The following is a 55,473-nucleotide window of genomic DNA, read 5'->3' as shown; positions in this document are numbered from 1 at the left end:
ACGTCCAGCAGGGACTTGCCGATCTGCTCGGGCGACTTGTCGCCGACGGCGGCCGAGCGCTCGATCTCGCCCGGGTCGCGGCCGATCGTCTTGCAGTGCTCGTCCAGTACGGCGTGCTTGTGCGCGAGCGTCTCGGCGTCACCGAAGCCGTGCCAGATGTTGGCGTGCTTCGCGACCAGCTTCAGCGTCTTCTTCTCGCCGCCGCCACCGATCAGCACCGGGATGTCCCGGGTCGGCAGTGGGTTCAGCTTGGCCCAGCGCTGCTCGATCCGCGGCAGCGCCTCGCCGAGCGCGTCGAGCCGGCCGCCCGCCGTACCGAACTCGTAGCCGTACTCGTCGTAGTCCTTCTCGAACCATCCCGAGCCAATGCCGAAGATCAGCCGGCCGTCGCTGATGTGGTCGACCGTGCGGGCCATGTCGGCGAGCAGGTCGGGGTTGCGGTAGGAGTTGCAGGTGACCAGGGCGCCGAACTGGATCCGCTCGGTCGCCTCGGCCCAGGCGGCCAGCATGGTCCAGCACTCGAAGTGCAGACCCTCCGGCTCACCCGACAGCGGGTAGAAGTGGTCCCAGTTGAACGCCACGTCGACGCCGATCTCCTCCGCCGCCGCGACCGTCCGCCGGATGTCGGCGTACTGCGCGTGCTGCGGCTGGACCTGGACGCCGATCCGTACCGGGAAGGCGGCGTACGGACGGTCGATGGACTCGGAATCTGTCATGGTGGTGATCCTATCCGCGTTGCGGAGGGCCCTCCGGATCGGGCCGGAGAATGGACCACGAAGGGGGTACGGCGGCATGCCGGACGAGGACGCGGTGGACGAGTTCGCGCGGCTGTTCAAGCGGTTCCTGGAGCGGATGCAGCTGAGCGGCCCGATCGGCCGGGAGAGCCTGCGGGACCGGTTGCGCGCCCATCTGGGCATCGATCCCGAGCAGGTACCGGTGGTGACGGCGAGCTTCGCGTCGTACGACCTGCCGAACGTGCAGCGTGCGGTCGAGGCGTGGTTCGACGAGTTCGAGGTACTCGGGCTGGCCGGGTCGAACCGTGGGCACCACACGCTCGGCGAGCTGCTCGAGATGGCCGAGTACGACCGGTTCGGCATCGGCGCGGTCGACTACCAGCGGCTGCAGATCGACGTCGACGAGGAGATGGACTGCGTCGCGTTCGGGTTCTACCTCGGCGTCCAGGGCTCCGATCGGTACGTCGCTCTGTTGCGCGCGGCGAACCCGCAGTACGGGCGGATGTCGGTGGCCCTGGAGGTGCTTTCGGTCGAGAAGGAGGCGGGCGATCGCTTCCTCGGGGCACTGCCTGACCTGATCCGCGAGCACAACGTGTTCCGCGGCAAGGTGATCTCGTTCGAAGGACACGACTTCGGGCACGGGGTCGGTCCGTTCCGGTTGCATCCGCGGCCGGGAGTCGCTCGTACGGACGTCGTACTGCCGGACGGCGTGCTGGAGCGGGTCGAGCGTGAGGTGATCGGCATCGCGGAGCATCGGGAGACGCTCCTGTCGGCCGGTCAACATCTGCGTCGTGGGGTGTTGCTCTACGGACCGCCGGGGACGGGGAAGACGCACACCGTGCGGTATCTGCTGTCGCGGCTGCCCGAGTTCACCGTCGTACTGCTGGCGGGGACCAGCATCCAGTACATCTCGGAGGCGTGTGCGCTGGCGCGACTGCTACAGCCGGCGCTCGTCGTACTCGAGGACTGCGACCTGGTGGCGGAGGCTCGCGACTATGCGCGGGGGATGGAGAACCCGCTGCTGTTCCAGGTCCTCAACGAGATGGACGGGCTGGCCGAGGATGCCGATGTCGCCTTCCTGCTGACCACGAACCGCGCCGATCTGCTCGAGCCGGCGCTGATGCAGCGTCCTGGCCGCGTCGATCTGGCCGTCGAGGTGCCGCTGCCCGACGCCGAGGGACGGACCCGGCTGCTGAGCCTGTACGGCCCGAACCTGCAGCCCACCGCGGACGTCATCGACGAGGTGATCAGTCAGACCGACGGCACCACGGCCTCTTTCATGAAGGAACTGGTACGCCGTACCGTCCTGCTGGCCGCCGAGTCCGGCGCATCGCCCGACTCGAGCCACCTGCGGGTTGCCGTCGACGAGCTTCTGTCGTCCCGGGACGCGCTCACTCGCCGGCTTCTCGGAGCGACCAATGGCGACGTTCCGGACTACTCACCCGGAGAGCCGGCTCGCCCCGGCCTCTACCCAGGTTGATTACTTGAAGTACGTCGCCAGGCAACCGAGCATGTGGGCCACACCGGTCCGGACCTCGTTCTCGTGATCGGGTGCCAGCCCGGTGCTGCGGTAGTCGAGGCGTGTGCGTCCCTCACCGGACTCCGTCAGGTCGATCGTGACCTGTTCGGGGTCGTCGACGTACAGGACGACCTGTCGCGGCAGGTCCACCGAGCCGAAGCGGATGGTGAACGGCACCTCGTCCGAGCCGTCGGTGCTGACGAAGACGGCCGAGATCAGACCCCCGGGGCGGGCGTCGATGGTGACCCGGTCGGCGGGAGTGGTGAACCCGTCGGCGACGAACCACGCTGCGAACGGCTCGGGTTCGGTGAACGCTCGCGCCACCTCGGCAGGCGGTGCGTCGACGGTCTGGGTGAGCGTGAACATGAGCGGGACCTCCTGGCTGGATCGACCTGACACCAGCACTGTGCCCGAGCAGTCTTACGGTTTCCTTCCGGTCGGTATCCGGTCCGCGTACGCCGCCGCCCAGTCACCGAGTGCGCGGATCGGAACGAGCAGGTCCTCACCGGGCTTGGTGAGCGAGTACTCGACCCGTGGCGGTGCCTCGGCGTACCGGCGGCGCTGGACGAGGCCGTAGTGTTCCAGGCGGCGCAGCGTCTCGGTCAGGACCTTCTGGCTGATGCCGCCGATTTGCTCCCGGAGCTCGCCGGGACGGGCGGGACCGTGGGACAGCGCGTACAGGACGACCATCGGCCAGCGTCCGCTGAGCAGATCCGCGGCGACGCGTGCCTGGCAGTCGGCGAAGAACGTCACGACCCCATTGTGCCTCGCTCGTTGCGCACCGGAAGGTGTGCAACGAAACGTCTAGCGTCGGCGGCATGCGAATAGGAACACTGGGCAACGGACTGATGGCCGCGGCACTGGCCGGGCAGTGGGTCGGCGAACACGAGGTGATGATCGGCGGCCGCGACAGCCGCCGCGCGAGCGAGCTGGCGGCACGCATCGGCGCCCGGGCCGGAACTTTGCAGGAGGCAACGACATTCGGTGACGTCCTGTTGCTGGCACTGCCTGCGGAGGTTGCTGTGGACGCGGTCCGAGGGCTCGACATCCCGCCGGGCCGGATCCTGATCGACTGCACGAACGCGATCAACCAGCAGGACTTCACGCTCGCAGAACCAGCCATGGCCGAGCGCATCGCCCGAGCCGTCCCACACGCCCACGTCGTCAAGGCTTTCAACCTCGCAGCAGACTCCGTCTGGAAACACCCGGACGGCCTCGGCGTGCCTGTCTGCGGCGACGATCCAACCGCCCTCGCGAAAGTCGGCCAACTGGTCCGATCGCTGGGCAGTGAACCTGTGCAAGCAGGTGGACTCGCCCGCGCGAAGTTGCTGGAGGCAACTGCTGCGTTGGTCATCGGCATCTGGGTGACCGGCGTCGACGTACGCCGGATGTTCCCGCCGCTGGAAGCCGCGTTCGGGTCAGTCCGCCCGGGACAGCCGGAGGCTCCAGACCGGGAAGAGGAGATAGGTGCCGGCCCAGCCGAAGCCGCCGAGGTAGGTCCAGGCAGGGGCCGTGTCGGCGTCGTCGAGGCCCATGAAAATGCCGGGTGCGCTGACGAAGCCGAGCAGCATCACGGCTCCGGCGATCAGGCCGCCTCGGCGCAGGCGCCGTGACAACGGGTCGTCGGCGGGGCCGCGGTTGACGGCGATGAGCCAGATCCCGATCACGGCGAAGCCGGCGCTCGACACCAGACCCGACAGGAACCAGCCGGTGGCGTCGGTCAGGATCAGGATCGAACCAACGAGGGCGATCGCGGCTCCGAGGGTGGCTATCCCTACGAGAACGCTCTGAGTGCGAGCGTCGGAGTACTGCCAGAGCCAGGCCAGACCTGCGCTGAGTACGGCGAAAAGCCCGTTGGCCGCATCGTTGATGGCACCGAACGGCCCACCGGCGGCGGAGTACACGATCAGGCACAGGCACGAGCCGAGGCCGACGATCCCATGGACCACCGCCAGCCCGCTCAGTCTTCCGTCGCGACCGATCACCATCGGTCCCCCCGGCGTGTGAGTTCGGACCAACAGGGTGTCCCGCGGGCGGTCTGCCTGGCAACTAGGAGGTGTGATCCGCGAAGAGTTGGTTGAGCTCGGCCTGGGGGATCTGGTCGGCGGCGAAGGCGATGGTGCCTTGCGTGGCGAGCTCTTCGGCGCTGCGGCGGATGAAACCGAGAGCGGCGCGGGCGATGCTGCCGCCGAGGCTGATCCGGGTGACGCCGGCGTCCTGCAGATCGCTGACGGTCAGGGTCGACGTACCCAGGCCGATCACGACGTTGAGTGGACCGTCGATCTCGCGCACCAGCGTGCGGATCGTTTCGAGGTCGTTGACGCCCGGCACGTAGAGGCAGTCGGCGCCGGCTGCCCGGAAACGGTTGGCGCGATCGATCGAGTCGCTCAACGACGTCGGGGTACGTATCAGCTGGCCGTCGGTGCGCGCGGTGAGCACGAAGTCCGCGCCCGCCGCCTCCCGGGCCGCGACGATGCGCTCCACCGCGAGCTCGACGTCGTACAGCTCGTGTCCGTCGAAGTCCTCGATGTTCCCGCCGGCCAGCCCGATCTCCCGGGCCAGCGTGATCGTCTCGGCGACCTTCTCCGGCTCAGCGCCGTACCCGTCCTCGAGATCCCCGTTCACCGGTACAGCGCTCGCCGCGGCGATCTCCTGCATCCGCGTGAACATGGCGTCCCGCGACACAGCGGGCGCGCCGTCGGGCAGCGTGTGATCGCCCTTCGCCATCGAGAACGCGATCCCGGCACTCGTCGTCGCGATCGCCGGGAAGCCGGCCTCGGTCAGCAGCACCGCACTACCGGCGTCCCAGGCGTTCGGCATCACGAAGCGGCCGGCGTGCAGCTCGTGGAACGTCGTCATGACCCCGGGAGCTCCTGCGCGGCGGCCTCGTCGACGAGCCACAGCGTGCGGTCCAGGCCCTTCGGCTGCGCGGCAGGTACGTCGCCGCCGCTCAGCGCCTGTCCGACCGCGTGAGCCTTGTCCTCACCCGACACCACGAACCACACCTCGCGCGCCCGATCGAGCGCCGGGAGCGTCAGCGAGACGCGGGTCGGCGGTGGCTTGGGGGAGTCGTGGACGGCAACGGCCGCGACGTCGGTGACCTTCAGCTGGGCGAATCCGGGGAAGAGCGACGCCACATGCCCATCCGGCCCGACGCCCAGCATCAGTACGTCGAACGTCGGTACGCCGTCCTGATCGCCGGAACCCATCGCGGCCTTCAACTCGGCGGCGTAGGCAGTCGCCGCGGCCTCCGCACCCTGGCCGGAGTCGGCCGGAATGGGGTGGACCCGGGCCGGATCCACGTCCACGTGCGAGAGCAGGGCCTCGCGATTCTGGGTCTCGTTGCGCTCCGGGTCACCGTCCGGCAGGAACCGCTCGTCGCCCCACCAGAACTCGACCCGCCGCCAGTCGATCGCGTGCCGGGCGGGGGACTCGGCGACCGCGCGGTACACGACCGCTGCGACCCGACCGCCGGTCAGCACGACCTGAGCAACCTTGCCGGTGCTCTGGACATCGACAAGGCGGGTGATGAACCGCGCCGCGACGGCATGGGCCAGCCCCTCCGCGTCGCGGTTCACCAGGACGGACACGGCGCTCATGAGCGCCCCGCCACCCTCTTGCCCGTGCCCTTCTTCGCGGCAGTCTTCCTGGCCGGCGACTTCTTCGCAGCAACAGTCTTCTTGGCCGCAGTTGCTTTCTTAGCAGCGCCCGACGTACCAGCAGACTTCTTGGCGAAGGACTTCTTCGCCGCCGTCTCCTGCACCGGAGTGCTCGCCACTGTCGCCTTCTTCGCAGCGGCAGAAGCCCGTTCCGCCGCCGTCTTCCGCTGAGTCGCGCCGACCTTCTTGACGTCCTCCGGCATCGACTCCCGCTCGACCAGGCACGCGAGTGTCTGCGCGTACACGTCGTCCGGGTCGAGCCGGCGCAGTTCCTCGCTCAGCAACTCGGACGTCGTACGGCGCTTCAACGCGACCGGGCGGTCCGGCTGGCCCGGAATACTGAACGTCGCCACCGCACCATCCGGACGGGTCAGCGCGATCGGTCCAGCCGGCGTGAACATGCGCACCGCGGTAACGCCCGGTCCGCGCGAGTTCTTCTGCTCCACCGGGACACCGAGCCGGCACTGGAGCCAGGCGGCCATCAGATCAGCACTCGGGTTGCCCTTCGCGGACACGACCTCGGCCGCGCTCACCTTGGTCGGGTACTGATCCAGGGCAGCCGCCATCAGCGCACGCCAAGGCGTCAGCCGGGACCACGCGAAGTCGGTGTCGCCCGGCTCGTACCCCTCGGCCCGCGCCGAGAAGTCGACCGACGCACGTCGCGTCGCGGCCGCATCGGTGACGCGGCGACGGCCCAGCTTGCCCAGCGGGTCGTCGGCGGGCACCTTCGGCCCGCCGCCCGGCCACCAGACGATGACGGGCGAGTCCGGCAGCAGCAGCGGGGTGATCACGGACTCTGGCACCTTGGCCAGCTCACCGTGCAGCCGCAGCAGCACCGCCTCGCCGGGAATGCCTTCACCCACACGCACTTCGGCATCGAGCCCGGGCGCACCCCGGCCGGGCCGCAGGATCGCGACCAGCACCCGGGACGGGTGCTCGCGACCGGCCTCGTTCGCGGCCTTCATCGCGTCGTGGTGGGACGCCTCGTCGACGACCACCACGATCGTTCCGACCATGCCCATGGCCGGCGAGCCCGCGTTCCGGCGGGCCCGGAGCAGTGCCGACGCGATCTCGCTCGACGTCGTACCGGTGAGGTCGATGATCATGGCCGCCTCCAGGCGCGTCCGTCGCGGGCGAGCATCTCGTGCGCGGAGGCCGGGCCCCAGTCGCCGGACGCGTACTGCTCGGGCTTGCCGTGCTCGGCCCAGTAGTTGATCACCGGGTCGAGGATCTTCCAGCTCAGCTCGACCTCGGTGTGCTGCGGGAACAGCGGGGGATCGCCGAGCAGTACGTCGAGGATGAGCCGCTCGTACGCCTCGGGCGAGGACTCGGTGAACGAACCGCCGTACTGGAAGTCCATGTTCACGTCGCGGATCTCCATCATCGTGCCGGGCACCTTGGCGCCGAAGCGCATCGTGATGCCCTCGTCCGGCTGGATCCGCAGGACCAGCGCGTTCTGGCCCAGCTCCTCGGTCTCGGTCTTGGTGAACGGCAGGTGCGGTGCGCGCTTGAACATCACCGCAACCTCGGTCACCCGGCGGCCGAGCCGCTTGCCGGTGCGCAGGTAGAACGGGACGCCGGCCCACCGGCGGGTGTCGACGTCGACCCGGAGTGCCGCGAAGGTCTCCGTCGCCGACGACGCCGGGATGCCGTCTTCCTGCAGGTAGCCCTTCACCTTGACGCCGCCGGCCCAGCCGGCCGCGTACTGACCGCGGGCGGTGTGCAGGTCGAGGCGCTCGGGCAGCTTCACCGCGGCGAGAACCTTCTTCTTCTCCTGCCGCAGTGACCACGCGTCGAAGCTCACCGGCTCCTCCATCGCGACCAGCGCGAGCAGTTGGAGCAGGTGGTTCTGGATCACGTCCCGGGCCGCACCGATGCCGTCGTAGTACCCGGCCCGGCCGCCGATGCCGATGTCCTCGGCCATGGTGATCTGGACGTGGTCGACGTAGTGGCTGTTCCAGACCGGCTCGAACATCGAGTTGGCGAACCGCAGCGCCAGCATGTTCTGGACGGTCTCCTTGCCCAGGTAGTGGTCGATCCGGAACACCGCCTCGGGCGGGAACACCGACTCGACCACCTGGTTCAGCTCACGGGCGCTCTTCAGGTCGTGGCCGAACGGCTTCTCGATCACCACCCGCCGCCACGAGCCTGGCGTCTCCCTGGTCAGCCCGTGCTCGGACAGCTGCTGCACGACCTGCGGGAACAGGCCGGGCGGGATGGACAGGTAGAACGCGTGGTTGCCGCCGGTACCGCGGTTCACGTCGAGCTCGTCCACGGTCTCCCGCAGCCGCTCGAACGCTGCGTCGTCGGTCAGGTCACCCGGCACGAACCGGAACCCCTCGGCCAGCTGCTGCCAGACCTCCTCGCGGAACGGCGTCCGGGCGTGCTCCTTGACCGAGTCGTGCACGATCTGCGCGAAGTCCTGGTTGGTGTAATCGCGACGGGCGAACCCGACCAGGGCGAAACCGGGCGGCAGCAGCCCCCGGTTCGCCAGGTCGTAGACCGCCGGCATCAGCTTCTTGCGGGCCAGGTCACCGGTGACACCGAAGATCACCAGGCTGCACGGCCCGGCGATCCGGGGGAGCCGCCGATCCTGCGGATCCCGCAGCGGGTTCACCGGACCGGTCGACTCTTCGTCGAGCTGAGCGGTCATCAGCCGCTTCCCTCCGAGTTGTGGTTTCCGAACAGGGCTAGTTTCCGAAGAGGGCACGGAACTGTTGTACGCCGCTCGCCGGGTCGGTCAGGTGGAGCCGCAGGACCGGACGGCCGCGCTCGGCGAGCACGTTCGCATCACCGGCCGCCTGGGCCGAGATCAGCGTGCCGAAGGTGAACGGCCGGTCGGGGATCTCCACGTCCGTCGGGTGCGCGCCGGTGATCTGCAGGAACACGCCCTCCGGGTGGCCGCCCTTGTGGTACTGGCCGGTGGAGTGCAGGAACCGCGGACCCCAGCCGAAGGTCACCGGACGACCCGTGCGGGTCGCCAATGCCGGGCGTACGGAAACCAGATCGGCGTCGCGCTCGGAGTCGAGGTAGGCCATGACGGCCAGGTACCCCTTCTCGTCGAGCTTGCCCAGCAGCGCGTCGACCGCGCCCTGCAGCGAGTCCACGCCGTCCAGCAGCCCCTCGGAGCCACGGACCTCGACGGAACCTTCGGTAAAGGCCGCCGCCTCCGGCTCCGGCTGTGCGTCGAGCAGCCCGCGGGCGGCCTTCTTCGCGCTCTCCACGTCCGGCTGGTCGAACGGGTTGATCCCGAGCAGGTAGCCGGCCACCGCCGTGGCCACCTCCCACAGCAGGAACTGACCGCCGAGCGAGCCCGACGTCAGCGCCGTCGGCACGCCGCTCGTGGCCTTCTCGGCCAGCAACGCGTTGGTGAGGTCGGCTGCCTCGCTCCGCAGCTCGGGAGCCCCGACCTCGACCGCGACCGGCAGTACGCCGGTGCCGTTCTTGCCGGTGCTCTCGGCGATCAACTGCTCCGCCCAGTCCGGGAAGCCGACGATGTCCGAGCCCTCGGCCGTGATGATCGCCTTGTCCCGGCCAGCGCTGGCCGCGAGTACGGCGGCCAGCCACAGAGCCGGGTTGTCGGTCGAGTCCGCCTGCAGCTCCGGAGCGGCCTCGGCCGCCTGGTCCAGCAGCTCGGCGATGTCCGCGCCGGCCAGACCGGACGGGACGAGCCCGAAGGCGGTCAGCGCGCTGTAGCGGCCGCCGATGTTCGGGTCGGCGAGGAACGTCTTGCGGTAGCCCTCGTCGGCCGACAGCTTCTCGAACGGCGAACCCGGGTCGGTCACCACGACGACCCGCGACGCGGCGTCGATGCCCGCGTCGGTGAACGCCTTGACGAACGTGCGCCGGTGGCTGTCGGTCTCGACCGTGCCACCGGACTTGCTGGACACCACGATGACCGTCTTCGACAGGTCGCCGGCCAGCGCCCGCGCGACCACGCTCGGGTCGGTCGAGTCCAGTACGACGAGCTCCACGCCGGCGGTCCGGGTGATCACCTCGGGTGCCAGCGACGAACCGCCCATGCCGGACAGCACGACCCGGTCCAGACCCTCGGACCGGAAGTCCGCCTGCAGGGCCTCGATCTCGGCCAGGAGCGGCCGCGAGGTCTCGTGCAGGTCGACCCAGCCGAGCCGGATCGAGGCCTCGGACTCCGCCTCAGGCCCCCAGATCGTCGCGTCCTTCGCCGCGATCCGGGACGCGATCTTCTCCGACACCAGCCGGTCGACGACCTCGGACCAGTCGCCGTTGTGCGTGCTCACCTTGGGTGCGGTCACTTGGGCGGCACCCTTCAGGGCCGCGGTGACGGTGTCCTGCAGCTCCGACCAGGACGCGTCGAACTTGGCCACGCCCTCGTCCTCGAGCACCTGGACGACCTCGTCGTACGAGATGCCGAGCCGCTCCAGGTCCGCGATCACCTTGCGGGCGGCGTCGTACTGGCCGCGAACCGTGTCGCCGCTGAACTGGCTGTGCTCCTCGACCGCCTTGATGGTTGCCTCAGGCATCGTGTTGACCACGCCCCGGGTGACCAGGTTGTCGACATACATGGTGGGGGAGTACGACGGGTCCTTGGTGCCGGTGGACGCCCACAGCGGGCGCTGCGGCTTGGCGCCGGCGGTCTCGATCTCGCGCCAGCGGTCGGTGTCGAAGATCTCCTCGTACGCCTCGAACGCGAGCCGGGCGTTGGCGATCGCGGCCTTGCCCTTGAGTGCCTTGGCCTGGTCGGTGCCGATCGCGTCGAGGCGCTTGTCCACCTCGGTGTCGACCCGGCTGACGAAGAACGACGCGACGCTGGCCATCTTGGTCACGTCGTGGCCGTTCTCGATCGCCTGCTCCATCCCGGACAGGAACGCGTCCGCGACCGCCTTGTAGCGGTCCAGGGAGAAGATCAGCGTCACGTTCACGCTGATGCCGGCGGCCAGCGTCGCGGTGATCGCGGGCAGGCCCTCCTTGGTGGCCGGGATCTTCACGAACACGTTCTCCCGGCCGACGGCCTCCCACAGCTCCTTGGCCTGCCGGTTCGTCTTCTCGGTGTCGCGGGCCAGGCTCGGCTCCACCTCGATCGAGACCCGGCCGTCCTGGCCCTCGGTGTCGTCGTACACCGGCTTGAACAGGTCCGCGGCGTCCCGGACGTCGTCGGAGGTGATGACCCGGATCGCCTCGTCGGTGGACACGCCCTCGGCGGCCAGCCGGGAGATCTTCTCGGCGTACGCGTCGGCGTCGGAGATCGCCTTGGCGAAGATGGTCGGGTTCGTCGTCACACCGACGACATGCTTGTCCTGGATCAGCTCGGCCAGGCTTCCGCTGGTCAGCCGCTCCCGGGAGAGGTCGTCGAGCCAGATGGACACACCCGCGTCGGCGAGTGCTTTCAAGCGATCGTTCATGTCCGGAGCCTTCCGAATGTTCTGTTGTGTGGGTGTCAGTTGGCGTCGGCGGGTCCGACCGGGCCGGCCGCGGCTCGCTTGGGCGGCACACCCGGGCCGCTGATCTGCGCGGCCGCGGCGATGCTGTCCTTGGCAGCCTGGACGACGGCGCCGGCGGTGATGCCGAACTCGTCGTACAGGGTCTGGTAGGCGGCCGAGGCGCCGTAGTGCTCGAGGCTGACGCTGCGGCCGGCGTCGCCGACGATGTCGTGCCAGCTCTGCGCGATGCCCGCCTCGACCGAGACCCGGGCCCGGACGCCGGCCGGGATCACGGACTCGCGGTACGCGTCGTCCTGCTCGTCGAACCACTCGCGGGAGACCATCGAGACGACGCGCGCCTTGACGCCCTCGCCGGCCAGCGTCTCGCGGGCCTCGACGGCCAGCTGCAGCTCCGAGCCGGTGGCGATCAGGACGACGTCCGGCGTGCCGTCGGTGTCGAGCAGCGTGTAGCCGCCCTTCTTGACGTTCTCGGTGGTGGCGAAGCCGTCGGTGCCGCGCGGGAACGTCGGCACGTTCTGCCGGGTCAGCGCCAGGCCGGCCGGGCGGTCGGTGTGCTCCAGGATCGCGGCCCACGCGGCCGCGGTCTCGTTCGCGTCACCCGGACGTACGACGTCCAGGCCCGGGATCGCCCGCAGTGCCGACAGATGCTCGACCGGCTGGTGGGTCGGGCCGTCCTCGCCGAGACCGATGGAGTCGTGCGTCCACACGTAGGTGACCGGCAGCTTCATCAGCGCGGCCAGCCGGACCGCCGGGCGCATGTAGTCGCTGAAGACGAGGAACGTGCCGCCGTACGGGCGGGTCAGGCCGTGCAGGGTGATGCCGTTCAGCACCGAGCCCATGGCGTGCTCGCGGATGCCGAAGTGCAGGACGCGGCCGTACTCGTCGCCCTGGAACTCCTTGGTGGAGTACTCCGGCGGGATGAAGGACGGCTGGCCCTTCGGGGTGGTGTTGTTCGAGCCGGCCAGGTCGGCCGAACCACCCCAGAGCTCGGGCAGCTCCGGCGACAGCTTGGTCAGCACCTCACCGGAGGCGGCGCGGGTGGCCACGCCCTTGGCGTCGGCCTCCCAGCTCGGCAGCGCGTCCTTCCAGCCGGCCGGCAGCTCACGCTTCGACAGCCGGTCCAGCAGCGCCGCGCGCTCCGGGTTCGCCGACCGCCAGGCGTCGTACCTGACGTCCCAGTCGTCCTGCAGGGCCTTGCCGCGGTCGAGCGCCTGGCGGGTGTGCGCGATCACGTCGTCGGCGACCTGGAAGCTCTGCTCCGGGTCCCAGCCCAGCACCTTCTTGGTCGCGGCCACCTCGTCGGCGCCGAGGGCGGAGCCGTGGATCTTGCCGGTGTTCTGTTTGTTCGGGGCCGGCCAGCCGATGATCGTGTGCAGCCGGATGAAGCTCGGCTTGTCGGTGACCGCCTCGGCCGCCTGGATGGCGTCGTACAGGGCCTGGACGTCCTCCTCGTAGCCCGTGCCGCCGTTGGTCCAGTCGACGTCCTGGGTGTGCCAGCCGTACGCCGCGTAGCGGGCCGCCACGTCCTCGGAGAACGCGATGTCGGTGTCGTCCTCGATCGAGATCTTGTTGGCGTCGTAGATCACCGTCAGGTTGCCGAGCTTCTGGTGACCGGCCAGCGAGGACGCCTCACCCGAGACGCCTTCCTCCAGGTCGCCGTCCGACGCGATCACGTAGATGTGGTGGTCGAACAGACCCTCGCCCTTGGGAGCGTCCGGGTCGAGCAGGCCGCGCTCGCGGCGGGCCGCCATCGCCATCCCGACCGCGTTGCCGACGCCCTGGCCGAGCGGGCCGGTGGTCGTCTCGACACCCTTGGTGTGCGCGTACTCCGGGTGGCCCGGCGTCTTGCTGCCCCAGGTCCGCAGCGACTTCAGGTCGTCCAGTTCGAGGCCGAAGCCGGCCAGGTAGAGCTGGATGTACAGGGTGAGGCTGGAGTGGCCGGCCGACAGCACGAACCGGTCCCGGCCGGCCCAGTGCGCGTCGGCCGGGTTGTGCCGCATCACCTTCTGGAACAGCAGGTACGCCGCCGGCGCCAGGCTCATCGCCGTACCGGGATGGCCGTTGCCGACCTTCTCCACCGCGTCCATCGCGAGCACCCGTACGGTGTCGACCGCGCGCTGGTCGAGGTCGGTCCATTCAAGCTTCGGGCTGGTCTTCTCAGTCACGCCGGCGGCGCTCCTCTCGATGGCTGCGAACACACGTCTGGTCAGCGTCGAGTGGGATCGCCGCAGGCCTACCGGCCGGTCGCGATCACGCCCCCGCGCGTCACCGTGAGCGAGCCTACTCGCATGGGCGTCCGACACCTTCCACTCATCGGCAACTTGGTTGGTGGCCTCCTTGTTCCCGCCCTGTTCCCGGCGTCTGCGACATCACACCCGGAGCCATTCCACGCGGTCCAGGTCACATCCGGATGAACACCGCCGCACACTTGTTCGTCGGACTCAGCCGGGGGGTGAACGAACCCTCCTACGGGGCGTCGTAGACTGTCGAACCGTCAGCGCCGGGCCTCCGGCGTCAACCCACTCAGTTCGAGGTGTTCGTGACGGCCGTCGACCCGCGTCCAGCCGCGACGACGTCGTATCCGACGCCGCAGCCGGACGGTACTGCTGTTCTCAGTCCGTCGGTGCGCGACGTGGTGAAGGCGTACGTCGGTCTGACCAAGCCACGCATCATCGAGCTGCTGCTGATCACCACAGTGCCGGTGATGTTCCTGGCCGCCGGGGGAGTGCCCGGCCTCGAGGTCGTCGCCGCCACCCTGGTCGGCGGCATCCTGGCGGCCGGCAGCGCGAACACGATCAACTGCGTGCTCGACCGGGACATCGACGAGCAGATGCGCCGGACCCGCCGCCGCCCGTTGCCCCGGCACGCGGTCAGCCCGCGGTCGGCGACGATCTTCGGCATCGTGCTCGGCATCCTGGCCACGATCGAGCTCGGCCTGCTGGTGAACTGGCTGTCGGCGGGGCTGGCCCTGGCCGCGAACGCGTTCTACGTCTTCGGCTACACGATGGTGCTGAAGCGCCGGACCGTGCAGAACATCGTCTGGGGCGGGATCGCGGGCTGCTTCCCGACCCTGATCGGCTGGACCGCGGTCACCAACGAGCTGGCCTGGACCCCGGTCGTGCTGTTCGGAGTGGTGTTCTTCTGGACGCCGCCGCACACCTGGTCGCTGGCGATGCGCTACCGCGAGGACTACGCATCGGTCGACGTGCCGATGCTGCCCGTGGTCGCCACTCCGGTCGCCACGGCCCGGCAGATCATGGCGTACTCCGTGGTCATGGTGATCACGTCGATCGCGCTGTGGCCGGTCGCGGGCACCGGTTTCGTCTACCCGCTGGCCGCGATCGTGCTCGGATTCCTGTTCCTCCGCGAGGCTCGCGCATTGTTGCTCCGGGCCCACACCGGCGCCGACGGAGCCGCGCTGCGGCCGATGCGGCTCTTCCACTTCTCGAATATCTACCTGGCCCTGCTGTTCATTGCCGCGGCCATCGATCCGCTCCTGCACTGAGCGTCGCCCCGCGGGCGCGGGGAGTTCTCCGGTTGACCTAATCGTGATCCGATGTTGCGATGTGGGGGTCTGCGGAGGGGGAATCCGCACCTGGGGAGACGTGACTTCAGGGGGTTCGCAGTGGGGGTACGAACACGCATTGCCGCGGTCGCGGCGCTCGCCTTGGCCGGTTCTGTACTGGTGGCCGGAACGGCCGACGCCGGCGGGCATTCCAGTAGTTTGAAGCCGGTGGCAACGGGTCTGGACGGCCCGCGCGGGGTTTCGACGTTCGGCACGAAGGTCATCTACAGCGTCACGGACGGTTCGGTCTACGCGACCGACGGCAAGAAGACCCGCAAGCTCGGCCAGGTCCCGGGCGGATTCCCGCCCGCGATCGACACCAGTTCCCGGGGTACGACGTACGCGCTGACCGGCGCGGGTGGAGAACCTGGTCAGCCCATCCCGCCAGGCGGCGCGACCCTGTACCGGCTGCGGCCGGGTAGGTCGCCGGTGGTGGTCGCCGACATCGCGAAGTACCAGGCCACCGATCCGGATCCGTACAACCAGGCCGACCCGCCGACGGAGTCGAACCCGTTCGGTGTCGCGGCGCTGAAGGACGGAACGGTGCTGGTAGCGGATGCCGCCGGCAACGACCTGCTCCGGGTCTGGCCGAACGGCAAGATCAAGACCGTCGCGCGGTTGAAGCCGCGCACGGTGAAGGTACCGGCCGGACTCGGGCCGGATGCACCACCGGCCGGGACGCCGTTCGTGGCCGAGGCTGTCGCCACGTCGGTGACGGTGGGCTCGGACGGTTACTGGTACGTCGGTGAGCTCCGTGGCTTCCCGGCGACTCCGGGGACGTCGCAGATCTGGCGGATCAAGCCGGGCGCGGTGGGCGCGGTGTGCGATCCGGCCAGGCCGTACAAGGGCAAGTGCCAGCGGTACGCCGACGGTTACACGTCGATCGTCGACCTGGCCGGTGGCCCGCGGGGCACGCTGGCCGTCGTCCAACTGGCCAGGGACAGCTGGCTGAAGTTCGAGATGGGCGGCTCGACCATCGGGTCGCTGTACCTGCAGTACCCGGGCAGGCACCACAAGGCCGGATTCAAGAGGGAACTGGTCCGCGGTCAGCTCAACCTGCCGGGCGGCGCCGCGTTCAGCAAGTGGGGCGACCTGTACGTCGCGGGCCCGATCTTCGGCCCTGGCGCGGTCTACAAGGTCCGCCACTGACAGACAGTCGGTAGCACTACTCCTTCCGGTGGGACCCCTGGGTCCCACCGGAAGTTGTCTGTGCCAGAACCTAAGCTGCTCGGCATCCGTCAGTGAGTGGGAGGCAGAGCATGGTGAAGGCAGCGGTCATCGGTGCGAGCGGCTACATCGGTACTGCGGTCGCCGAGCGCTTGACGGGCGCCCGCCATGAGGTCGTTGCGGTGTCTCGGCGCGGGAACGTCGCTAACTACACGACCGTTCCGGGCGACCTCACCCGCCCCGAGACGCTGCGCTCGGCGCTCGCCGCCACCGGACCGGATGTCGTCGTACACGCCGGCAATCCCACCGGTGACGTGGAGGTCGACCTGGCCTCCACCGCCGCGCTCCTGGACCAGGGCGCGCCGGTCATCTACATCAGCGGTATCTGGTGGTTGGGCGCGGTGGGCGAGTCGCCGTTCACCGAGGATCCACCGGACGGCGACACGCCACGTGCACAGCTCGAACGGGCCGTGCTCGCCGCGGCCGACCGGGTCCGCACCGTCGTGGTCCGGCCCGGCGTCGTCTACGGCCGTGGTGGTGGCATCCCCGCTGAGATGGTCGGATGGGCCGGCAAGTACGGCGTCGGCCGCTACGTGGGCGACCCCGGAACCCGGTGGCCGACGGTGCAGGTCGACGACCTCGCCGACCTGGTTCTGCTGGCGATCGAACACGCTCGGTCAGGTGCTGTTCTGCATGGGGTGGGCGAGGAAGCGGTCGAGGTCAGCGCGATCGCGGCCGCTGCGGACGTGGCGGCCGGCGGGATCGGACGGGCCGAGGCCTGGCCGGTCGCGTCCGCGGCCCAGGAACTGGGTGAGCAGTACGCCCGCTGGCTGGCGCTGGACCAGGCGTTCAGCAGTACGCGGACTCGGGCCGAGCTCGACTGGCGGCCGAGCCGCCCGACGATCGTCGAGGACCTCACCACCGGTTCTTACAACAAGCGATGAGCGCTCGCCCTACGTTGCCGGCGTACCGCGTTCGCCGTAGACCGCTGTTACGAGCGCGATCAGTAGGCCGGCGAAGAACATGTGCACCAGCACCAGGCCCCACGGGAGGCCGGTGAAGTACTGCGTGAAGCCGACGGCACCCTGCAGCAGTTCCATGGCGAGCAGCCAGGCCGCCAGCTTCCGCAACGTGCGTGACGTCGCGGTCACCCGGGTCGCGATCACCAGCGCGATCGTGATCCCGAGCAGCCCGAAAACGAAGTCCGCGTGCAGCTGACTGATCAGCTCCTCATCGAAGCCGTTCCGTCCGGTGTCCGGATCGCCCGAGTGCGGGCCGGCGCCGGTCACCAAGGTGCCGAGAGCAACGGTCAGCCAGACCGCCACCACACAGGCGGTCGCGAGCGCGCGGACCACCGGGGGAGTGTGTGGGTAGGGGCTGGTCCGGGACCGCCGCATCATCGACACGGTCAGCGTGATGATGATCGGCGAGACCAGGAAGTGCGCCGACACGATCCACGGGTTCAGCCCGGTCAGCACGCTGATGCCGCCGATCACGGCCTGCAGCGGTACGCCGAGCGCGGCCGCGGTCGCGAGGCGGCGCAGGTCCCGGCGGATCGGGCGGTACCGCATCACCACGAGCCAGGTGCAGATCGCGATGACCGCGACCACGAAGCCGAGCATCCGGTTGCCGAACTCGATCGCGCCGTGGATGCCGAGCGCGGCGTGCGGCACATACGACTCGTCGGTGCACTGCGGCCAGGTCGGGCAGCCGAGGCCCGAGCCGGTCAGCCGGACCAGTCCGCCGGTCACCACGATGCCGATGTTCGCCACCACCGACGCCCAGCCCCAGCGCCGGACGACATCCAGGCTCGGCTCGGGCACCAGGCGCCAGAAGGCGTTGACTGGTTCGGTCTCTTGCGGCGGGGTCTCCGTGCTCATCACCGGCACACTCTAGAGAAAGGTCTGCTCAGTCCCAGCGGAAGGTCCTGGACACCAGGTATCCGAGCACCCCGGCCCACAGGGCGAGAGACAGTGCGGCGGCCCACGGGATCACACCCTCGACGGTCGAGTTCGCCAGCCCGTTGGCCAGCGCGGCGCTCGGCAGCAGCCGGACGACACCCTGCATGCCGGCCGGGTACTCGTCGACCGGTGTCATCACCGCACCGCCGACCAGCAACAGCAGATAGAGCAGGTTGGCCGCGGCCAGGGTGGCCTCGGCCCGGAGTACGCCGGCCATCAGCAATCCGAGGGACGCGAAGGCCGCCGTACCGCACAGAACCATCAGGATCACCCCGAAGACGGCGTCGAAGCCGCCGGCCGGGTCCCACCCGAGGGCGAAGCCGGTCCCGATCAGGACGGCGAGCTGGATCGCCTGCACGACCAGGACCGCGCCGATCTTCCCGGCGAGCAGTCCGGTCCGGGACAGGGGAGAGGCGCCGAGCCGCTTGATCACGCCGTACCGACGCTCGAAGCCGGTCGCGATCGCGAGCGAGGTGAAGGACGAGGACAGTACGGCGAGCGCCAGCACCCGCGGTACGGCGTCGTCGATCGCCCGCCCGTCGCCGAGCGGCAACCGGTCGCCGAGTCCGGTGCCACCCAGAAGCAGGAGGATTCCGAGCGGGATGACGAGGGCCAGCAGCAGTTGCTCGCCGTTGCGGATCAGGAGCCGGAACTCCATCCGTGAATGCGCCAGCACCTTCCGCGGCCAGGGAGCGCTGCCCGGCTGGGGCGCATAGGTGGTCATGAGTGCTCCCGCTTGGGTGGTGCGGTCAGTTCGAGGAAGACGTCCTCGAGCGACTTCGTGTGGTGCTGGGTCAACTCGTCCGGGGTGCCGGAGGCGATCACCTTGCCGGCGGACACCACGTGGATCTGGTCCGACAACTGCTCGGCCTCGTCCATCGCGTGCGTGGTGAGTACGACGGTCACGCCGTCGTCGCGCAGATCGCGGATCAGCTGCCAGATCTCCCGCCGGCCGTGCGGGTCGAGCCCGGTTGTCGGCTCGTCCAGGAACGCGATCTCCGGCCGCCCGACGATCGCCAGCGCGAACGACAGCCGCTGCTTCTGCCCGCCGGACAGCCGCCGGTACGGCGTCCTGCCACAGCTACCCAGGTCGAGGCGATCGACCAGGGCCGGGATCTCCAGCGGATGCGAGTGCAACGTGGCGACGTACTTCAGCATCTCGACCGCGCGGACGCCGGACCAGGCGCCGCCCTCCTGCAGCATCACGCCGATCCGTGGCATCAGATCGTCGTGATCCGCGATCGGGTCCAGCCCGAGCACCCGGACCCGGCCGGACTCCGGCCGCCGGAACCCCTCACAGCTCTCCACGGTCGTGGTCTTGCCGGCGCCGTTGGGGCCGAGCACGGACGTCACCGTGCCGACGGTTACGGTGAGACTGAGACCGTCGACCGCGGCCTTCTCGCCGTACCGCACGACGAGGTTGTCGATCTCCACCGCGACTGGCACGGATGAAGTCTAGAACCGGGCTGCCGGGCCTTCGGCCCGGGTGGGGAGCGGAGCCCCGACGGCGTGACCCTGGTCACGATCGGCCCCCGAGCCCCGCGTGAGCGCGGGAGCCGGTTAGGTGAGCCTTATTTGAAGGCCCCCGGGAATTACGCGACACTGATGTTGTGAAAAATCCTGCGACTACCGGAGCTGCGCCCACCGGCGCGGTGGCGGCGCGGGACGAGTCCACCCGGGACCGGGTCGCCCGCTCGATCCTGACCAACGGTCCGTCCAGCGCCGCGGTGCTCGCCGAGCGCCTGGAGCTGACGCCGGCGGCGGTCCGCCGGCATCTCGACCACCTGCTCGAGGACGGCCTGGTCGAGTCCCGCGAGGAGCGTGTCTACGGCCCGCGTGGCCGCGGCCGCCCCGCGAAGGTCTTCGTGCTGACCGACACCGGCCGGCACGCGTTCCACCAGGCGTACGACGACCTGGCGGCCACCGCGATGAAGTTCATCGCCGAGTCCGGCGGTGACGAGGCGGTCGCGGAGTTCGCCCGCGGCCGGGTCGCCGAGGTGGAGCAGCGGTACCGGGAGCTCATCGACGCGGCTCCCGAGAGCGACAAGGCGGAGGCACTCGCCCGGGCCCTGACCACGGACGGGTACGCCGCGTCCACGGCGAAGGCCGCGCACGGCGAGCAGCTCTGCCAGCACCATTGCCCGGTCGCGCACGTGGCCGAGCAGTTCCCCCAGTTGTGCGAGGCCGAGACCGAGGTGTTCTCCCGGTTGCTCGGCCGGCACGTCCAGAGACTGGCCACCATCGCCCACGGCGACGGTGTCTGCACCACACATATTCCCGGGCACGTCCCGGCCCCCCAGGCCGTGTCCGGTCCTGCCCCTGTATCCGACGGCGAATCTGCGAGGACTGCACGATGACGCAAACCGCTCACCCCGAACTGGAAGGCCTCGGCAACTACCAGTACGGCTGGGCCGACTCCGACGCCGCCGGCGCGGTCGCACAGCGCGGCCTGTCCGCCGACGTGGTGCGGGGCATCTCCACCCTCAAGAACGAGCCGGAGTGGATGCTCGACCTGCGGCTGAAGGGCCTGAAGCTCTTCGACCGCAAGCCGATGCCGTCGTGGGGTGCGGACCTGTCCGGGATCGACTTCGACAACATCAAGTACTTCGTCCGGTCGACCGAGAAGCAGGCCTCCAGCTGGGAAGAACTGCCCGAGGACATCAAGAACACCTACGACAAGCTCGGCATCCCGGAGGCGGAGAAGCAGCGCCTGGTCGCCGGCGTCGCCGCGCAGTACGAGTCCGAGGTCGTCTACCACCAGATCCGCGAGGACCTGGAGGCCCAGGGCGTCATCTTCCTCGACACCGACACCGGCCTGAAGGAGCACCCGGAGATCTTCCAGGAGTACTTCGGCTCGGTCATCCCGGTCGGCGACAACAAGTTCGCCTCGCTGAACACGGCGGTCTGGTCCGGCGGGTCGTTCATCTACGTGCCCAAGGGCGTCAAGGTGGACATCCCGCTGCAGGCCTACTTCCGGATCAACACCGAGAACATGGGCCAGTTCGAGCGGACCCTGATCATCGTCGACGAGGACGCCTACGTGCACTACGTCGAGGGCTGTACGGCGCCGATCTACAAGTCGGACTCGCTGCACTCCGCGGTGGTCGAGATCATCGTGAAGAAGGGCGCCCGCTGCCGCTACACGACGATCCAGAACTGGTCGAACAACGTCTACAACCTGGTCACCAAGCGCGCCACCTGCGAAGAGGGCGCGACGATGGAGTGGATCGACGGCAACATCGGTTCCAAGGTGACGATGAAGTACCCGGCCGTCTACCTGATGGGCGAGCATGCCAAGGGCGAGACCCTGTCGGTCGCGTTCGCGGGCGAGGGCCAGCACCAGGACGCCGGGTCGAAGATGGTGCACAACGCGCCGTACACCTCCAGTTCGATCGTGTCGAAGTCGGTGGCCCGCGGCGGCGGCCGGACGTCGTACCGGGGGCTGGTCGAGGTGGCCCCGGGGTCGCACCACAGCAAGTCGACGGTGCGCTGTGACGCGCTGCTGGTCGACACCATCAGCCGCTCCGACACCTACCCGTACGTCGACGTCCGCGAGGACGACGTGGCGATGGGACACGAGGCGACCGTGTCCAAGGTCAGTGACGACCAGCTCTTCTACCTGATGAGCCGGGGCATGGCCGAGGACGAGGCGATGGCGATGATCGTCCGCGGCTTCATCGAGCCGATCGCCCGCGAGCTCCCGATGGAGTACGCGCTGGAACTGAACCGCTTGATCGAGCTGCAGATGGAAGGGGCCGTCGGCTGATGTCCGCCGCTGAAACCCTGGTCGCCACCGGCAACCGGGCGCACTCCCACGGGCCGGGTTCGCCGGTCCCGCTCCAGGCCCGGAGCGAGCGGCCGACGTCGTACGACGTCGCCGACTTCCCGGTGCCGAACGGGCGCGAGGAGGAGTGGCGCTTCACCCCGGTCAAGGCCCTCAAGGCACTGTTCGCCGACGAGGCCGGCACCGAGACCCCCAAGGTCGACGCGTCCGGTCCCGACGGTGTGGTCTTCGAGACCGTCGCCGCGGACTCGCTGAAGGTCGGTACGCCGCAGGACCGCTCCGCCGCCATCGCCTGGAACCAGGCGGGCGAGGCGCTCGCGGTGCGGATCCCGGTCGAGGCCGAGCTGACCGAGGCGGTGCACGTGAACGTCGCGAGCCTCGGCGCCCGCGGCTTCAGCCACCTGATCGTCGACGCCGGCCGGCACAGCCGCGCGATCGTGATCATCGATCACACCGGCGCGGGTGAGCTCGGCAGCAACGTCGAGATCGTCGTCGGCGACGGCGCCGAGCTGCGCGTGGTCAGCATCCAGCAGGGCGACCACGAGTCGATCCACCTCGGCCAGCACGACGCGCTGATCGGCCGGGACGCCCGGCTGCACCACGTCGTGGTCACTCTCGGCGGCAAGGTCGTCCGGATCGGCACCAACGTCCGGTACGCCGGTCCCGGCGGCGACGCCGAACTGCTGGGGGTGTACTTCGCCGAGTCCGGTCAGCACCACGAGAACCGGCTCTTCGTCGACCACGAGGCGATCAACTGCAAGAGCAACGTGATCTACAAGGGCGCGCTCGCCGGTGACCACGCCCGCTCGGTCTGGATCGGCGACGTCCTGATCCGGGCCGCTGCCGAGGGCACCAGCACTTTCGAGCTGAACCGGAACCTGGTCCTGACCGACGGCGCCCGCGCCGACTCGGTGCCGAACCTGGAGATCGAGACCGGCGAGATCGAGGGCGCCGGGCACGCGTCCGCGACCGGCCGGTTCGACGACGAGCAGCTGTTCTACCTGCAGGCCCGCGGCATCCCCGAGGACGCGGCCCGGCGGCTGGTGGTGTCCGGCTTCTTCAACGACATCATCGGCAAGATCGGCGTTCCCGAGGTCGCCGAGCACCTGCACGACGTGATCGAGGAGAAGCTGGCCCGGACGGCCGAGCTCAGCGCCGCCGCGGCGGCGGCCACCGGACACACGGCGGTCGCGGGACAGTGAGCGACAGCTTCGAGCGCGCCTGCGCAGCCGCCGACGTACCGGATGAGGGAGTCATCCCGGTCGAGGTCGGCGGCGTCGAGGTCGCGGTCGTGAAGAGCGGGGGACAGTTCTTCGCGGTGCGGGACGAGTGCTCGCACGCGCAGATCCAGCTGTCCGAGGGCGAGGTCGGCGAGTGCGAGATCGAGTGCTGGCTGCACGGCTCCCGCTTCGACCTGCGCACCGGCGAGCCGACCAGCCTGCCCGCGTACGACCCGGTACCGATCTACCCGGTCCGGCTGGACGGCGACGACCTGCTCGTCGACGTCAAGAACCCCTTGAACCAGGCATCCCTGTAAAGCGACGGAGATAGAAGATCCTCATGGCGACACTCGAGATCCGCGACCTGCACGTGTCGGTCGACACCGAGAGCGGCCCGAAGCAGATCCTGCGCGGCGTCAACCTGACCATCGCCGGTGGTCAGACGCACGCGATCATGGGCCCGAACGGTTCCGGCAAGTCCACCCTGGCGTACTCGATCGCCGGCCACCCGAAGTACAAGATCACCGCCGGCACGGTGACGCTGGACGGCGAAGACGTGCTCGACATGAAGGTGGACGAGCGCGCCCGGGCCGGCCTGTTCCTGGCGATGCAGTACCCGGTCGAGGTGCCCGGCGTGTCCGTGGCGAACTTCCTCCGTACGGCCAAGACCGCGATCGACGGCGAGGCGCCGAAGCTGCGCACCTGGGTCAAGGACGTCAACACCGCCCTGGGCGACCTGGAGATGGACCCCGAGTTCGCCCAGCGCAACGTCAACGAGGGCTTCTCCGGTGGTGAGAAGAAGCGGCACGAGATCGTCCAGCTGGAGCTGTTGAACCCGAAGATCGCGATCCTCGACGAGACCGACTCCGGCCTCGACATCGACGCGCTGAAGATCGTCTCCACCGGCGTCAACCGGTTCGCGGAGAAGGGTGACAAGGGCATCCTGCTGATCACCCACTACACCCGGATCCTGCGCTACATCACGCCGGACTTCGTGCACGTGTTCGTCGACGGCCGGGTGGCCGAAGAGGGCGGCCCGGAGCTGGCCGAGGAGCTCGAGGCCAACGGTTACGAGCGGTTCCTGAAGGCAGGCGCGAAGTGACCATCGCCCGGACATTCAGCAGTCCCCTGGACCTGCAGTCGGTCCGGGCGGACTTCCCGATCCTTTCACGCGAGCTCGCCGGTGGGCTCCCGCTGGTCTACCTGGACTCGGCGAACTCCTCGCAGAAGCCGCGCCAGGTGGTGCAGGCCATCGAGGACCACTACCTGAAGCACAACGCGAACGTCGCCCGCGCGATGCACCAACTCGGTGCCGAGGCGACCGCGGCGTACGAGGGTGGCCGGGACAAGGTGGCGGCCTTCATCGGTGCGCCGTCGAGGGACGAGATCGTCTTCACCAAGAACGCCTCCGAGGCGCTCAACCTGGCCGCGCACACCCTCGGCGCGTCGCTGCAGCCGGGCGATGTCGTGGTGATCTCCGAGATGGAGCACCACAGCAACATCGTCCCGTGGCAGCTCGCGTGCGAACGGACCGGCGCCACGCTGAAGTGGTTCGGCGTCACCGAGGACGGCCGGCTTGACCTGAGCAACGTCGACGAGCTGATCACCGAGCGGACCAAGGTCGTCGCACTGACCTGGGTGTCGAACGCACTCGGCACGATCAACCCGGTCAGCGAGGTCGCGGCGAAGGCGCACGCGGTCGGCGCGACCGTGGTCGTCGACGCATCGCAGGCGGTGCCGCAGTTCCCGGTCGACGTCTCGGCGCTCGGCGCGGATCTGCTCGCCTTCACCGGCCACAAGGTGGTCGGCCCGACCGGCGTCGGCGTGCTCTGGGGCCGGTACGACCTGCTCGCCTCGCTGCCGCCGTTCCTTGGCGGCGGTGAGATGATCGAGGTCGTGCGGATGACGGGTTCGACGTACGCCCCGCCGCCGGCGCGATTCGAGGCCGGTACGCCGCCGATCGCGCAGGCCGTCGGGCTCGGTGCGGCCGTCGACTACCTGTCCGGGATCGGGATGGACAAGATCGCGGCGCACGAGCACGCGATCGTGGAGTACGCGCTCGAGGGGCTGAAGACGGTGCCGGGGCTGACGATCCTCGGTCCGACCGAGGCCAGGGACCACGGTGGCGCGATCAGTTTCGAGCTGGACGGCGTGCACCCGCACGACGTGGCGACCGTGCTGGACACCCGCGGGATCGCGGTACGGGCCGGGCACCACTGTGCGCGGCCGGTGCACGAGCGGTTCGGCGTACAGTCCTCGACGCGGGCGTCGTTCTACCTGTACACGACGCCGGAGGAGATCGAGGCGCTGGTCGACGGCCTCGGGTTCGTCCGTTCTTTCTTCAAGGTGGCCTGACGTCTCATGCAGCTTGACTCGCTGTACCAGGAGATCATCCTGGACCACTACCGCAGCCCGCACCACGCGGGGCTGGCGGATCCGTACGACGTGGAAGTGCACCACGTGAACCCGTCCTGCGGGGACGAGGTGACGCTGCGCGTGGAGCTGGACGGCGACACCGTCACCGGCATCACGCACGAGAGCGTCGGCTGCTCGATCAGCCAGGCCGCGACCTCGGTGATGTCCGACCTGGTGATCGGCAAGCCGGTCGCCGAGGGCATGGCGACCTACGAGAAGTTTCTCGAGCTGATGCAGGGCCGGGGGAATGTCGAGCCGGACGAAGAGGTTCTGGAGGACGGCGTCGCGTTCGCGGGCGTCGCGCAGTTCCCGGCCCGGGTGAAGTGTGCGCTGCTGGGCTGGTCGGCCTGGCGGGACGCGACCGCCCGGGCACTGGCGCAGAACGAGTCCCAGGACGCCGCACAGCAAGAAGGAGTGAGCAATGCCTGATCAGACCGACGAGAAGATCGAGCTGCCCGAGGTCGACCTGCAGGCGGCGGCCCAGGCAGCACAGCCCGGCACCAGCCCGGCCGCGGTCGAGGATGTGACCGAGGCGCTCAAGGATGTCGTCGACCCCGAGCTCGGCATCAACGTCGTGGACCTGGGCCTGATCTACGGCATCACCGTGGACGACACCAGTACGGCGATCATCGACATGACGCTGACGTCGGCGGCCTGCCCGCTGACCGACGTGATCGAGGACCAGACCCGGATGGCGCTGGACGGCCTGGTCAACGACTTCCGGATCAACTGGGTCTGGATGCCGCCGTGGGGCCCGGAGAAGATCACCGACGACGGCCGCGACCAGTTGCGGGCACTCGGCTTCAACGTGTGACACGCGTCGTCACGGTGGCACCGGAGCGGCTGGACAGGTGGCTGGCCGGCTTCGGTGACCGCCACGGCGCGGTGACGTACGACGTGACGCCGACGAGCGTCACGGTGTCCGCCGAGGACGGCTCGCTCGCCGTTGTCGAGGTGCCGTTTGCACCACTGGAGGAGTTGTCGAAGGAAGGGCTCCTCACTCATGTGCTGCGCGAGTGGCGGTTGGGTGTGCTGCTCGTCCGGCGTGGCGGTTACGGTGCCGGGGTCTTTGCCGGGGGCAAGCTTGTCGACTCCAAGGTCGGCTCACGCCACGTGCAGGGGACGACCAAAGCGGGTGGCTGGTCGCAGCAGCGGTACGCGCGACGGCGGGACAACCAGGCCCGGGAGGCGTTCGCCGCGGCGACCGAGGTCGCGGTGCGGATCCTCGGGTCCGCCCGGCTGGAAGCGCTGGTGTGTGGGGGAGACCGCCGGGCCGTCGACACGGTGCTGGAGGATCCGCGGCTGAAGGATTTGGCCGGACTCGTGCGGCCGCCGTTCCTCGGCGTACCCGATCCGAAGCAGAGAGTTCTCAAGCAGGCCGGCGCCGATGCGCGGGCGATCCGGATCGAACTGACCGACCCTCCGGAGGATTCGCGCTGAGGCGTGAACGTGGTCCCACCTGGGCATACTGAGGTCCTCGCGGCCATTGCACAGGGAGGACAGCGGTTGAACTCGGAGCTGCAGTTCTGGCGTGCCATGGCGGGCTATGCGCTGGCGCGGGCCCGCGCCCAGCGTGCCCGCAGCGGCCGGACCCAGCTCGGCGCGTCCTCGCTCGAATGGGCGATCATCTCGGCCATCCTGGTCGCGGCCGCGCTGGCGGTCGGACTGATCGTCCGCCGCGTCGTCGACAAGCGGTCCGGCGCGGACTGACGGCCCACCGAGGTCAGAGCGGGTTGGCCGACCAGGTGTCGCAGGCGTTCATGTCGCCGGAGTCCATCCCCGCCTTGAACCAGCGCATCCGCTGCTCGGCGGTGCCGTGGCTGAAGCTCTCGGGATTCACCTGACCCTGCGTCTTCTCCTGGATCCGGTCGTCACCGACGGCGGCCGCGGCATCCAGGCCGCGGGCGATGTCGTCCTCGGTCAGGCCGCTGATGAACGTGTCGCCGTCCTTGTCGGGCACGGTCGTCGCGTGGTTGGTCCAGATCCCGGCCAGGCAGTCGGCCTGCAGTTCGGACCGGACCGAGTCCGACGTCGGGCCGTTGCGCGTCTTGATCCGGCCGAGGATCCCGTACAGGTTCTGGATGTGGTGGCCGTACTCGTGCGCCACGACGTACGCCTCGGCGAAGTTGCCGCCCTTCGCGCCCAGCTCGGACTGGAGGGTCTGGAAGAACCCGAGATCCAGGTACACCCGCTTGTCCGGCGGGCAGTAGAACGGCCCGACCGCACTGGTGGCCGGTCCGCAGCCGGTGTTGACCGAGCCGTCGAAGACGCGCATCGGCGCCCGGGTGTACTTCTTGCCCCGGCGCGGCAGCTCAGCGGCCCAGAAGCCCTCGATCGAGTTCTGGTAGAACACGAACCGGCAGTCCGGGTTGTCCTGCAGGTCGGTGCCCTTCTTGCACGAGTCCAGGTTGCCGGCCGCGGTGTTGCGGACCGACGGCTCCTGGCTGCCGCCGTCGCCACCAGGCAGACCGCCGTTCAGCAGCAGGATGACGACGAGCAGGATGATGCCGCCGATGCCACCGCCCACCGGGATCATCCCGCCGGGCAGCCCACCGCCCCCTCCACCGCTCCCACGGGTGTCCTCGACCCCACTGGTGTCGAGATCCGCGTCCGGATTGAATTTCACAGCACTTAGACTAGTCCTCGGAGCGGGGGATTTTGGCGTGTCGTGACGCTGCGCCGCCGACCTGCTACCGCCCGCCCCCTGCCTTGACTCCCGACCCTGAGGACGCCTGCCACCGCGATGATCACTGTCTCCAACCTCGAGGTCCGCGTCGGTGCCAGGCAGTTGCTCGCGCCCGCCTCGTTCCGGGTCGGACCCGGCGACAAGGTGGGTCTGGTCGGCCGCAACGGCGCCGGCAAGACCACGCTGACCAAGATCCTGGCCGGTGAAGGCCTGCCGGCCAGCGGCTCGGTGTCCACCTCCGGCGAGATCGGCTACCTCCCGCAGGATCCGCGGACCGGGGATCTGGAGATCCTGGCCAGGGACCGGATCCTGTCCGCCCGCGGCCTGGACGACGTCGTACGCCGGTTGCGCAGCGCGGAGAAGTCGATGGCCAGCGCGGACGAGAAGACCCGTGCGAAGGGGATGCGCCGCTACGAGCGGGCCGAGGCCGACCTGCACGCGGCCGGCGGGTACGCCGCGGAGTCGGAGGCGGCCCGGATCGCGGCGAACCTGGGGCTGCCGGATCGGGTGCTGGGGCAACCGCTGGCCACGCTGTCGGGTGGTCAGCGCCGCCGGGTCGAGCTCGCCCGGATCCTGTTCGCCCAGGCGGAGACGCTGCTGCTGGACGAGCCGACCAACCACCTGGACGCGGACTCGATCATCTGGCTGCGCGACTTCCTCAAGTCGTACCCCGGTGGCGTGATCATGATCAGCCACGACGTGAATCTGCTCGAGGAGACCGTCACCCGGGTGTTCCACCTGGACGCGAACCGGGCCGAGATCGACGTCTACAACGTCGGCTGGAAGGCGTACCTGACCCAGCGCGAGGCCGACGAGCGGCGCCGCAAGCGCGAGCGGGCGAACGCGGAGAAGAAGGCGACCCAGCTGGTCGACCAGGCGAACAAGATGCGCGCCAAGGCGACCAAGGCGACCGCGGCCCAGCAGATGCTGCGGCGGGCCGAGCAGTTGATGTCCTCGCTCGAGGACGAGCGCAAGACCGACCGCGTCGCGAAGATCGCGTTCCCGACCCCGGCACCGTGTGGCAAGACGCCGTTGATGGCGCGCGAACTGTCGAAGTCGTACGGCTCCCTGGAGATCTTCACCGACGTCGACCTGGCGATCGACCGCGGCTCGCGGGTCGTCGTACTGGGACTGAACGGTGCCGGCAAGACCACGCTGCTGCGGGTCCTGTCCGGGCTGGAGAAGTCCGACACCGGCGAGGTGATCGACGGGCACGGGCTCAAGCTCGGGTACTACGCGCAGGAGCACGAGACGCTCGACGTGAACCGGACCGTGCTGGAGAACATGAAGTCGGCGGCCCCGGATCTGAACGAGACGCAGGCGCGCAGCGTGCTCGGCTCGTTCCTGTTCACCGGCGACGACGCGGAGAAGCCGGCCAAGGTGCTGTCCGGTGGCGAGAAGACACGACTCGCGCTGGCGACGCTGGTCGTCTCGGCCGCGAACGTGTTGCTGCTCGACGAGCCGACCAACAACCTGGACCCAGCCTCGCGGGCCGAGGTGCTGAACGCGATCCGCTCGTACGCCGGTGCGATCGTCCTGGTCACCCACGACGAGGGCGCCGTCGAGGCGCTCGAGCCGGAGCGTGTCCTCCTGCTCCCGGACGGCGTCGAAGACCTCTGGACCAACGACTACGCCGACCTGGTGTCGCTCGCCTAAGTTAATCGCGAGTAATGTTCCTCGCATGAAGGAACTGCGGTTGACGGTGGATGGTCCGGTGGCTCGGGTCGTGCTGGACCGGCCCGAGGTGCGGAACGCACAGACCCCGGCGATGTGGCAGGCGCTGGCCGACTTTGGTACGACGCTGCCGTCCGACGTTCGCGTGGTCGTGGTTTCGGGGGAGGGGCCGTCGTTCTCGGCGGGACTCGACCGGCGGTTGATGATGGGCGAGGGCGTCGACGGCCAGGAGGCGTTGCTCACGCTTGGGGCGAAACCCACCGCCGAGGTGCACGAGCTGATCGCCGGTTTCCAGGCGGGATTCTCCTGGTTGCGCCGACCGGAGATCATCAGCATCGCGGCGGTCCAGGGTCACGCCATCGGCGCCGGCTTCCAACTGGCGCTGGCCTGCGACCTCCGTGTCGTCACCCCGGACGTTCGCTTCAGCATGCGCGAGACCGCGCTCGGCCTGGTGCCGGACCTCGGTGGCACCCAACCGCTCGTCCAACTCGTCGGGTACTCGCGGGCGCTGGAGCTCTGCGCGACCACCCGCTGGGTGGAGGCGGACGAGGCGAAGGAGCTCGGTCTGGCGAATATCGTCGTACCGCCGGAGGAGCTGGCCGGGACGGTCAAGGATCTGACCGAGGCGCTGCTGGCGCCGCTCCCAGGAGCGATCCGCGAGACCAAGGCGTTGCTCCTCGGTGCCGCGGACCGTTCGTACCAGGACCAGCTGAAGGCCGAGCGGGAGGCCCAGGAGCGCCGGCTGAAGGAGCTCCTGGCAACTTCCGACTCAGGACACTAGTGCCAGTTGCTGATCTGTACGTCGCGGGGAGCGGGGTCGCCCGTGCCGGTCTCGACGTACTTCTTCAGGCTCAGCAGGTACGAGCCCCACTTGGTGCTGCAGTGGTACATGAACTCGACCGGCTCCTTCCAGCCCTCGTGCTTGAACAGGACGATCGTGTAGTCGTCGGCCGTACTGAGGTCGAAGCGGACCTCGGTGCCGATCCACTCCTCGGGACCGTCCACGACCTCCCAGCGGACCAGCTCGCCGGGCTTGGTCTCCAGCACCTTCATGCCGAAGGAGCCACCGGCGACGGGGAAGTGGAAGTCGATCACGCCGCCGACCGAGTCGTCGCCTCGGGTGTCGTCGGTCCACCAGCCCGCCAGGCCGGGGATCGTGGTGAGGGCCTTCGAGACGTCCTCGGGGGACGCCGTGATTCCGACGCGGTGCAAGATGTCGACCATGGGAGTGCCTCTCGTTCAGATGTCTGTACTGCGTTGAATGGATTCGGCGATCCGCTTGATGCGCTGGAGCCGGCGGTCCCAGGCGTCACTGACCGAGGTCAGTTGCGCGATCGCACGGGCAAGCTGTGATTCGTCCACGGTGTAGCGCCGTTCCCGCCCCGACGGCTTGGCGTGGACCAGGCCGACCCGCTCGAGGACGGCGAGGTGTTTGGCGACGGCCTGCCGGGTGACCGGCAGTTGATCGCTCAGGCCGGTCGCGGTCCCGCCGCCGTTGGCGAGCAGCAGGTCGAGCATCCGGCGCCGGGTCGGATCGCCGACCGCCGACCAGAGCCCGTCGTCGATCACGGCGCGGACACCAGCCGGTCGACGTACGGCACGAGGCGGGGGAGGAAGTAGTTCCAGCCGTTGATGTGATCGCGGTACTGCGCCTCGGAGGCCTCGTCGAATCCGGTCTCGGCGAAGCGCAGGACCGTGCCCGTGCCGGCGGCGACGAGGTCGAACGTCACCAGCAGCGAGTTGGTCTCGCTGGCTGTCTCGCCCTCCGGATAGTCCCACCGGAAGGCGAACCGTCGCGGCGGGTCGGCCTCGACGACCGTGAGCGAGACGACCTTCCCGTCCGGCTCCTCGCCGAACGAGACGGTCCCGGTGGCACCGGCGACCGGCTCGAGGTCAGCCTCGTCCGGCCACCACTCGCGCAGGTGCTTCGGCGAGCTGATCACCTCGTAGACCACCTCGGGTGCCGCCTCCACCCGGATCTCCCGCTCGATGGTCCGGTCCGCCATCTCACCCACCGTCCTTTCGCAACCTTTGGTTGCCTATGACTGTAGGGCACTCTCATCGCATCCGCAACCATTGGTTGCATGACGGTGAGTGGGAACATTGTGAGGACCTGAACTGTTGTGAAGCTTCACCACACAGGAGCGGAGAGGAACTGCATGTCCTCAGGGATGGCACGCGCCGGCATGGGCGCTTACGGCTGGCGGCGTCAGGACTCATCCGTGACCGGGCAGAAGCTCGCCAAGGGCACGCTGCGCCGGATCGCGCGGTTCGCGAAGCCGTACCGCTGGTACATCACGGTGTTCCTGGTGCTCGTCATCCTGTCGGCGTTCATGGTCATCGCCTCGCCGCTGCTGTTCAAGAAGATCGTCGACGACGGCATCACCAAAGGAAACGCGGGACTGGTCACGGCGCTCGCGCTGGTGGTGGCCCTGCTCGCGGTGGTCGAGGCCGGGCTCGGGCTGATGCAGCGCTGGTTCTCCGCGCGGATCGGCGAAGGTCTGATCTTCGACCTGCGGACCAAGGTCTTCGGGCATGTCCAGCGGATGCCCGTCGCGTTCTTCACCCGGACGCAGACCGGTGCCTTGGTGTCCCGGCTCAACAACGACGTGATCGGCGCCCAGCAGGCGTTCACCTCGACGCTGTCCGGCGTGGTGTCGAACATCATCAGCCTGATCCTCGTGGTCGGCGCGATGCTCGTGCTGAGCTGGCAGTTGACGGTCGTGGCGATCCTGCTCCTGCCGGTGTTCCTGATCCCGGCACGGATCCTCGGTCGCCGGCTGGCCACGCTGACGCGTGAGCAGATGAACCTCAACGCCGAGATGTCGACGGCGATGACCGAGCGGTTCAGCGTCGGGGGAGCGCTGCTGGTCACGCTGTTCGGTACGCCGTCGATCGAGAAGAACGACTTCAGTGAACGGGCCGGACGGGTCCGCGACCTCGGCATCCGGATCGCGATGCTCGGCCGCGTGTTCTTCACGGCGCTCACTCTGGTCGCCGCGCTCGCGACAGCCTTGGTGTACGGCGTCGGCGGCAACCTGGCCGTCCGGGAGACGCTGACCGTCGGGACCCTGCTGGCACTGGTCGCCTTGCTCGGCCGGCTGTACGGCCCGCTGACCGCACTGTCGAACGTGCGGGTCGACGTGATGACCGCGCTGGTCTCGTTCGAGCGCGTCTTCGAGGTGCTCGACCTCGAGCCGATGATCAAGGATGCTCCGGAGGCCAAGGAACTGCGGAGTGAGCGGGCCGGGGTCGAGTTCGACCACGTGGCGTTCGCCTACCCGACAGCTGAGCAGGTGTCCCTCGCGAGCCTGGAGTCGGTCGCCGTGCTCGACAAGCGGGTGTCCTCGCAGGTGCTCGAAGATGTGAACTTCGTCGTGGAGCCCGGTCAGATGGTTGCGCTGGTCGGCCCGTCCGGCGCCGGCAAGACCACGATCACCAACCTGGTGGCCCGCCTGTACGACGTGACCGGCGGCGTCGTGCGAGTCGGCGGGCAGGACGTACGCGAGGTGACGTTGCAGTCGCTGCACGACACGATCGGGTACGTCACGCAGGACGCGCACATGTTCCACGACACGATCCGGGCGAACCTCGCGTACGCGAAGCCGGACGCCACCGACGCCGAGATGATCGAGGCGCTGAAGTCCGCGCAGGTGTGGACCTTGGTTTCGTCCCTGCCCGATGGCCTCGAGACCGTGGTGGGGGACCGTGGTCACCGCCTGTCCGGTGGTGAACGGCAGCGCCTCGCGATTGCGCGATTGTTGCTGAAGGCACCGCAGATCGTCGTACTGGATGAAGCGACGGCGCACCTGGATTCCGAGTCCGAGGTCGCCGTACAGCGCGCGCTCGACACCGCGCTGGAAGGGCGTACGTCGCTCGTGATCGCGCACCGGTTGTCGACCGTGCGGAACGCCGACCTGATCCTGGTCGTTGACCGCGGCAACATTGTCGAGCGCGGTACGCACGAGCAGTTGCTCGCCCAGGGCGGCGAGTACGCCGACCTGTACCGCACCCAGTTCGCCGAGGCGGGATCCGCGGCCGGCGTCTGAGCGAGCTACTTTGGTTCTGAGGGGCAGTGAGGGGGAGGGGACAATGATCAGACTGGGCTTGGCCCTCGCCGCGGGCTACGCCGGCTACAAACTCGCGTACAACTCCGAGGACGGCCGCCACTACGGCGAAACCGGCGACCGAACGATCCGGACCACGGTGTCGCTGCTGATGGCCGCCCTCGCGGTCGGCGTCACCTATGCGGTCATGCTCCGGTTCTGACCCGCTACGAGGCGGAGGCCTTCTCCGGGTCGTGTTCGAGCAGGTGGAGGACGGGTACGCCGAGGTGGCGGCGGGCGGAGTTGGTCCAGTCGAGGTGGAAGAACTCGGCCACGACGTGTGGCCGGGTCAGGATGATGACCTCCTGGCCCTGCACGTGGTCCACAGTGGCGATCAGGGCGTCGATCGGGCGGTCGTGCGAGATGCCGCCCTCAGCGTGCTGCCCTAGGTCGCGCAGCCGCTGCACGCTGCGTCCGCTGCAGCCCTTCGCCTCGGTGTCGATCGCCTTCTGCGCCTCGGCGAGATCCTGGCGCTGACTGGCCAGCCCTGGACCGTACAGATCCGCGGTGCCCAGTGCGCTGATCGAGGCCTCCACGCCGGCCTCGGCGTTGTGGCACGGCACGAGCACGTGGTACGTGACGGACTCGGGCATGTCCTGGTGCAGTTCAACGACGCGTTTCGCGTCCGGCGCCGATAGTTCCTGTTCGACGAGCAGTACGACGTCGTACATCGCAACCTCCGGTTCCTACCAGTCGGTATGCCTCCATAGTGCCCCCGCGGGGGCCCGATGTATTCGGTCCTGGCCGTGGCACCTGCTCAAATGATCAACTGGATCGTTCCAGTCGGCGCCGTCCGTAGGTGCGGAGCGCCCGCAGCAGGTCGACCTGCCGGAACGCGGGCCAGTACAAGTCGCAGAACTCGACCTCCGAGCGCGTCGCCTGCCACAGCAGGAAGTCCGACATCCGGAGCTCCCCACTCGTCCGGATGACCAGGTCGGGATCCGGCAGCTCAGGCAGATAGAGATGCCGGCCGATGATGTCCTCGCTCAACTCGTCAGCGACGTCCTCCAACGAACGCCCGGCCAAGGCAGCCTCGTCCAGCACAGCCCGTACGGCGTCCACCACCTCGAGCCGGCCGGAGTACCCGATGGCGAGCGTCAGGTCACCCGCATCCGTCCGGTCGCGCGTCTCCTCGACCGCCTCCTTCAGCGCCCGAGCGGTTGTATCAGGCAACAAATCAAGTTGCCCCGCGACATGCAGCCGCCACCGGTGGTCACGTCGTACATGCTCGGCCAGGACCGTCTCGGTGAGCCGCATCAGGTAGTCGACCTCGGCCGAATCGCGGCGCCGGATGTTGTCCGCCGATGCGACCCACGCGGTCACGCAGTGGACGCCGGCCTCGGAACACCAGCGCAGGAACAGCTCCAGATGCTCCGCGCCGAACCGGTGACCGACCCGCACGTCGTCGTACCCGGCTCGTCGTGCCCAGCGGCGGTTGCCGTCCATCGCGATCGCGATGTGCCGCGGCATCGGCAGTCCGGCCAGCTGGCGTCGCAGGATCCGGGCGTAGACGTCGTACAGGACCTTCATCAGCGTTGAGCGCTCGACAGTACGTCGGCCAGGTCGAACTTGACCGGCTCCTCTAGTTGTTCGTAGGTGCAGGACTCGGGGGTGCGGTCGGGGCGCCAGCGGACGAACTGTGCGGTGTGGCGGAAGCGGATGCCTTCCATATGGTCGTAGCGAACCTCGACCACCAGCTCCGGCCGCAGCGGGACGAACGACAGATCCTTGCCTGCCTGCCACCGGCTGCCCTCCGCGTTGCGCGGCGTACGCACGCCCTCCTCCTGCTTCGCCCACGCCCACGGGTGATCGTCGAACGTCGTGACGAGCGGCTGCATCTCCTGGAAAAGTTCCTTTCGCCGTTCGAGCGGGAACGCACCGATCACCCCGACGCTCGCCAACGTGCCGTCGTCGCTGTACAGCCCGAGCAGCAGCGATCCGATCCGGTCCGGGCCGCTCTTGTGCACGCGATACCCGGCGACCACGCAGTCCGCGGTGCGCTCCGGCTTCACCTTGAACATCACGCGCTTGTCCGGCTGGTAGGTGACGTCCATCGGCTTGGCGATCAGCCCATCCAGGCCGGCGCCCTCGAACTGCTCGAACCACTCCGCGGCGGTGTCGCGGTTGGTCGTCGCCGGCGTGACATGGATCGGCGCCTTCACACCAGCCAGCGCATTGATCAGAGCGGTACGCCGTTCCGCGAACGGACGCTCCATGAAGTCCTCATCACCCAGCGCCAGCAAGTCGAACGCCACGAACCGCGCCGGCGTCTTCTCCGACAGCATGTTCACTCGGCTCGCAGCGGGGTGGATGCGCTGCTGCAGCACCTCGAAGTCGAGCCGGTCGCCGGACGCGCCGATCACGATGATCTCGCCGTCGATCGCGCAGCGCTCCGGCAGGTTCGCCTTCACCGCCTCGACCAGCTCGGGGAAGTAGCGCGTCATCGGCTTCTCGTTCCGGCTGCCGATCTCCACCTCGTCCCCGTCCCGGAAGATGATCGAGCGGAACCCGTCCCACTTGGGCTCGTAGCTCATCTCCCCGCGCGGGATCTCCTTCACGGGCTTGGCGAGCATCGGCTTGACCGGTGGCATCACAGGCAGTCGCATCCCGTCATTCTCACCCACAGCCAACTCGTGGGCGATCGGGCGCGTCGAACCACTGAGGACGAAGTGACCAACTCGGGAGGTTGATCATGAAGATCAAGGGTCTATCCAAGGCCGTCGGGATGGCGGCCGCGCTCGCGGTTGCTGCTCCGCTCGTGCTCGGCGGTTCAGCGGCTCCGGCCGTTGCGGCCAGTGCTCAGACGACCGCCTCGTGCGGTGCGTCGGTCGCTCGGCTGGATGCGGTCACCTACGCGGATCGGTTGGTCCGTGCCTGGGGTCGCGGTGACACGAGAATGACAGCTTGTTACGGCACGGCCGAGGTCACGCGTGCTCTGTTCGCGCAGGCCTCGCCAGGCGGGATTCACTGGCGCCGAGTCTCGGCGGAAGGCGCCGCCGGGACAATCTATGTGACCTACCACGACGATGCCCGCGGCGGGACTCTCACGCTCGGGGTCGCGAACGCCGCGCCGGAGCTGCGCCCGCCGGGCGGCTGGCACGCCGCGAGAGTCGTCAGCTTCGCCAACGAACCGCGTGCCTGGAATGCGGTGCAGTGGTCCGACAACCTGGTCCGCGCGTGGGGTCGCGGCGACACGAAGTGGATGTCGTACTACGCGACGCCCGCGGTGACGAAAGCGTTGACGCAGATCTCCGCATCCGGCGGACCGTCCTGGCGCCGGATCGCGACTGAAGGTGCGGCAGGTACGACGTACGTGACGTATCGCAACGACGCCAACGGTCACCAGTTGGTCGTCGGGATCTCGAACGTCGGGCTCTCGCAGGGCGATGCGCACGTCGCCTACCGGATTCAGTACCGCTGAGCTGGTCCCCGGCCGCCCCCGGGGTTCGGTGGACAGTGAACCGGATCGGACCGGACAATCATGAGATGACATCGGTTCCGGCGGAGGGGACGCGTCCGTCGGACGCCGAGCGGGATCGTGCCCTGGCCATCCTGCGCGAGGGCGCCGGGACCGGGCGGCTGTCCCACGACACCTTCGTCCGCCGGATGAACTTCGTTCTGCGCGCCCAGAGCCGCGGCGAACTCGCCGACGCCATTCGCGACCTGCCTCGCGAGGAGCCGCGCGTCACGCGCCGGCTCCGGGACTTCCGTTCCCGACTGCCCCGGCTCGAAGTCATCCGCAGCCCCAGCCTGACCCGACCACCAGCGCGGTCCGAGGGATGGCCGGGCGCTGGGACCCCTGAGCGGCCGAGTGGAGTCGTCGGGGCGTGGTTCGGGTTTCTCGAGCGCCTCGGGTCCCTTCCGCGGGTTGGAGTCGTGCAACAGAAGACGCCGGCTCTGCCGCCGCCCGGGCTGGCGTTACCGGCGCCAGGATCGCCGACGGTCCGGATCGGACGCGGGCCGGGCGCGACGCTGCGGTTGGCCGACCTGTCCGTGTCCCGATTCCATGCGGAGCTCCGCTACGTGAAAGACAGCTGGATGCTGCGCGACCTCGGTTCGATGAACGGCACAGAGGTCAACGGTCTGCGCCTGACCACGCCGGTCCGGGTCCGGCCCGGCGACCAGGTCCGTTTCGGCGCGGTGGCGTACGTACTCATCTGGACCGATCAGCCCGAATAGTTGCATCCGGTACTTGGGTACAGGTTTACCGTCGATTTCATGACCGATCACCTCGCCTGGGCTCCGGCCGCCTGCACCCTGCCGACCGCGGAGCAACCACTCCGCGTTGCGGAGTTCGACCAACTCTTCGCCGACCACCTCCGCAACGCCAACCGCGTCGACCCCCAGACGCTCGACCTGACGCTCGCCGCCGAAGCCCGCGACACCACCGCAGACCTGACCGCCCGCGAGTCCGAGTGCTGCTCCTTCTTCGCCTTCACCCTCACCGAACCAACCGACGGCCATTTCCACCTACGCATCGGCGTACCGCCCACCCAAGTCGCCGTACTGGATGGACTGGCGGATCGGTTGCCGGCGTGAGATCCGGCGAGGTGGCAGCCGCCGCCGGCGTGAACCTCCAGACCCTGCGGTACTACGAACGCCGCGGGCTGCTCGACGAGCCGGTGCGCAGCCTTGGTGGGCATCGCGTCTACCCGGAGACTGCGGTCACCACGTTGCGCGTGATCAAGGCGGCGCAGCGGCTCGGGTTCACGCTGACCGAAGTGTCCGAACTGCTCGATACGGCCAGGCATCGGCATGCGCTCGGCGAGGGAGCCGGGCTGCAGGCACGGGCTCGCGAGAAGCTGACCGACGTGGAAGCGAAGATCGCCGACCTCACCGTCATCGCCGAGACCCTGCGTGCGGGGATCGCGGCCGGCTGCGACGACCTGCAGACCTGTGCGGGCGACCCCAATTGCCCGCTGCCCTTCACCGAGCTCGGCCAGTGACCGTACTGCGGTCTGTGGCGCTCTTCGTCCTGGCCGCGCTGGCCGAGATCGGTGGTGCCTGGCTGGTCTGGCAGGGCTGGCGTGAGGATCGCGGCCTGTGGTGGATCGCGGGTGGCGTCATCGCGCTCGGTGCCTACGGCTTCGTTGCGACGTTCCAGCCGGATCCGAACTTCGGCCGCATCCTCGCGGCGTACGGCGGTGTGTTCGTGGCCGGATCGCTCGCGTGGGGGATGGTGGTCGACGGCTTCCGCCCGGACCGCTGGGACTTGCTCGGCGCCGCGATCTGTCTCGTCGGCGTCGTCGTCATCATGTACGCGCCGCGCAGCTCCTGACCGTCAGCGATCGGCGATGATGCGCCCGCCGTCGAGGAACGGGTCGAACGCACCGTGGGCCGTCGTGCCGTCCTTGGCCGGGATGACCTCCTTGGAGTACTGCGCGATGTACACGCGCCGGTTCCGGTCGGTCAGGTTCGCCCCGCTGCGGTGGATCACGACGCTGGAGAAGACCACGATCGAGCCGGCCTTCGCGGTCATCGGGATGCCGGGATCGGAGCCGAAGTAGCAGACCATGTCATTGCGCTTCGGGTCCTGGATGTGCTTGATGTACGACTTGATGCCGGACCGCGAGTACGGGAGCAGGTAGACCGAGCCGTTCTCCTCGGTCACGTCGTCGAGGGCGATCCAGCAGGTGACGTACGGGTCGTGGTCCTCGTGCACGTAGCCGGAGTCCTGATGCCAGGCGAACGCCGTATTCGGATCGCCCGCCTTGATCACGTACTGCTCCCAGAACAGGAAGGCGTCGTCGCCCAGCGTCGCGCGGCAGATCTCGGCCATCGTCTCGCTGAACAGGAACTGCCGCAGCTCGGGCCGGTCCTGGTAGATCATGCTGCTGAAGTACCGCTTGCCCCGGTGGTTGATGCCGAGCGAGTCGGTGCCGGCTTCGTCCATGGCGGCGTCGAGCTTGTCGATCGAGTACTGTGCTCCGCCGCGCAGCAGCTCGAGCTGCTCGTCGGTGAGCACACTGTCCAGCACGAAGTAGCCCTCGTCGCGGAACTGGGCCAGGTGCTGGGGCGTGATCAGGTCGGTCGAGGTCGTCATGCGGTCCTCCGGTCGGTCGGATCGTTCCTGCCCTTCAAACGCTAGGGCGGCAGGAACCGGCAGAGAATGTCTCCGCGCGACCGCGGCATGAACATTTTGGCGTACGGTGGCCGGCATGGCGGAGCGGACGGTCGTCGCGATCTCCGACGGGCCGGTGACCAGGCTCGGTCAGATCGTGCTCGCGGGCGAACTGGTCGACGACGAGCCGATCATGCCGTCGACGCTGCGGGTGATGGACGCCTACGTGCTGTCGGTGCTGATCGGGGGTGAGGGCAACTATCGCGACGCGGACGGGCGGGACGAGCGGATCACGCCGGGTGCGCACACGATCGTGCCGCCCAGGTTCCCGCACACCTACGGCACCGATGCGGGGGAGCGATGGACGGAACTGTTCGTCGTCTTCACCGGACCGCTGTTCGATTCGCTGGCCCACCTGGCCGGGGCCGGTCCGCGGTACCCGGTGCCGCCGCCGTCGATCGAGGCGCTGCGCACCGTACTACGCTCGCCACCGCGGACGCGCCGGGTCGCGGAGCATCAGTTGCTGGCGCTGGCCGACTGGCTGATCGACACCGATGACACCGCGGACAGTCCGGACGTGAGCATGGAGATCGTGGACGCGATGGGCCGCCTGGCCGACGACCTCACCGCGAGCACGGACCTGGCGACCGTGGCCGCCGAGTCGGGGTTGAGCTACGACACCTTCCGGCGCCGGTTCGCCGAACAGGTCGGCCAGACGCCGGCGGCGTACCGGAGTGTGCGTCGGTTGCAGGCCGCGGCCACGCTGCTGCGGCTGACCGACCTGACCCACCGGGAGATCGCGCGGACCCTCGGTTTCGCGGACGAGTTCCACCTGTCGCGCCGGTTCCGGTCCCACTTCGGTGTGTCGCCGCGCGAATACCGACGGTCCTGAAATCCGCCTTGACACCTCGCTCGGAGTGAGATGGGGTGGTCTGAAACCGGTTTCAGACCAAACGCCCTGGAGGACTGATGAGCACCGGCACCACCGTCCGCGAGAACTGGGAGCAACACATCGCGAGTCGTTCCGACGAGCGCGAGACCGTTCCCGTGCCGCAGTTGCCACCGCCCGCCGGCCTGACCGTCGTCGAGGGTCTCGGACACGTGACACTGCGCTGGGAGCCGGTGGAAGGCGCGATCGGCTACCTCGTGCATCGCGCGCCGGCCGGTTCGCCGCACGCGGACCTGGCACCCGTCGACCACCTCGGCGGTGACGTCCTGTCGGTCCCTGAGACGTGGTACGTCGACACCACGGGCGAGCCCGGCACCGCCTACGACTACGCCGTCGCCTCGGTGCCGACCGTGACCGAGCACGGCGAGGTCGGCGAGCCGGTCACCGCTTCCGCCAAGCCCGCAGGCGGAAGCGTTCCAGTCGTCGACCTGACCGTCACTATGGCAGCGGACGGTACGCCGCTCGCGAGGCCCTGGCAGCCGATGATCGGCAGCGAGCGGCTGAGCCAACTGCTGTGCACCGACACCTCCGGCGGCCAGGTGATCGGGACCGAGCTGGAGGCCGCACTGCGCCGGGTCCACGACGAGATCGGCGTCTCGACCGTGCGAGCGCACGCGATCCTGCACGACGATCTCGGCGTCTACCGGGAGGTCGACGGAGAACCGGCGTACGACTTCAGCCGGATCGACGAGGTGTACGACAAGCTGCTCGCGATCGGTCTGCGGCCATGCGTCGAGCTCGGCTTCATGCCGCGCGACCTCGCCGGCGACCCGGACCGCACGGTCTTCGAGTACGGCGGCATCATCTCGCCGCCGAAGGACTGGGACCGCTGGTCGGACCTGGTCGGGACGCTGGTGCGGCACTTGATCGACCGGTACGGCGCGGACGAAGTACTGCACTGGGACTTCGAGGTGTGGAACGAGGCCAACCTCGAGGTGTTCTGGTCCAGCACCCGCGACGAGTGGATGCGCCTGTACGACGTGACGGCCGCTGCGGTGAAGGCGGTCGACCCACGGCTCGCGGTCGGCGGACCGTCCTCGGCGGCCGCCGGCTGGGTGGACGAACTGCTGGAGCACACCAGCCGGTCCGGAGCGCCGGTCGACTTCGTCACCACTCACACCTACGGCAACTCGCCGCTCGACCTGCGGCCGACGCTGGCCCGCTACGGCAGTACGGCGCGGATCCTGTGGACCGAGTGGGGTGTCACCCCGACACACTTCAACCCCGTCAACGACAGCGTCTCGTCGGCGACCTTCTTGCTGCACGGGATGCGTTCGGCGTCGGGTCGGCTGGATGCGCTGTCCTACTGGGTGGCGAGCGACCATTTCGAAGAGCTCGGCCGGCCGCCGCGGTTGCTGCACGGTGGATTCGGGCTGATCACCGTCGGCGGGATCGCCAAGTCGCGCTACCACGCGCTGCATCTGCTGTCGCGGCTCGGCGACACTGAGCTGCCGGTGGAGGCGTCCGGCGACGGCGCCGACGGCCTGGTGCAGGCCTGGGCCTCACGGCATGACGACGGCAGCCTGAGCATCCTGGTCTGGAACCACACGCTGGACCAGAGCAAGGCGGGCGGCGATTCCGCCCTCCGCCGTACCGTCAGACTGCACCTGCAGGACGGCGGTACGGCGCGAGTCACCCGGCTGGACGCCGACCACGGCGACATCACGACACTTGCCGACCGGATCGGCGTACAGGACTGGCCGACGGACGAGCAGTGGGACGAACTTCGTCGCGCCGACGAGCTGGTGGCCGAGCCGGTCGAGCTCACCGCCGGAGTTCTCGAGCTCGACCTGCCACAGCCGTCGGCAGTCCTGATCCAGATCACCGTCTGATCCCGTTCCCGGGCGCGTGGGTCAGGCGATGTCCCGCGCGCCCGGGCGAGGGATGGCGGCCAGCAGCTTGCGGGTGTAGGGGTCCTTGGCCTCTCCGATGACAGCGAGCGTCGGGCCGCGCTCCACCATCACGCCCTGGTTCAGCACCATCACCTCGTCGGCGAGCAGCCGGGCACTGAGTAGGTCGTGGGTGATGTAGAGCATGGCGATGCCGCGGTCGCGAACCAGCTGGTCGAGCAGCGCGATGATCTCGGCGCGGATGGACACGTCGAGCATCGAGATCGGCTCGTCGGCGACGACAACCTCGGGCTCGGGTGCCAGGGCTCGCGCGATAACCACGCGCTGACGTTGCCCGCCGGACAGTTGGTGCGGCAGCTTGTCGAGGTACTGCTCCGCCGGGCTCAACCCGACGGTCTCGAGCAGCTCGGCTGCCCGCGCACGGGCCTCAGCGCCGGTCAGACCGAGGTAGTTGCGCAACGGCCGGCTGAGCGCATACGCGACGGTCCGAGTCGGGTTGAGGGCGGAGAACGGGTCCTGGAAGACCAGCTGGACATGCCGCCGGTACTTCCGCAGCGCCCCGCGTCCCAGGTGGTCGACCGGCTCGTCCTTGAACCGGATCGACCCAGTGGTGGGACGCTCCACGCCGGTGAGGATGCGGGCGATCGTCGTCTTGCCCGAACCGCTCTGGCCGACCAGCGCGGTGACCTGCCCCGGCCGTAGCGCGAACGACACGTCGTCCACGGCCTGGGTGACAGTCGTGTTCAGCCCGCGCCTGGTCTTGTAGACCTTGCTGACGCCATCCACGACGAGCACCGGCTCCGCGTCGATCCGCTCCGACAAGCCGGCAGCGAACACCTGATCGCGGCGGCGCAACTCCGCCGCCTTCTCCAGTACGACGCGAGCATCGCCGGACTGCTCGACGAGCAGGCACCGCACCTGTCCGAGACTCGCGGGCAGTAGCTCGGGGTGCACAGTCCGGCAGGCGTCCACCGCGACCGGGCAGCGTGGCTGGAACAGGCAGCCGGCGTGCGGCTGCGACAGGTCCGGCGGCCGGCCCGGGATGAACTCGACCTCGACGACCTGGTCCCGCGGGTCGGCGTACGAACCGAGCAGGCCGGCGCTGTACGGGTGCAGGTGGCGCGTCACCATCTCCGCGGCCGGCTGGTCCTCGACGATCTCTCCGGCGTACATCACCATCACCCGGTCGGCCAGCTCCATCACCGTGCCGAGGTCGTGGCTGATGAACAGTACGGCGAAGCCGAGCCGTGCCTGCAGTTCGCGCAGCCGGTCGAGGATGTCGCGTTGCACCACGACGTCCAGCCCGGTGGTCGGCTCGTCGAGGAGGACGAACCGCGGCTCGAGAGCCAGCGCCAGCGCGAGCGCGACCCGCTGCTTCATGCCGCCGGACAGCTCGTGCGGGAACCGGCTCAGCACCGAGCGGTCCAGCGACACCATCTCGAGCAGCTCGGTGGCACGGGCGTCGACGTCCAAGTCGTTGCCCAGGGCATCGGAGTGTGCCTCGAAGGTGTCGGCGAACTGGCGCCGGACGGTGATCACCGGGTTGAGCGAGTTCATGCTCGACTGGAAGACCGTGGACAGGTCGACCCAGCGCAGCGACCGCAGTTCGTCCTCAGCCGTCGTGGTCACGTCCTGCCCGTCGAACCTGATCGTCCCCCCGGTGATCGCGGCCGGCCGGTCCAGCAGCCGCAGTACGGCGTTGCCGAGCGTCGACTTGCCGCAGCCGGACTCGCCGAGCAGGCCGACGAACTCGCCGTCGTGGACGTCGAAGCTGACCCGGTCCACCGCCCGGACGGCGGCGGAGTCCCGCGGGCTGTACGTGACGCTCAGGTTGCTGACCTCGAGCAGAGCCATGTCAGTCCTCCCTCAGGTGCGGGTTGCTCAGCGCGTCGATGCCGAAGTTCATCAGCGTGAACGACGTGATCAGCAGCGCGAGCGCGAGTCCAGGCGCCACCAGCCAGGCCCACTGGCCGGTGGTCAGTGCGCCACCGAGGCTGGCCTGGTTGAGCATGGTGCCCCAACTGACGGTCTGCGGATCGCCGAGACCGAGGAAGGCCAGGCCGGCCTCCGCGCCGATCGCGCCGAGTGCGGCGCCCATGAAGCCGACCACGATCAGCGAGATCATGTTCGGCACGATCTCGAACGCGATGATCCGGGCCGTACTGTCGCCGGCGAACTTCGCCGCGGTGATGTAGTCCCTGGTTCGCAACGTGATGATCTGGGCGCGTTTGATCCGGGCGCCGTACGCCCAGCCGGTCACGGTGATGACGATGATGATCAGGCCGAGGCCCTTCACCGGCGCGTACCCGGCCAGCACGATCATCAGCGGCAGCACCGGCACCACCAAGCCGAGGTTGATGAAGAACGAGAGCACCTCGTCCACCACACCTCGCAGGTATCCGGCGGTGAGACCGACGGCCATCGCGATGAGCGTGCTCAGCACACCGGCCACCAGCCCGACGATGAGCGAGGTGCGAGCGCCGTAGATGAGTTGGGAGAACACGTCCTCACCACGTGCTGTGGTGCCCAGCCAATGCGCGGCGGTCGGCCCTTCGGACGCCCCGAACTCGTCGAGCCGCGGGCCGTACGGCGCGATCACCGGAGCGAGTACGGCGATCACGATGAACGCCGCCAGCATCAGCATGCCCACCCGGCATTTCCCGTTGCGCCACAGGATGACGAACCAGCCAGGCAGTCTGCTGGACCCGCCCGCGTCGATCGCGGTGACCCGCAGAGCCTCGGTATCGATGGTGTCCGTCGTCATACTGCCTCCGCCCGTCGTACCCGCGGATCCAGGAAGCCGTACGTCACGTCGGCCAGGAAGTTCGCGGTCAGTACGCCGATCGTGGTGAACAGGAACAGCGCCTGCATCAGCGGATAGTCCTTGTTCGACACGGCTTCCAGCAGCAGCCGGCCGAGCCCTGGGTAGTTGAAGATCGTCTCGACCAGCACGGTCCCGCCGAGCAGGCTGCCGAGGGCGATCGCGAACCCGGTGACGTTCGGCAGGATCGCGATCCGGGCGCCGTACGTCAGCGCGATCCGCCGCTGCGGCAGCCCCTTCGCCCGGGCCAGCCGCGCGTAGTCCTCGCCGAGGGTCTGGACCATGTTGTTGCGCATGCCAATGATCCAGCCGATCGGTCCCGTGATCAGCAGCGCCACGGCCGGCAGCACGCTGTGCTGGAAAGCGTCGGAGACGAACAACCAGCTCCAGCTCGGACTGCTGCCGCCGCCGTACCCACCGCCGTCCGGGAACCAGTTCAGCGTGATGGCGAACACGAAGATCAGCAGCAGCGCGAGCCAGAAGAACGGCAGCGTGCCGACGAACGTCGACCCGAGTGTGATGACCGAGTCGACCCGCGAGTTGCGCCGGTACGCCGCCCACGCGCCGAGCAACGTGCCGATCGCGAACGACAGCAACTGCGTGACGCCGACCAGGATCAGCGTCCATGGCAGGGCGCTGCTGATCATGGCCGTCACGGTGTAGGGGAAGTACGAGTACGACACCCCGAAGTGGCCGGTGCAGATCGCGCCCAGGTAGTCCCAGTACTGCGACAGCAGGTTGCCGTCGGGAGTCCCGAGCAGTTTGCGGATGGCCTCGAGCTGGGCAGGGTTGACCGCCGTGGTCTCACCCTGCAGGCGGTTCAGCAACGCCTGGGCCGGATCCCCCGGCTGGAGCCGGGGGATCAGGAAGTTCAGCGTCACCGCCGCCCACAGAGTGGCCAGGAAGAACCCGGCCCTGCGGACGAAGTAGAGCATCGGCGGTCAGCTCCCGGACGACGGGACGAGGTGGGTCAGGACGACCAGACCGTTGCCGCCGTCGGCGTACGGGTCCTGCTCGTTCGGCCAGCCCTCGGCCTTCTTGGTGTCGTACTGGAACCACTTCGCGCCGTACCAGATCGGGATCATCGGGACCTGGTTCATCATGATGTCGACCAGTCCGGCGACGGCCTGCTTCTGGGTGCCCTCGTCCGGCGAGGTCTCCAGCCGGCTGAGCAGCTCGTCGGTCTTCGGGTCCTGCCAGCGGATCTCGTTGCTGTCCGCCTTCTTGCCGATCGGCGCGGTGCGGGCACTGTTCAGCGGGTCGCTGAAGTTGGCGTACATGTTGCAGCCGCCGCCGTGGACGCCGAACATCATGTCGTAGTTGCCGGTGGCCCGTTCCTGGTCGTGCGCCTCCGGCGTCGGGGTGTCCTTGGTGACGTTGAAGCCGAGTGCGGTCAGGTTCTTGATCAGGATGTCGGCGGCCGCGACCCAGTCGACGTACGAGCCGGGCACCTTGAAGCTGAACGAGATCGGCTTGCCGTCCTTGCCGAGCCGGTGGCCCTTGGAATCCTTCACGTAGCCGGCGTCGGTGAGGGCCTTGTCGGCGGCTGCCGGGTCGTACTTGATCCGGCCGTCGTCGGCCAGGCCCTGCGGCAGCCAGTCCTTCTGACCGGGTACGACGAGGCCGCTCTGGCTGGCCTGGGTCACGTAGCCGAGCTGGGCCCGGTCGATGACCTGCTGGTGGTTGAACGCCGTGGTCAGCGACTTGCGGAACGCCACATCGTTGAACGGCGCCTCGGTCAGGTTCATGTACACGCTGATCACGCCACCAGGCGCGTACCAGTAGTGGTGGTTCTTCGGGTCGCGGTCGACGTACGCCTTCTTGATGTCCTGGACGAACATCGCGTTGGTGTCGTACTCGCCGCGGCTGAGCTTGAGCTGCTCGACCTGGCCACCGGCGTCGGCCTTGTTGAACCGCAGTTCCTTGACCTTGATCTTGTCGGCCTGCCAGTAGTCCGGGTTCCGCTCGACGACGAGCTGGCGCGGGTTGAACGACTTCACCTTCATCGGGCCGGTGCCGACCGGGGCGGTCGCGTTGGTGAACGTCGTCGGGTCCGCGACCTTCGACCACACGTGCTCCGGCACGATCCGTACGTCACTCACCAGGGTGAATACGGAGGCGGCCGGCTTCTTGAACGACATCGTCACCTTGTTGCCGTCGGCCTTCACCGCCGACAGGTACGTCCACACACCCCTGAGGTCGAGGGCGGCGTACTTCTTGATCATGTTGAAGGTGAAGGCGACGTCGGCCGCGCTGAACGGCTTGCCGTCGTTCCACTTCACGCCGTCGCGGACCGTGTAGACCAGCGTCTGCGGGTCGGTCCACTGGTACGACGTGGCCAGCCAGGGGAGTGCCTTGCAGCTGTAGCCCTCGACGTACATCAGCGGTTCGTAGATGTAGTCCGCCGCGCTGAGCTTGGTGGTCTCGAGATACGGGTTGTAGTTCGGCTTCGGCGCGGCGCCGCCACCGAAGTCGCCGTAGTTGAGGAAGTCGACCATCCCGTCGCCGGAACTGGCCGTCGTCTGGCCCTCCGTACCGGTACAGCCGGCGAGTAGCAGGCTGACGCTTGCCACTGCGGCGATGAGGGTCTTGAGCCGTGCTCGTCTCGTCATCGGGAGTCCTCCTCAGGGTGTGTCCGGCCCCAGCCGGACGTTGGCGGTTTCCCCCCATCGATCCCCGTACCTTCGATCCCCTCAGCTCGGCAGGATCAGGGCACACCCCCGCAGCCGCACGAGCTGCGCAGCACCAGCTCGGTCGGTAGCACGATGTCGCCGGCCGGCTGGTCGAGCGGGTCGGCCAGCAGCCGCGCCGTGGTCGCGGCCAGTTCACGGATCGGCTGCCGGATCGTCGTCAGCGCGGGCCGCACCAGGGCAGCCATCGGCATGTCGTCGAAGCCGGTGATCGCGACGTCCTGCGGCACCCGCAGCCCTCTGCCGAGCGCGCTCAGCAGGAGACCAAGCGCCGTCTCGTCGTTGGCGCAGACGACCGCGTCGGGCCGGTCGTCGCGATCGAGCAACTGCTCCGCGGCGATCGCGCCGTCGGACTGTTGCAGCCCGACCCGGATCGGCTCGGCGGGCGGTTTGCGGCGGGCCGACTTGTGTGCCGCGAGGAACGCCTGCCAGCGGGCAGTCACGTCGGGGGAGCCGTCCGGCATCCCGACGAAGGCCAGCCGGCGATAGCCGTGGTCGACCAGCAGGTGCCGCGTGAGTTCCTTCATCGCGTCATTGGCGACACTGACCGAAGCCTGCGCCGGACCGGCCTCGCTGGCCATCACCACCACGCGGATCTGCGCGGCCACTTTGGCGATCGTGTCGGTCGACACCGTGCCGCCGTGGATCGCCATCCCGTCCACGCGGTCGGCCAGGTCGAGCACGGTGGCGTCGGTGTCGGCGCGCGAATGCGACGCCAGCACCAGCACGCTGTCGCCGGTCTCCAGCGCCTCGGCCTCGAAGCCTTGGATGAGCTCGGAGAAGTACGGTCCGGACAGGCCCGGGAACACCAGCCCCAACGCGCCGTGCCGGCGCTCGGCCAGCGCGCGCCCGAAGTGGCTCGGCTTGTACCCGTGCTCCTCGATCACCCGCAGGACGCGGTCGCGGACCTCGGGGGAGACCGGGGTCGTGCCCCTCGAGACGCGCGAGACGGTCGCGGGGGAGACGCCCGCGATCTCGGCGACCCGGCGGAGCGTGACACGGCTGTTGCCCATCGGCTGAACTCCCGTTACGGTTGAAACCGGTTTCATGAGACCGGTTTCACGACCATAACCACGACCGCGGCCAGTGGCAACAGCTCGGCGCGGCGACCCGGAGCGATCGAGACCCGGCGAGGACGTGACTGTGACGACATCTGCCCAACCCCTGTCGATACCGCCCCGATCGATACGGCTGGAACGGCGCCGCATCCTGGTGGACGGCGTACCGCGGATCCTGATGGCCGGCGAGGTGCACTACTTCCGGCTGCACCGTGAGGACTGGGCCGACCGGCTCGACAAACTCGTGGCTGCCGGCTGCAACGCAGTGGCGAGCTACATGCCGTGGATCGTGCATCAGACCGCGTCCGGCGCGGTCGACCTCGCCGGCGCCACCAGTGAGTACCGCGACCTGATCGGGTTCCTCGACCTGGCCGCCGAGCGGGACCTGCTGGTGATCGCCCGACCTGGTCCGTTCGTGATGGCGGAGTTGAAGAACGAAGGCGTGCCGTTCCGGATCTACCGCGACCACCCGGACGCCGTACCGCTGGGATGGGACGGCAAGCCGGCGACTACGGCGACCCTGGACTACCTCGAGCCGGGATACCTCGCCGAGGCCGAGCGGTGGTACGCCGCGATCATGCCGGTGCTGGCGGAACGCCTTGTCAGCAAGGGCGGACCGGTCGCCGCGGTCCAGTTGGACAACGAGGTCGGCATGCTGTCGTGGGTCACCAACACGCCGGAGCTGACCGACCGTACGCTGGCCGACCTCGCCGCCCGGGCCGAACAAACCTGGGGCCGCGAGGGCAGCATCGATCGGTACGGCGCAGACCCGCGCGACACCGAGCGTTGGGCATCGTGGTGGCGCGCCGGCGGCACCGACGGCGGCACGGAGATCCAGCAACTCGCACTGCACCACGACCTGGGTGCACATCACCGCGACCGCTATGCGCGGTATCTGCTGCGGCTGCGCGACGTCGCTCTGCAGCACGGCGTCGACGGCGTACCGTTCATGATCAACCTCCACGGCACGTACGCCGGACGCGGCCGGCACTTCCCGATCGGCATCAGCCAGCTCTCCAAGTCGTACGCCGGAGTGCCGCAGACGACCTCGGGTTCCGATCACTACATGGGCGAACTGACCGTCGAGAAGGTGCCCGACCTGTATGTGATGAATGCCTTCATGGCCGCGGTCCACGACGCCGACCAGCCGATCACGTCGCTCGAATTCGAGGCCGGGACGGGCGACTACGGCGAGGACCTGAGCTCGCTGACCACTCCGGAGACGGCCGAGCTGAAGACCCGGCTGTGTGTTGCCCAGGGCAACCGATTGATCAACTACTACCTGTTCGCCGGCGGGCACAACCCACCACTGGACAAACCGGTTGGCGACGGCAACGACCGGATCGCGTTCACCGGCGAACGGCACGGCTTCGCGGCGCCGGTCGACCCCGAAGGCCGGCTGAGCCAGACCTACTCAGGTACGGCGAGCGCGGTGCGGGCCGTCCATGGTGCCGAACACTTGCTGGCCGACATGGACGAGGAGTACGACGACGTCGTCCTCGGCTACGTCCCGGACCACTACCTGACCGAGTACCACCACCCCGACTCCGCCGTACGCCGTGACCAGGTCGGCGAGCTGGAGCGCTACCGCGGGATGGGGCCGCGCGACATCCTCGCCCGGGCCCTGCTGCTCGGCGGCTACTCCTTCGGTGCCGTCGACCTGTCCGGTACGCCGACCTCGGCCGGCGCCGACCTCGACCCGGCCGGCCCGGTGGTCGCGCTGGCCACGCCGCCGGTCCTGAGTCGCGCGATCCAGGAGCGTCTCGCCGCACACGTCCGGGCCGGCGGCAGGCTGCTGCTGCACGGCCGGATCCCGGTCATCGACGACGACGGCACGCCGTGCACGGTGCTCGCCGACGAACTCGGTGTGAAGGTCGACGAGACCATCCAAGGCACCCCGCATCTCTTCCCGTCAGTGCGTGCGACCGCCTGGGCCGGCGACCAGCCGGAGGTCCGGGTCGGGATGATGGAGCACCTGGTCGCGCCGGACGCGAAGCCACTGGCTGTCGATGTCGCGACCGGTGCGCCGGTTGCTGTCGCGCTCGCCGGCGGACGGGTCGTGGTGATGGCCTGCGACTATCCGGCTCACCTCGACTTCTGGCGGCTGCTGTGGGAGCGGATCGGCGTTCGCCGCCGGATCATTGCCGAGGGCAACACTCCGGGGCTGGTGACGACCAGCACGGCCGATGCCACCGGTCAGCGACTGGTGCATCTGATCAACGTCGCGCCGGTGCCTCAGACGTTCACGCTGATCGTGGACGGGGTTTCGCTCGACCTCCACCTCGGCGCTCGTGAGGGTTTGATCCTGCCGGTCGGCGTACGGCTCGACGACGCAGTACTGCGCTGGTCCACTGCCGAGCTCGACGGGCCGGGCGACGGGTCGACCTTGTTGCTGCGGCGTCCGGCCGGCCCGGGCCGCGCGCTGATCGACACCACTCGGAATGTCTTCGTCGACGGCGATGCCGCCGTGAGCCGGACCGCAGAGGGCTGGCTCGTCAGCTGGCCCGCCGGCCAGGCCGGCGATCGCCTGACAGTGCGCCTCTCCTAGGAAGGGAACCGCCTACGATGACTTTGTCCCTTGGTGTGCTCGGACTCGGAAGTGTGTTCTCCGGCCCGTACGCCTCCTTGATCACCAAGCTCGAACAGGAAGGACGCGTTCGGCTGACCGCGGGCTACGACCCCGATCCGGACAAGCGGTCCGTGGCCGCGGACCGGTTCGGGATCGATACGTCGGCAGGCCGGCCCGAGGACCTGATCGGTCGCGACGACCTCGACATCGTGCTGGTCCTCACCAGCATGAAGCAGCACGGCTCGTTAGCGCGTGCGGCCCTGGAGGCCGGCAAGCACGTGCTCGTCGAGAAGCCGATGTCCACGTCCCTTGAGGACGCTCAGGCGCTGCTCGAGGCCGCCGCCGTCGCGCCGGGGCAGCTCGTGTGTGCTCCGCACATCGTGCTGTCGCCGACGTACCGGGAGATGCACCGACGGGTCCGCGAGGGCGAGATCGGCGATCTTCATCTGGCTCGGGCGCGGTACGGCTGGTCAGGCCCGTGGTGGGGCCGCTGGTTCTACGAGGCCGGCGGAGGCGCGCTGTTCGACCTCGGCGTGTACAACCTGACGAGTCTGTGCGGGTTCTTCGGCCCGGTCCGGCGAGTCACGGCCATGGTCGGCACCGCCATACCGAAGCGCGAGATCAACGGCGAGCTCGTGACGGTCCGCGCCGACGACAACGCGCAGATCACGCTCGACTTCGGCAACGCCCGCTTCGCCACGATCACGACCGGGTTCACCATGCAGCAGTACCGGTCGCCGGCGATCGAGCTGTACGGCGGCACCGGCGTACTGCAGATGCTCGGCGACGACTGGGCACCGAACGGGTTCGAGCAGTGGTCGAACGACCGTGGATCCTGGGAGGTGTTCGGCGAACGCGACCCGAACTGGCCCTGGACCGACGGCCTGCGGCATCTCGTCGAGAGCGTCGAGAACGGTACGCCGACCGTCACCCGGCCCGAGCACGCCTTCCACGCCCTCGAAGTGATGCTCGCCGCCAAGCGCTCCGCCGAGGAGGGCAGGGTGATCGACGTGATGAGCCCCTTCCCAGACCTCGACTACGACACTCCCAGTCGACCCGCCGGCGACGCCCACGCCAACCACGACCCCCGCACCAGCTGAGGTTCAGGGGATCAGCACGACCTTGCCGGTGGTCGACCGGGACTCGAGAGCGCGGTGTGCCGCGGCAGCCTCGGACAGTGGGAACGTCGTCGTGAGCGCTTCCCAGCGTCCGGAGAAGGTCTCCTCCAACGCCGCCTTCTCGAGCTCCCGGAGCCGGGGTGCCAGCTTCGGCCCGATCGCCCACGTCGCGGTCAGCCCGCGATTCATCAGGTCCTGGGTGGTGACCTGGATCGGCCCGCCTCCGGACCACCCGAACATCAGCACCCGCCCGCCGATCCCGAGCAACTCGAAGGCTCGCTGACCGCTCTCACCACCGACTCCGTCGAGCAACACCGTCACTGCTCGGTCGCCGAGATCCGCCTGGAGCGCACTCACCCAGTCCGGATCGCGGTAGTCGACCGCGTACTGCGCTCCGAGATCCCGGACCAGCCGCACTTTCGCCGACCCACCGGCCAGCCCGATCACGGTCGCCCCGACATTGCGTGCTGCCTGGACCAGATAGCTCCCGATCCCACCAGCCGCAGCCGTGACCAGTACGACGTCGTCCGCGGTCAGCTGCGCCTGGGCGAGGATCCCGGCCGTCGTCCGCCCGGTCCCGATCGCGGCGACCGCCGGTACGCCGTCCACGTGGTCGGGGAGCTCGAACAGCGATTCGACCTTGGCCACCGCGAGTTCGGCGTACCCGCCGGGGACCATGCCGAGGTGCACGACAACCCGCTTGCCGATCCAGCCTGCGTCGGCCTCGGACCCGACCGCCTCGACCCGGCCGGCGACCTCGCGACCGGGGATCGTGGGTAGCTCGGGCACTGGGATCGGGCCACCACCGGCCGCGCCGGATCGGAGCATCGTGTCGACCAGGTGGACACCGGCGGCTTCCACCCGGATCAGGACCGTCCCGGGGTCTGGAGCGGGGTTCGGCGCCTCCTCGTAGCGCAGGTTCTCCGGCGGACCGAACTCGTGCAGCGTAATCGTCTTCACAACTACCAGAACCTAGAACCTCAACGAGTGTTGAGGTCAACCTGTCCCACTTTCTTACGTTGTGTATTAAAGTGCGCGGTAAGGGAGGGGTGTCACGTGGCGAAGATTCTGAAGGGCGCGACCGCGCAGGAGACGCACAGCGCGATCCTGGACCTGATCCGCTCCAGTGGCACTGTCACCCGCGTCGACCTGGCCGAACGGTCCGGCCTGACCGGTGCGTCGATCTCCCGGGTGGTCAAGCAGTTGCTCGCCGACGGCCTGATCATCGAGACCGGCCTGGGCGACCCGACCGGCGGCAAACGCGCCACCCTGCTGCAGTTCAACCCCCGCGCCCGGCACGCCGTCGGCATCTCGATCGACACGCCCAGTACGACGTACGTCATCACCGACATGAGTGGGCGGGTGATCGAGCAGGTGTCGTCGCGGGGCATCGGCCGCGACGCGCCCGCGACCGCGGTCAAGCGGATCACCGCCGAGCTCGAGGACCTGATCGTCAAGGCGGACGTCGAGCCGTCCTCGCTGATCGGCGTCGGGGTCGCGCTGGCCGGCCGGCAGGGCGGGGGAGGCCTGCGACTGCTGCGCACCGACCCGGAGAAGTACGCCTGGGAGCCGTTCGCCGTCCGTGACACGCTGATGGAGACGATCGACCACCCGATCGTGGTGGAGAACGACTCGACCTGTGCCGCCATCGGCGAGTTCTGGGCCGGCCGGATCCCGTCCGCGAACGACTTCGCCACCGTCTACATGGCGGCCGGCTTCGGCCTCGGCCTGGTCACCAACGGCGACGTGTACCGCGGCTCGTCCTCGAACGTCGGCGAGATCGGCCACATGGTCCTGGACGTGAACGGGCCGGAGTGCTGGTGCGGCGGCATCGGCTGCCTGGAGAGCCTGGCCGCGCCGGCCGCGGTGGTGAAGCGTGCCGAGCAGGATGCGTCGCTGGCGACCGCGCTCGGGCTCCGGGGCCGCCGGACGTCGGTTCGCTCGGACTTCGCCAAGATCGCGCGACTCGCCGCCGGTGGCGACCCGCGCTGCACCGAGCTGATCGAGGAGTCGGCGACGTACCTGGCCAAGGCGCTGCTGTCGATCACCAACCTGCTCGACCTCGACCAGATCATCCTGGCCGGCCCGGGCTTCAGCGAGGCGGGTGACATCTACGTCCGGATCGCGACGACGGAGATCAACCGCCTGTCGTTCGTCCGCGCGATGCACCCCACCCGCGTCGAGCAGTCCAAACTCGGCCCGAGCGCCGCCGCCCTAGGCGCCGCCTCCCTCGTCCTCCACAGCCAACTGACCCCGCACCAGAAGTCCGGTCGCTGACCTCCGCCCCACCAACCTCCCTCCATCTGCACCCTGCGCGACTTTGGGCACCGCCCAACCACCAACACCCCCTTGGCCTCAACCGGTTGTTGCACATGATCTTTGTGTGGTGACTGGAGGTAGTGATGCCGGGTAGGCGGTTGGACGTGCGGGAGCGTCAGGTGATTGAG

General features: G+C 68.9%; 55 protein-coding genes and 1 pseudogene (1 of these 56 only partly in view). 29 read left to right on the top strand and 27 right to left on the bottom strand.

The window, feature by feature from the left end; all coding sequences use genetic code 11:
• Positions 1–716 carry the 5' portion of an LLM class F420-dependent oxidoreductase gene (locus tag E0H73_RS42660; protein ID WP_131366525.1) on the bottom strand. Its footprint begins 100 nt before the window's first position, so 716 of the gene's 816 nt are visible here — the first part of the coding sequence; its start codon is at positions 714–716; its stop codon lies off the left edge, out of view.
• 76 nt (positions 717–792) lie between these two features.
• Between E0H73_RS42660 and E0H73_RS42655 the strand changes: the two genes are divergently transcribed.
• Positions 793–2,214, top strand: a complete 1,422-nt coding sequence (locus E0H73_RS42655; protein ID WP_131366523.1) for an AAA family ATPase — start codon at positions 793–795, stop codon at positions 2,212–2,214.
• Here E0H73_RS42655 and E0H73_RS42650 read toward each other — a convergent pair whose 3' ends face one another.
• A complete protein-coding gene (locus tag E0H73_RS42650) occupies positions 2,215–2,619 on the bottom strand; it encodes an SRPBCC family protein (protein WP_131366521.1) in 405 nt (134 codons plus the stop codon).
• Positions 2,620–2,673: 54 nt separating this feature from the next.
• Entirely contained in the window at positions 2,674–3,006 is a 333-nt protein-coding gene (locus tag E0H73_RS42645; RefSeq protein ID WP_131366519.1) for a winged helix-turn-helix transcriptional regulator, read from the bottom strand.
• Positions 3,007–3,071: 65 nt separating this feature from the next.
• Between E0H73_RS42645 and E0H73_RS47715 the strand changes: the two are divergent.
• Positions 3,072–3,275: pseudogene (locus E0H73_RS47715) on the top strand (NAD(P)-binding domain-containing protein); the annotation flags it as partial.
• A gap of 396 nt (positions 3,276–3,671) precedes the next feature.
• On the opposite strand, the gene E0H73_RS47710 reads toward E0H73_RS47715, so the two are convergent.
• The 7 genes from E0H73_RS47710 to tkt form a co-directional block, all read right to left on the bottom strand.
• On the bottom strand, positions 3,672–4,241 hold the full coding sequence (locus tag E0H73_RS47710; RefSeq protein ID WP_238164635.1) for a hypothetical protein: 570 nt from the start codon (positions 4,239–4,241) through the stop codon (positions 3,672–3,674).
• A 61-nt stretch (positions 4,242–4,302) separates the two neighbouring features.
• Positions 4,303–5,112 carry an isocitrate lyase/PEP mutase family protein gene (locus E0H73_RS42635; protein WP_131366515.1) on the bottom strand — a complete coding sequence of 270 codons (810 nt, stop codon included), beginning with the start codon at positions 5,110–5,112 and terminating at the stop codon, positions 4,303–4,305.
• Positions 5,109–5,852 carry a 6-phosphogluconolactonase gene (pgl, locus tag E0H73_RS42630; protein ID WP_131366513.1) on the bottom strand — a complete coding sequence of 248 codons (744 nt, stop codon included), beginning with the start codon at positions 5,850–5,852 and terminating at the stop codon, positions 5,109–5,111. Before pgl ends, E0H73_RS42635 begins: the two co-directional genes overlap by 4 nt.
• Positions 5,849–7,018, bottom strand: a complete 1,170-nt coding sequence (locus tag E0H73_RS42625; RefSeq protein ID WP_131366511.1) for a glucose-6-phosphate dehydrogenase assembly protein OpcA — start codon at positions 7,016–7,018, stop codon at positions 5,849–5,851. Before E0H73_RS42625 ends, pgl begins: the two co-directional genes overlap by 4 nt.
• On the bottom strand, positions 7,015–8,565 hold the full coding sequence (zwf, locus tag E0H73_RS42620) for a glucose-6-phosphate dehydrogenase (RefSeq protein WP_131366509.1): 1,551 nt from the start codon (positions 8,563–8,565) through the stop codon (positions 7,015–7,017). Before zwf ends, E0H73_RS42625 begins: the two co-directional genes overlap by 4 nt.
• A gap of 37 nt (positions 8,566–8,602) precedes the next feature.
• Positions 8,603–11,293 carry a bifunctional transaldolase/phosoglucose isomerase gene (locus E0H73_RS42615; RefSeq protein ID WP_131366507.1) on the bottom strand — a complete coding sequence of 897 codons (2,691 nt, stop codon included), beginning with the start codon at positions 11,291–11,293 and terminating at the stop codon, positions 8,603–8,605.
• A gap of 35 nt (positions 11,294–11,328) precedes the next feature.
• Positions 11,329–13,497: a transketolase gene (gene tkt, locus E0H73_RS42610; protein ID WP_131366505.1), complete on the bottom strand. Its 2,169-nt coding sequence runs from the start codon at positions 13,495–13,497 to the stop codon at positions 11,329–11,331.
• 374 nt (positions 13,498–13,871) lie between these two features.
• Between tkt and E0H73_RS42605 the strand changes: the two genes are divergently transcribed.
• The 3 genes from E0H73_RS42605 to E0H73_RS42595 all read left to right on the top strand — a co-directional run bounded on the left by E0H73_RS42605 (position 13,872) and on the right by E0H73_RS42595 (position 17,008).
• Positions 13,872–14,837, top strand: a complete 966-nt coding sequence (locus E0H73_RS42605; RefSeq protein WP_238164631.1) for a heme o synthase — start codon at positions 13,872–13,874, stop codon at positions 14,835–14,837.
• 228 nt (positions 14,838–15,065) lie between these two features.
• Complete coding sequence (locus tag E0H73_RS42600) at positions 15,066–16,046, top strand: ScyD/ScyE family protein (RefSeq protein ID WP_165556116.1); 981 nt, start codon at positions 15,066–15,068, stop codon at positions 16,044–16,046.
• A gap of 110 nt (positions 16,047–16,156) precedes the next feature.
• Entirely contained in the window at positions 16,157–17,008 is an 852-nt protein-coding gene (locus tag E0H73_RS42595) for an NAD-dependent epimerase/dehydratase family protein (protein WP_202867868.1), read from the top strand.
• A gap of 9 nt (positions 17,009–17,017) precedes the next feature.
• On the opposite strand, the gene E0H73_RS42590 is transcribed toward E0H73_RS42595, so the two are convergent.
• The 3 genes from E0H73_RS42590 to E0H73_RS42580 are packed head-to-tail and all read right to left on the bottom strand — an operon-like array spanning position 17,018 to position 19,471.
• Complete coding sequence (locus E0H73_RS42590) at positions 17,018–17,944, bottom strand: COX15/CtaA family protein (RefSeq protein ID WP_131366499.1); 927 nt, start codon at positions 17,942–17,944, stop codon at positions 17,018–17,020.
• Positions 17,945–17,972: 28 nt separating this feature from the next.
• Positions 17,973–18,749, bottom strand: a complete 777-nt coding sequence (locus tag E0H73_RS42585) for an ABC transporter permease (RefSeq protein ID WP_131366497.1) — start codon at positions 18,747–18,749, stop codon at positions 17,973–17,975.
• Positions 18,746–19,471: an ABC transporter ATP-binding protein gene (locus tag E0H73_RS42580; RefSeq protein WP_337590351.1), complete on the bottom strand. Its 726-nt coding sequence runs from the start codon at positions 19,469–19,471 to the stop codon at positions 18,746–18,748. Before E0H73_RS42580 ends, E0H73_RS42585 begins: the two co-directional genes overlap by 4 nt.
• 164 nt (positions 19,472–19,635) lie before the next feature.
• Between E0H73_RS42580 and E0H73_RS42575 the strand changes: the two genes are divergently transcribed.
• From E0H73_RS42575 to E0H73_RS42530, 10 genes are all read left to right on the top strand, one after another.
• Positions 19,636–20,382 carry a helix-turn-helix transcriptional regulator gene (locus E0H73_RS42575; protein WP_131366495.1) on the top strand — a complete coding sequence of 249 codons (747 nt, stop codon included), beginning with the start codon at positions 19,636–19,638 and terminating at the stop codon, positions 20,380–20,382.
• Entirely contained in the window at positions 20,379–21,791 is a 1,413-nt protein-coding gene (gene sufB / locus E0H73_RS42570) for a Fe-S cluster assembly protein SufB (protein ID WP_131366493.1), read from the top strand. The genes E0H73_RS42575 and sufB overlap by 4 nt, the downstream gene beginning before the upstream one ends.
• A complete protein-coding gene (sufD, locus tag E0H73_RS42565) occupies positions 21,791–23,011 on the top strand; it encodes a Fe-S cluster assembly protein SufD (RefSeq protein WP_131366491.1) in 1,221 nt (406 codons plus the stop codon). The genes sufB and sufD overlap by 1 nt, the downstream gene beginning before the upstream one ends.
• Positions 23,008–23,346 (top strand): non-heme iron oxygenase ferredoxin subunit, encoded by a 339-nt coding sequence (locus tag E0H73_RS42560; RefSeq protein ID WP_131366489.1) that lies wholly within the window; start codon positions 23,008–23,010, stop codon positions 23,344–23,346. Before sufD ends, E0H73_RS42560 begins: the two co-directional genes overlap by 4 nt.
• 23 nt (positions 23,347–23,369) lie before the next feature.
• Complete coding sequence (gene sufC, locus E0H73_RS42555) at positions 23,370–24,131, top strand: Fe-S cluster assembly ATPase SufC (protein ID WP_131366487.1); 762 nt, start codon at positions 23,370–23,372, stop codon at positions 24,129–24,131.
• Entirely contained in the window at positions 24,128–25,384 is a 1,257-nt protein-coding gene (locus E0H73_RS42550) for a cysteine desulfurase (protein WP_131366485.1), read from the top strand. The genes sufC and E0H73_RS42550 overlap by 4 nt, the downstream gene beginning before the upstream one ends.
• 6 nt (positions 25,385–25,390) lie before the next feature.
• Positions 25,391–25,873: a Fe-S cluster assembly sulfur transfer protein SufU gene (gene sufU / locus E0H73_RS42545; RefSeq protein ID WP_131366483.1), complete on the top strand. Its 483-nt coding sequence runs from the start codon at positions 25,391–25,393 to the stop codon at positions 25,871–25,873.
• Positions 25,866–26,258, top strand: a complete 393-nt coding sequence (locus tag E0H73_RS42540) for a metal-sulfur cluster assembly factor (RefSeq protein WP_131366481.1) — start codon at positions 25,866–25,868, stop codon at positions 26,256–26,258. Before sufU ends, E0H73_RS42540 begins: the two co-directional genes overlap by 8 nt.
• The gene (locus E0H73_RS42535; protein WP_238164630.1) at positions 26,255–26,884 is read left to right on the top strand and encodes an acVLRF1 family peptidyl-tRNA hydrolase; all 630 of its coding nucleotides are present in this window, start codon (positions 26,255–26,257) and stop codon (positions 26,882–26,884) included. Before E0H73_RS42540 ends, E0H73_RS42535 begins: the two co-directional genes overlap by 4 nt.
• 66 nt (positions 26,885–26,950) lie before the next feature.
• A complete protein-coding gene (locus E0H73_RS42530) occupies positions 26,951–27,154 on the top strand; it encodes a hypothetical protein (RefSeq protein WP_131366479.1) in 204 nt (67 codons plus the stop codon).
• A gap of 13 nt (positions 27,155–27,167) precedes the next feature.
• Here the strand turns inward: E0H73_RS42530 and ypfJ are convergent, their stop codons facing one another.
• The gene (ypfJ, locus tag E0H73_RS42525) at positions 27,168–28,070 is read right to left on the bottom strand and encodes a KPN_02809 family neutral zinc metallopeptidase (RefSeq protein WP_131366477.1); all 903 of its coding nucleotides are present in this window, start codon (positions 28,068–28,070) and stop codon (positions 27,168–27,170) included.
• Positions 28,071–28,187: 117 nt separating this feature from the next.
• Here ypfJ and abc-f point away from each other — a divergent pair, with 117 nt between their 5' ends.
• Both abc-f and E0H73_RS42515 read left to right on the top strand, forming a co-directional pair.
• The gene (gene abc-f / locus E0H73_RS42520) at positions 28,188–29,786 is read left to right on the top strand and encodes a ribosomal protection-like ABC-F family protein (RefSeq protein WP_131366475.1); all 1,599 of its coding nucleotides are present in this window, start codon (positions 28,188–28,190) and stop codon (positions 29,784–29,786) included.
• 25 nt (positions 29,787–29,811) lie between these two features.
• Positions 29,812–30,585, top strand: coding sequence for an enoyl-CoA hydratase/isomerase family protein (locus E0H73_RS42515; protein ID WP_131366473.1), 774 nt, complete (start codon positions 29,812–29,814; stop codon positions 30,583–30,585).
• Here E0H73_RS42515 and E0H73_RS42510 read toward each other — a convergent pair.
• Genes E0H73_RS42510 through E0H73_RS42500 form a run of 3 tightly spaced genes read right to left on the bottom strand, consistent with a single transcriptional unit; the run spans position 30,582 to position 31,810 of the window.
• Positions 30,582–31,028 carry an SRPBCC family protein gene (locus tag E0H73_RS42510; protein ID WP_131366471.1) on the bottom strand — a complete coding sequence of 149 codons (447 nt, stop codon included), beginning with the start codon at positions 31,026–31,028 and terminating at the stop codon, positions 30,582–30,584. The genes E0H73_RS42515 and E0H73_RS42510 overlap by 4 nt on opposite strands.
• A gap of 15 nt (positions 31,029–31,043) precedes the next feature.
• Entirely contained in the window at positions 31,044–31,373 is a 330-nt protein-coding gene (locus tag E0H73_RS42505) for an ArsR/SmtB family transcription factor (RefSeq protein WP_238164629.1), read from the bottom strand.
• Entirely contained in the window at positions 31,370–31,810 is a 441-nt protein-coding gene (locus E0H73_RS42500; protein WP_131366469.1) for an SRPBCC domain-containing protein, read from the bottom strand. The genes E0H73_RS42505 and E0H73_RS42500 overlap by 4 nt, the downstream gene beginning before the upstream one ends.
• A 153-nt stretch (positions 31,811–31,963) precedes the next feature.
• On the opposite strand from E0H73_RS42500, the gene E0H73_RS42495 reads away from it, so the two are divergent.
• Both E0H73_RS42495 and E0H73_RS46340 read left to right on the top strand, forming a co-directional pair.
• Positions 31,964–33,853 carry an ABC transporter ATP-binding protein gene (locus tag E0H73_RS42495; RefSeq protein WP_131366467.1) on the top strand — a complete coding sequence of 630 codons (1,890 nt, stop codon included), beginning with the start codon at positions 31,964–31,966 and terminating at the stop codon, positions 33,851–33,853.
• Positions 33,854–33,896: 43 nt separating this feature from the next.
• Positions 33,897–34,073 carry a hypothetical protein gene (locus E0H73_RS46340; RefSeq protein ID WP_165556115.1) on the top strand — a complete coding sequence of 59 codons (177 nt, stop codon included), beginning with the start codon at positions 33,897–33,899 and terminating at the stop codon, positions 34,071–34,073.
• Between the two features lie 4 nt (positions 34,074–34,077).
• On the opposite strand, the gene E0H73_RS42490 is transcribed toward E0H73_RS46340, so the two are convergent.
• The 3 genes from E0H73_RS42490 to E0H73_RS42480 form a co-directional block, all read right to left on the bottom strand.
• A complete protein-coding gene (locus E0H73_RS42490; RefSeq protein ID WP_131366465.1) occupies positions 34,078–34,581 on the bottom strand; it encodes a hypothetical protein in 504 nt (167 codons plus the stop codon).
• Between the two features lie 94 nt (positions 34,582–34,675).
• A complete protein-coding gene (gene uppS / locus E0H73_RS42485) occupies positions 34,676–35,440 on the bottom strand; it encodes a polyprenyl diphosphate synthase (protein ID WP_131366463.1) in 765 nt (254 codons plus the stop codon).
• Entirely contained in the window at positions 35,440–36,516 is a 1,077-nt protein-coding gene (locus E0H73_RS42480) for an ATP-dependent DNA ligase (protein WP_131366461.1), read from the bottom strand. Before E0H73_RS42480 ends, uppS begins: the two co-directional genes overlap by 1 nt.
• Before the next feature lie 86 nt (positions 36,517–36,602).
• On the opposite strand from E0H73_RS42480, the gene E0H73_RS42475 reads away from it, so the two are divergent.
• The 5 genes from E0H73_RS42475 (at position 36,603) to E0H73_RS42455 (ending at position 39,188) form a co-directional block, all read left to right on the top strand.
• Positions 36,603–37,331 carry a hypothetical protein gene (locus E0H73_RS42475; RefSeq protein WP_131366459.1) on the top strand — a complete coding sequence of 243 codons (729 nt, stop codon included), beginning with the start codon at positions 36,603–36,605 and terminating at the stop codon, positions 37,329–37,331.
• 65 nt (positions 37,332–37,396) lie between these two features.
• A complete protein-coding gene (locus tag E0H73_RS47705) occupies positions 37,397–38,089 on the top strand; it encodes a DUF1707 and FHA domain-containing protein (RefSeq protein WP_131366457.1) in 693 nt (230 codons plus the stop codon).
• A 39-nt stretch (positions 38,090–38,128) separates the two neighbouring features.
• Positions 38,129–38,449, top strand: coding sequence for a hypothetical protein (locus E0H73_RS42465; RefSeq protein ID WP_131366455.1), 321 nt, complete (start codon positions 38,129–38,131; stop codon positions 38,447–38,449).
• Positions 38,446–38,856 carry a MerR family transcriptional regulator gene (locus E0H73_RS42460; RefSeq protein WP_131366453.1) on the top strand — a complete coding sequence of 137 codons (411 nt, stop codon included), beginning with the start codon at positions 38,446–38,448 and terminating at the stop codon, positions 38,854–38,856. The genes E0H73_RS42465 and E0H73_RS42460 overlap by 4 nt, the downstream gene beginning before the upstream one ends.
• Positions 38,853–39,188, top strand: a complete 336-nt coding sequence (locus E0H73_RS42455; protein WP_131366451.1) for a YnfA family protein — start codon at positions 38,853–38,855, stop codon at positions 39,186–39,188. The genes E0H73_RS42460 and E0H73_RS42455 overlap by 4 nt, the downstream gene beginning before the upstream one ends.
• A gap of 3 nt (positions 39,189–39,191) precedes the next feature.
• On the opposite strand, the gene E0H73_RS42450 is transcribed toward E0H73_RS42455, so the two are convergent.
• Positions 39,192–39,953, bottom strand: coding sequence for a phytanoyl-CoA dioxygenase family protein (locus E0H73_RS42450; RefSeq protein WP_131366449.1), 762 nt, complete (start codon positions 39,951–39,953; stop codon positions 39,192–39,194).
• A 115-nt stretch (positions 39,954–40,068) separates the two neighbouring features.
• On the opposite strand from E0H73_RS42450, the gene E0H73_RS42445 reads away from it, so the two are divergent.
• Complete coding sequence (locus E0H73_RS42445; RefSeq protein WP_131366447.1) at positions 40,069–40,863, top strand: helix-turn-helix transcriptional regulator; 795 nt, start codon at positions 40,069–40,071, stop codon at positions 40,861–40,863.
• Between the two features lie 77 nt (positions 40,864–40,940).
• On the top strand, positions 40,941–42,752 hold the full coding sequence (locus tag E0H73_RS42440) for a GH39 family glycosyl hydrolase (RefSeq protein ID WP_131366445.1): 1,812 nt from the start codon (positions 40,941–40,943) through the stop codon (positions 42,750–42,752).
• A gap of 21 nt (positions 42,753–42,773) precedes the next feature.
• Here E0H73_RS42440 and E0H73_RS42435 read toward each other — a convergent pair whose 3' ends face one another.
• The 5 genes from E0H73_RS42435 to E0H73_RS42415 all read right to left on the bottom strand — a co-directional run bounded on the left by E0H73_RS42435 (position 42,774) and on the right by E0H73_RS42415 (position 49,294).
• The gene (locus E0H73_RS42435) at positions 42,774–44,624 is read right to left on the bottom strand and encodes an ABC transporter ATP-binding protein (RefSeq protein WP_131366443.1); all 1,851 of its coding nucleotides are present in this window, start codon (positions 44,622–44,624) and stop codon (positions 42,774–42,776) included.
• A 1-nt stretch (position 44,625) separates the two neighbouring features.
• Complete coding sequence (locus tag E0H73_RS42430; RefSeq protein ID WP_131366441.1) at positions 44,626–45,534, bottom strand: ABC transporter permease; 909 nt, start codon at positions 45,532–45,534, stop codon at positions 44,626–44,628.
• Positions 45,531–46,526 carry an ABC transporter permease gene (locus tag E0H73_RS42425; protein WP_131366439.1) on the bottom strand — a complete coding sequence of 332 codons (996 nt, stop codon included), beginning with the start codon at positions 46,524–46,526 and terminating at the stop codon, positions 45,531–45,533. Before E0H73_RS42425 ends, E0H73_RS42430 begins: the two co-directional genes overlap by 4 nt.
• A gap of 6 nt (positions 46,527–46,532) precedes the next feature.
• Positions 46,533–48,203 (bottom strand): ABC transporter substrate-binding protein, encoded by a 1,671-nt coding sequence (locus tag E0H73_RS42420; RefSeq protein ID WP_131366437.1) that lies wholly within the window; start codon positions 48,201–48,203, stop codon positions 46,533–46,535.
• 95 nt (positions 48,204–48,298) lie between these two features.
• A complete protein-coding gene (locus tag E0H73_RS42415; protein ID WP_131366435.1) occupies positions 48,299–49,294 on the bottom strand; it encodes a LacI family DNA-binding transcriptional regulator in 996 nt (331 codons plus the stop codon).
• A gap of 130 nt (positions 49,295–49,424) precedes the next feature.
• On the opposite strand from E0H73_RS42415, the gene E0H73_RS42410 reads away from it, so the two are divergent.
• Both E0H73_RS42410 and E0H73_RS42405 read left to right on the top strand, forming a co-directional pair.
• Positions 49,425–51,887, top strand: a complete 2,463-nt coding sequence (locus E0H73_RS42410; RefSeq protein WP_131366433.1) for a beta-galactosidase — start codon at positions 49,425–49,427, stop codon at positions 51,885–51,887.
• 17 nt (positions 51,888–51,904) lie between these two features.
• Positions 51,905–53,008, top strand: coding sequence for a Gfo/Idh/MocA family protein (locus tag E0H73_RS42405; protein ID WP_131366431.1), 1,104 nt, complete (start codon positions 51,905–51,907; stop codon positions 53,006–53,008).
• 3 nt (positions 53,009–53,011) lie between these two features.
• On the opposite strand, the gene E0H73_RS42400 is transcribed toward E0H73_RS42405, so the two are convergent.
• Complete coding sequence (locus tag E0H73_RS42400; protein ID WP_131366429.1) at positions 53,012–53,986, bottom strand: zinc-binding dehydrogenase; 975 nt, start codon at positions 53,984–53,986, stop codon at positions 53,012–53,014.
• A 96-nt stretch (positions 53,987–54,082) separates the two neighbouring features.
• Between E0H73_RS42400 and E0H73_RS42395 the strand changes: the two genes are divergently transcribed.
• Positions 54,083–55,303: an ROK family transcriptional regulator gene (locus tag E0H73_RS42395; protein WP_131366427.1), complete on the top strand. Its 1,221-nt coding sequence runs from the start codon at positions 54,083–54,085 to the stop codon at positions 55,301–55,303.
• The last annotated feature ends 170 nt before the right edge of the window (positions 55,304–55,473 follow it).

The organism is Kribbella pittospori, from assembly GCF_004331465.1.
GTDB lineage: Bacteria > Actinomycetota > Actinomycetes > Propionibacteriales > Kribbellaceae > Kribbella > Kribbella pittospori.
The sequence above is the reverse complement of the archived record's forward strand: the minus strand, read 5'-3'. Positions and strand labels throughout refer to the sequence as shown.

Bases quoted from the DNA above. Each gene is read 5' to 3' on its own strand.
- E0H73_RS42655 (WP_131366523.1), top strand. From the start codon at position 793: ATGCCGGACGAGGACGCGGTGGACGAGTTCGCGCGGCTGTTCAAGCGG.
- E0H73_RS42650 (WP_131366521.1), bottom strand. From the start codon at position 2,619: ATGTTCACGCTCACCCAGACCGTCGACGCACCGCCTGCCGAGGTGGCG.
- E0H73_RS47710 (WP_238164635.1), bottom strand. From the start codon at position 4,241: ATGGTGATCGGTCGCGACGGAAGACTGAGCGGGCTGGCGGTGGTCCAT.
- E0H73_RS42635 (WP_131366515.1), bottom strand. From the start codon at position 5,112: ATGACGACGTTCCACGAGCTGCACGCCGGCCGCTTCGTGATGCCGAAC.
- pgl (WP_131366513.1), bottom strand. From the start codon at position 5,852: ATGAGCGCCGTGTCCGTCCTGGTGAACCGCGACGCGGAGGGGCTGGCC.
- E0H73_RS42625 (WP_131366511.1), bottom strand. From the start codon at position 7,018: ATGATCATCGACCTCACCGGTACGACGTCGAGCGAGATCGCGTCGGCA.
- zwf (WP_131366509.1), bottom strand. From the start codon at position 8,565: ATGACCGCTCAGCTCGACGAAGAGTCGACCGGTCCGGTGAACCCGCTG.
- E0H73_RS42615 (WP_131366507.1), bottom strand. From the start codon at position 11,293: ATGAACGATCGCTTGAAAGCACTCGCCGACGCGGGTGTGTCCATCTGG.
- E0H73_RS42595 (WP_202867868.1), top strand. From the start codon at position 16,157: ATGGTGAAGGCAGCGGTCATCGGTGCGAGCGGCTACATCGGTACTGCG.
- E0H73_RS42590 (WP_131366499.1), bottom strand. From the start codon at position 17,944: ATGAGCACGGAGACCCCGCCGCAAGAGACCGAACCAGTCAACGCCTTC.
- E0H73_RS42585 (WP_131366497.1), bottom strand. From the start codon at position 18,749: ATGACCACCTATGCGCCCCAGCCGGGCAGCGCTCCCTGGCCGCGGAAG.
- sufB (WP_131366493.1), top strand. From the start codon at position 20,379: ATGACGCAAACCGCTCACCCCGAACTGGAAGGCCTCGGCAACTACCAG.
- sufD (WP_131366491.1), top strand. From the start codon at position 21,791: ATGTCCGCCGCTGAAACCCTGGTCGCCACCGGCAACCGGGCGCACTCC.
- sufC (WP_131366487.1), top strand. From the start codon at position 23,370: ATGGCGACACTCGAGATCCGCGACCTGCACGTGTCGGTCGACACCGAG.
- sufU (WP_131366483.1), top strand. From the start codon at position 25,391: ATGCAGCTTGACTCGCTGTACCAGGAGATCATCCTGGACCACTACCGC.
- E0H73_RS42540 (WP_131366481.1), top strand. From the start codon at position 25,866: ATGCCTGATCAGACCGACGAGAAGATCGAGCTGCCCGAGGTCGACCTG.
- abc-f (WP_131366475.1), top strand. From the start codon at position 28,188: ATGATCACTGTCTCCAACCTCGAGGTCCGCGTCGGTGCCAGGCAGTTG.
- E0H73_RS42515 (WP_131366473.1), top strand. From the start codon at position 29,812: ATGAAGGAACTGCGGTTGACGGTGGATGGTCCGGTGGCTCGGGTCGTG.
- E0H73_RS42510 (WP_131366471.1), bottom strand. From the start codon at position 31,028: ATGGTCGACATCTTGCACCGCGTCGGAATCACGGCGTCCCCCGAGGAC.
- E0H73_RS42500 (WP_131366469.1), bottom strand. From the start codon at position 31,810: ATGGCGGACCGGACCATCGAGCGGGAGATCCGGGTGGAGGCGGCACCC.
- E0H73_RS42495 (WP_131366467.1), top strand. From the start codon at position 31,964: ATGTCCTCAGGGATGGCACGCGCCGGCATGGGCGCTTACGGCTGGCGG.
- E0H73_RS46340 (WP_165556115.1), top strand. From the start codon at position 33,897: ATGATCAGACTGGGCTTGGCCCTCGCCGCGGGCTACGCCGGCTACAAA.
- E0H73_RS42490 (WP_131366465.1), bottom strand. From the start codon at position 34,581: ATGTACGACGTCGTACTGCTCGTCGAACAGGAACTATCGGCGCCGGAC.
- uppS (WP_131366463.1), bottom strand. From the start codon at position 35,440: ATGAAGGTCCTGTACGACGTCTACGCCCGGATCCTGCGACGCCAGCTG.
- E0H73_RS42480 (WP_131366461.1), bottom strand. From the start codon at position 36,516: ATGCGACTGCCTGTGATGCCACCGGTCAAGCCGATGCTCGCCAAGCCC.
- E0H73_RS42475 (WP_131366459.1), top strand. From the start codon at position 36,603: ATGAAGATCAAGGGTCTATCCAAGGCCGTCGGGATGGCGGCCGCGCTC.
- E0H73_RS47705 (WP_131366457.1), top strand. From the start codon at position 37,397: ATGACATCGGTTCCGGCGGAGGGGACGCGTCCGTCGGACGCCGAGCGG.
- E0H73_RS42465 (WP_131366455.1), top strand. From the start codon at position 38,129: ATGACCGATCACCTCGCCTGGGCTCCGGCCGCCTGCACCCTGCCGACC.
- E0H73_RS42450 (WP_131366449.1), bottom strand. From the start codon at position 39,953: ATGACGACCTCGACCGACCTGATCACGCCCCAGCACCTGGCCCAGTTC.
- E0H73_RS42445 (WP_131366447.1), top strand. From the start codon at position 40,069: ATGGCGGAGCGGACGGTCGTCGCGATCTCCGACGGGCCGGTGACCAGG.
- E0H73_RS42440 (WP_131366445.1), top strand. From the start codon at position 40,941: ATGAGCACCGGCACCACCGTCCGCGAGAACTGGGAGCAACACATCGCG.
- E0H73_RS42435 (WP_131366443.1), bottom strand. From the start codon at position 44,624: ATGGCTCTGCTCGAGGTCAGCAACCTGAGCGTCACGTACAGCCCGCGG.
- E0H73_RS42430 (WP_131366441.1), bottom strand. From the start codon at position 45,534: ATGACGACGGACACCATCGATACCGAGGCTCTGCGGGTCACCGCGATC.
- E0H73_RS42425 (WP_131366439.1), bottom strand. From the start codon at position 46,526: ATGCTCTACTTCGTCCGCAGGGCCGGGTTCTTCCTGGCCACTCTGTGG.
- E0H73_RS42420 (WP_131366437.1), bottom strand. From the start codon at position 48,203: ATGACGAGACGAGCACGGCTCAAGACCCTCATCGCCGCAGTGGCAAGC.
- E0H73_RS42415 (WP_131366435.1), bottom strand. From the start codon at position 49,294: ATGGGCAACAGCCGTGTCACGCTCCGCCGGGTCGCCGAGATCGCGGGC.
- E0H73_RS42405 (WP_131366431.1), top strand. From the start codon at position 51,905: ATGACTTTGTCCCTTGGTGTGCTCGGACTCGGAAGTGTGTTCTCCGGC.